Source organism: Streptomyces sp. NPDC059224 (assembly GCF_042754285.1).
In the GTDB taxonomy this organism is placed as follows: domain Bacteria; phylum Actinomycetota; class Actinomycetes; order Streptomycetales; family Streptomycetaceae; genus Streptomyces.
In genome coordinates, this window is sequence record NZ_JBHZAN010000034.1 from 1 (window position 1) to 57671 (window position 57671).

A 57671-nucleotide genomic window follows, 5' to 3' on the forward strand; every position below is an offset into this window, starting at 1 on the left:
GTCTGCTCCGCAGACGCGACGCGGCGTCGCTACGCGACGCGTCCCGGCGCTGCGCGCCGGAGGCCTCCGGGCTCCGCCCGAAGGGGCCAGGCACTCCGTGCCAGCCTGCCTGCCCCGCGCTCCGCGCAGGGCAGGGGCCCGACTGCTCCGCAGTCGGGCGAACAACGTAGCGGCGGCAGAGGGGGGTGCCAGACTCCCGCTGCCGCAACCGGTCCTGACGGGACGTCAACCCCGAATTATGCGTCAAAGCATATACCAGGCTAGATTCTGGGCTAACATCCCACCACCATCCCGCCGTCTGTGAATGCGTCAATTCTCAGACGGGGATACGTTACGGGCTCACGCTACCCCCCGGTACGAGACCGCCTAATATGCACGGCATCGTTATCCGAAAATGCGTCACATTCCGGCGCGGGATGGATTCTGGGATGACGGCTCGGAAGTCCTCCGATTACCGGATGGATACCGGCGTGACTCCAGTGCGAAATGCAGTCTCCTATTCTCCGAATGCGTCGACGGCACTCCGCAGGAAACTCATGGCCGCGTATACGGGATCGTGAGATCCGCGGGCGTCGCCGAGGTCAGCGAGGGCTTCACCGAACGATTCAAGAGCGTGGTCGGGGCCGGTGACGTAGCCGAGAACACCGCTGTCGCGCCGGGGGCTATCCCCGCGGGCGCGGGGAGCAGGCAGCGGTCGAAGTCGGTGAGGATCTTGACGAGGGACCATCCCCGCGGGCGCGGGGAGCAGGAATCTGGCGGGGGATGAGGACGCGTTCAATGGGGACCATCCCCGCGGGCGCGGGGAGCAGGGCCGTTTTTCACGAGTCGATTGTTCAACTCAGGGACCATCCCCGCGGGCGCGGGGAGCAGTTGCTTGCGCAGTTGGCGCCGTTCGTGTCGCAGGGACCATCCCCGCGGGCGCGGGGAGCAGGCCGACGGCCGGCTGCGGGACCTCCGGGGCCGGGGACCATCCCCGCGGGCGCGGGGAGCAGCGCCACCACTCCCTCTCGGCAGTCAGATCCTCGGGACCATCCCCGCGGGCGCGGGGAGCAGACCCGCCGGGACCCGGCGAACTGGTACCCGTCGGGACCATCCCCGCGGGCGCGGGGAGCAGACTGTGCGACCTGCGGGTGGTCATCAACTCGGTGGTGTTCCGATCTTCCGGGCAGGATCTGACCACCGCTGGGACCTACATCGAGATGGCCTCCCGGCTGACGGAGCCGATCTTGCTCGGCCTCGCGGTTCTCTCGGTCCGTGGCCGCGTCAAACGGTGAGCTGACGGGGCCCAGCCGCCCAACTCCCTAGTGTCGACGTCTTGGATACCTACCGGACGACTCTCGCTCTTGGACGCGGCGCAGCGTTGCGGAGGTTGTACTCGATGAGGCCCTCCTGGCCGACGGTGGAGGTGTAGCGCAAAGCCGCGCCGACGGACAGGCCGAACAGATCGCAGATCCGGCGAGGATCGCCTCCGGTGGCCTCGGCCTCGTGAAGGAGACGGTCCTCTCGGAGGCGGCGAGCGGGCACGCCGAGTACGTCGTTGATCCAGACGTGGCTGACCGGCTCGACACCGCAGGCCGTGGTCTGGGAGAGGAACGTACGAACTCGTTCCACTTCCCGCGTCGACCAGGCCACCTGCAGTTTCTCGCCCGCCTGATGCAATTCCCGAGGGTTGATGTACCGGGTCGTAGTGGACAGCCATTCGTGGCCCAACAGCTCCTGCACGGCCTTCAGGTCGACGCCCCGCAGGTAGAGCGAGGACGCGCAGAAGTGCCGAAGCACGTGCGGCGTCAGCCTGCCGGACCAGGTGGGCAGGAAGAGATCCACTGCGCTCTTCAGCCCCGACCGCAAGGCGTCGTCCCCGGCACGCCCGCAGAAGCCCGTCAGAGGGTCGCGGCGCTCGCTGGGGAACATTGGGGCGTCGGGGTGGGCGTAGTCGTCACCGAACTGACACCACCTGATCGGCCCCGCCAAGTAGCAGCTCACTGGAACTGCACAACGCTCGATCAACCTGCGCACACCCGCGTATGCGCAGGTCAGACAGACACCACCCCGCCCAGCTCCACACCCCGCGAGCCCCCAGGCACCGCGAACATCACCCACAGGAACTGAGAAACCCCAGCTCGCAGCCACAGCAACCACTCAGAAAAACTGGGTGACGACATCACTGGACAGCTCCGCGCACGACGGGACGACGCCCGCCGCATGCGTGCAGCCGGAAGCGGGCGCTGCACCGTCATGACCGGCGACCGGCCGCTCAGGACGGAAGGAGCTGCCGCATCTGGCCGGCCGGGCACGCCCTCCGCACCCGGGCACCCGGCCGGCGCCGGCGGGAGACGCAGCGTCCGGCCTCTTCGTCCGCCGCCCCGTGCAGCGGCTCGTGTCACCGCGCGTGGTGATGTCCGGCCGGCAACCGGCCATCGGGCCGGGGCCCCTGGGCGACGTACTCCTGTGCCCTGTGGCGCACGAGTTCCGGCAGCTCGCCCCGGGCGAGATCGGCGCACGAGGTCGTCTCCAGCACCTGCCGCAGACTGGCCCGCACCGCCCGCCACACATCCGGCAGGACCGCCGCGGCTCCCGGGTACTCCAGTCCGCCCAGACTCAGATCCCGCACCTTGGCCAACGGGCCGTCCACCGCCCGGATCACGGCCGCGAGGCTGATCTCCTCGGCGGCCGCGGCCAGCACGTACCCGCCGCCCGGGCCGCGGACACTGCGCACCAGACCAGCCATCCTCAGTGCCCGCAACACCTCGAAGAGAAACCGCACCGGGATGTCCTGACGGGCCGACATCTCCTCCGCCGTCAGCGGCCCGCCGTCGTCAGCGGCAAGCTCCGCCATGGCACGCACCGCGTAATCCGTTCTCGCCGAGATCCGCATCCGATGAATCTCTCACACCCGCTCCCCTCGCCGAAACGACTCCGGAAGTGAACCGGGCGGCTGTTGCCGGTAGTTCATGAAAATGGTGAACTACTGCGAGCCGGCCCGCACAGCCCGCGCCACCCGCGGTCTCACGAGGCCGGCCCTGGAAGCCGCGTTCCTTGGGCCCGCCCCCACCCGGCCCCGGCTCTCCGGCTGAGCTCTTCGCCCCCAACGGCGCCGGCGTCCGCCTGTCCGGACCGCCCGGCTGCCGACCCTTCGCACCGGCAGGAGGCACTATGACGTCATCCGCACCCGCGTCCGCTGCGCGAGGATCCGTGGCCGTCGTGGGGATGGGCGCGGCCGGCACTCTGGCCGCCATCCAGCTCTGCGAGGCCGCCGTCCGCCGGCGCATTCCGCTGGAACTCCTCCTGATCGACCCGGCGGCGGAAGCCGGACGCGGCCGCGCCTATGCCAGCCGGGACCCACGGCATCTCCTGAACGTGCGCGCCGGGGGCATGAGCTGCCACCCCGACGATCCCGGCCACTTCGTGCGCTGGCTGTGCCGCCACGGGCAACCCGGCATCACGGCCGAGGACTTCGTCTCCCGCTACCGCTACGGCGCCTACCTCGCCGAAACCCTCGGACAGGCCATCATCGCCGCGCACGGCACGGTGCGGATCCGCCGGCTGCGTACCCGCGTCACCGACTGCCGCTTCACCCAGCGGCACGCCGTCCTGCGGCTGGCCGACAGCACCACTGCCCGCGCGGACGGTGTCATCCTGGCCACCGGCCCCACCACTGCCTCCGCCGCCCGGCTGCCCGCCCGCCTGCCCGTCGACGGCCGCTACATCACCGACCCCTGGCTACCGGGCGCCCTCGACGCCCCGGCTGCGCCCGGACGCACCGACGACGTACTGCTCATCGGTACCGCGCTCACCGCGGTCGATGTGGCCCTGCACCTGGAAAGGGCGGGGCGCACCGTGACCGCGATCTCCCGCACCGGACGGCTGCCCCAGGCCCATCCCCTCACTTCCCTGCCCCCCGCGCCGTGCAGCGATCTTCCCCCGGACGCGGACCTGAGCCTGCCCCGGCTGCGGGCGCTGGTACACCGTCACATCAGCCGTACCCAGCGCGCCCAGGGTGACTGGCGCCCCGCCCTGGACGGACTGCGTCCGCACACCGCCCGGCTGTGGTCCTGCCTCTCCCCCGGCGACCGGGCCCAGTTCCTGCGCCAGGACGCCTCCTTGTGGAACAGCCACCGCCACCGCATGCCCCCCGCCACGGCCGAAGCCCTCTCCCGGATGCTCCGCACCCGGCGCCTGCGTACCCGGCAGGCCGAACTCGCCGACGCCCGCCCGCTCACCCCCACCCGCTGGGCCCTGACCCTCAGCGACGGGCACCGCATCACCGCCGGCTGGATCATCGACTGCACCGGGCGGAGCCTGCATCTCGCCGATACCACCGATCCCCTCTGGCACAGCCTGCACCGTCGCGGCACTGCCCAGCCCGGCCCGCTGGGCATCGGCGTCGCCACCCGCGACGGACATCTCTGCGACGAGAGCGGACGCGCACCGCACCCCGTCTGGACACTGGGCGCGCCCCGCCAGGGCGAGTTGTGGGAGACCACCGCGATCCCGGAGATCCGCAGCCAGGCAGCAGCCGTCGCCGACCGCGTACTCGCCCTGCCCGTCTTTCGGCGCACCACCACCGTGGCGACCGGCCGCACCCACCGGCGCCCCACCGACAGCGCGGGCTTCGCCCTGACGACACATTCCGCCGCCGCGGCCGCCTACCGCTCAGGGGCTGAACGCGTGCTCAGGATGCAGGCCGGTCCCGAGAATGCCTTCCGGCGCGCGGTCGCGCTCGATCCGGGCTTCGCCATGGGCCATGCCGCGCTCGCTCTGACCGGACACGAAAGCGGCGCGGACGTCGACGTTCCCGCCGCCCTCGCCCAGGCCCGCCGCTGCGCCGGCGAACGCGCCGACGAACGCGAACGCGCCTTCGTGGACATGGTGGTCCGCCGCGTCCAGAGCCGGGCCGACGACGCCGACAACGCCCTCCTGCGCTACCTCCACGCCTATCCCGGTGACCGGCTCGCTCTCGCCGTCGCCGTCCCCACCATCGCCTTCACCGGTCTGCACGACGCCCACAACGGCACCGCGCGCCGCGTGGTCGAACAGACCGCCCCCGCCCACGAGGGCCACTGGTTCCACACCTCGCTGCTCGCCTTCGTGCGCCAGGAGGAAGGCCGCTACGAGGAGGCCGGCCGGCTCGCGGAACAGGCACTGGCGGACCAGCCCCGCTCCGGTCACGCCATGCACGCGCTCGCCCACGTCCACTACGAGCAGGGCGACCACACGACCGGCCGCGACCGCCTCGACACCTGGCTCATCGGCCCCGGCCGCACCGCCACCCACCGCGCCCACTTCTCCTGGCACGCGGCTCTGCACGAACTCGCTCTCCACGACACCACGGCCTTGCGCCGCCGATGGGTGACCCAGCTGGCACCCGCCAAAGTCACCGGAGTGCGCGCGCTCGTCGATTCCGCCTCCCTGCTGTGGCGGGCACAACTGGCCGGCTCCTGGCACGGGCCCCTTCCCATCATCGACGTCATGAACACCGTCACCCCCGCCACACTCGAACAGCCCCCGACCGCCTTCACCGCCCTGCACGCGGCCATCGCCCACACTGCGGCCCGCGACCTGCCGGCCCTACGGCGGCTGCGTACGCACACCCAGACCGCCGACCCGGTGCAACGCGACGTCATCGCGCCCCTGTGCACGGCGCTCGAACACGTCGTAGAGGAAGCCTGGCCCCAGGCCGCCCGGCAGCTCGCCCGTCTCCTCCCCTGTCTCCCTGCCGTCGGCGGCAGCAAGGCCCAGCTCGAGATCGTCGAGGACACCCTGCTCCACGCACTGATATCAGCAGGGCGGCACGACCTCGCCCGGCAGCGTCTCCGACAGCGCCTCGACCGCCGTCCCTCCCCCCGCGACCATCAACTCCTCACCGCGCTCCCCGCATGTCAGGAGACGGACACCGCACCACGTCCCACCGCGCACTCCTGACGGACCGCCATCGCGCTCACCGCCATCACTTCGCGAGCGGACCGACGGCTGTGAAACGATCGCTCACACCAGCCCGCCAACACTGACCGTCGCAGTGGAGGACCCAGCGTGGACAAACGAACCCCCTCACGCAAACTCGTCATCGCACCCAGCGACACCCCCTGGCACGGCAGTGTCTACCGCACCAACCAGGGCAATGAACGACGCGACTACCGCAACCTCACCGAACTCATCAACGCCCTTACCCACCTCACCGGTTGGCCCCGGCCCGCAGACACCGATTCCTAATGGAGATGTCAAGCGGACAGTGTGACGGGCGGTATGGGGTCGTAGCACCGTCCGTCACGCAGGAGAGCCCACAGAACGTTGACCCTGCGGCGGGCGAGGGCCATGACGGCTTGGCTGTGGCCCGTTTGCCTTCGGCGCGCTTGCGGTCGTAGAAACGGCGGGATTCGTCGCAGCAGCGGATGCTGATCAACGCAGAGGTGTAGAAGACGCGTTGAAGACGCCGACTGTAGCGGGTAGGACGGTGGAGGTTGCCGCTCACCTTCCCGGAGTCCCGGGGCACCGGGGAGACGCCGGCAAAGGCGGCCAGCCTGTCCGCGCTGGCGAAAGCGCTGAGGTCTCCGCCGGTGGCGGCCAGGAACTCGGCGCCCAGCAGGACGCCGATGCCGGGCATGCTCGTGATCACTTCTGCGTTGTGGTGGCGGCGAAACCGGCCCTCGATGAGCTTGTCGGTCTCCATGATCTTCTCGTTGAGGGCCATCACCTCCCCGGCCACGGAGCGCACGACGTGGGCGGTCATGTCCTCACCGGGGACGCTGGTGTGCTGTCCCTCTGCGGCCTGGACGGCCTTGGCGGCGAGTTCGTCGGCGCCGCGGACCTTCCGGTTGCGCAGCCAAGTGGCGAGACGCCGCCGGCCGGTGCGACGGATGGCGGCGGGGGTCTGGTAACCGGTCAGCAGTACCAGGGGGCCGACGTTGCCCAGGTCGAGTTCGCGCTCCAGGCCGGGGAAGATCTCGGTGAGGTGGCCACGGAGCCGGTTGACGGTCCGGGTGCGGTCGTCGCTGAGGTCACGGCGGTGCCGGGTGAGGACTTTCAGCTCGGACACCAGCTCGTCGCCGGGCCGCAGGGGCGTGAGGTCGCGCCGGATGCGGGTCTGGTCGGCGATGACCGCGGCGTCCTTGGCATCGGTCTTGCCGTCACCCCGGTAGCCCTCGGAGGCGCGGTTGACCGCTCGTCCGGGGATGTAGAGGAGCTGCTGGCCGTGGTTGAGCAGGACCGCGATGACCAGGGCGGCCCCACCGTCTGCCAGGTCGATGCCCCAGACCGCTTCATCGCCCAGATCGAGAACGTCCCCGAGGAGCTTGAACAGGTCGCCCTCCTCGTTAGCGACCCGCCGGGACAGCAGCCGCTTGCCGGTGTCGTCGATCACCACGCAGTGGTGATGGGTCTTCCCGGCGTCGATGCCGGCCCAGATCGCTGTCACTCGCTTCTCCGCAGGTCGTATTCGTACAGGTACCACGGACGACCTCGCTGTCGAGTCCCTACTGAGCGATCAGTGCCGCAATTCCTAATGAGCAGCCGAGTCGTCGTGGGGCGCCGGGCGGCGAATCGGAAGAAGCCACAACCGCGGCAGACGACTGAAATCCACACCCGGCACCCCTGGGTGAGCCAACCCTACGAATGGCTCGCTCAGCCCGATCAACAACGTAGGGACGACTGACGGGCGACGGCCGACGGATCGCCGGCCGCTCCTACCGGCATGTCAACCACTTCGACAAGATCGTCCTGGTCGACTCGGGGACCGCCGGGGGGTACCGGCTCACCCTGCACGCATGGTGTCCTCCCTACAGCGAGAAGGAGCTGTGCGACGAGCTGATCCACGACCACCGCTTCAGCTTCTGGTCGACCATCCTGACCGGCCGTCCGGTCTCGCAGAACTTCGCCCGCCACGAAGGCACCGGACCCGTCGGCCAGGACGGCGGTGCGGTGGCCAGGCTGCGGCGGTACCGCTACAACCCGGAGAAGGCAGGGGAATCCACCCAGGCCAACTTCTACCGCTTCGTCGATGAGGCGGCGCTGGAGATGACCGGTGAGACGGTCGAGGAGGAGGGCAGCGCTTACCACCTGGAGTACCACCGCATCCACCGGGTGGTGCTGCCCATGGAGTCGATGACGTGCACGCTGGTGCCGCGCGGCCCGCGGGAGCGCGACTTCTCCAACGTCTACAACACCGCCTACCCCTCGACCGACACCCAGTCGGCGAACGTGATGTTCACCCCCGACGAGGTGGCGGACAGACTGCGTTCCATCCGTCGGGCTCTGCTCGGCCGCCCCGGTGCCCGCCCCTGACCGGGTACGGCTCCGAGCGGCCGGGCCCGGCGGCTCCGCCCGTCGGCTCTTCCTTTCTTCCTTCATCGCGCATGAAGCGCCCACTTGCTGCCGTCGACGGGCGTCGTTCCGGGCAGGGCGATGAGTTCGGGCTTGAACAGCGGTGGTGCGCTCATCGCAGGCTCCCAGGTCGCCAGCTTCTCGTCCTGCGGGACCTCCACCCGCCGGCCCTCGGCGAGATCGGCGACCACCTTCAGCAGCAACCGGACACCGAGCGGCGCCAGATGCTCGCGCCACAGGGTCTGCGCGGTCGCCCCCGGCGGCACGAAGAGGTGCTCCTGGGCGGCGAGCGGGCCGGCGTCGGTGTGTTCGGTGAGGTGGTAGACGCTCCCGCCCGTCACCTTGTCCCGGTCGCGGATCGTCCACCGGATCGCGTCCCGGCCGCGGTGCAGGGGCAGTAGGCTGGGGTGGTAGCCGATGGTGGCGATGGCAGCCCTGGCCCGCGTTCGGCGGCCGAGGAAGGCGTGGGAATGCGCGGCGACGATGATGTCCACTCCGTCGGGGACATGCATCGCGCGCAGTTCGGCCGAATCCGTCCACGGGATGTCCCTGGGATACGCCCAGGAACGCAGGCGGTCCCAGGACAACGCGTTGCTCTCGTCGGACTGCCCGTCGCGCAGCCGGGGGGCGGCCACGCCGAGTATCTTGTGGCCTTCGTCCAGCAGAGCCTCCGCGACCTGGACCGCGAACGCCCCTCGTCCTGAGATGTAAATGTTCATCACTCGCGCTTCCTGCGGTCGTCAGGTGTCTGGTGCGTCAGTAGGAGTGATGCGTCGGCGTTTCCGCCGCCGCGGCGCAGTGCTTCTCGACGTGGTCGAGGGCGCTGTCACGGTCCGGGGAGGAGTGAATGACCCGCCAGCCTTTCGGCACATCCAGGTACGGCCGCCACAGGGCGTACTGCCGGGCGGCGTTGACCACGACCAGCCAGTCGGCATCACCGCCGACGAAGGGGTTGCCACTCATACGTCGTCCTCTTTCAGTCCGGAGTGATCGGGCCAGAAACGCATCGGCAGCGTGGAGAAGCCGGTCAGGAAGTTGGAACGGATACGCAGCGGTTCGCCGGTCTGCTCGAATCGGGTGGTGAAGTCCCGAAGCGCGATCAACAGCTCGGAGATCTCCACCTTCGCCAGGTACGAGCCGACGCAGAAGTGCGGGCCGTAGCCGAATGCCATGTGCTTGTTGGGGGCGCGGCCGAGGTCGAACTCCTCGGGGCGCTCAAACGCGCGTTCGTCCCGGTTGCCGGAGGCGTGCCAGAGCGTGACGACATCGCCCCGCCGCAGCCGCACCCCGCGCAGTTCGGTGTCGTGGACGACACTGCGCCCGAAGTGCATCGTGGGTGACGCCCAGCGCAGCACCTCCTCCACCGCGGTCTCGACGGCGACCTCACCCTGCTTGAACCGCCGCCACTGTTCGGGGCGGGACGCGAGCGTGTGCACACAGTCGATCATCGTGAGCCGGCTGGTCTCGTCGCCGCCGATGATCAGGCTGTAGCAGTTCAGCACGATGTCCTCGTCGGACAGGGGCACCCCGTCGACGGAGCTGTCGGCCAGCATGCTGATCACGTCGTCGCCCGGAGTCTCACGCCGCTCCTCGACCAGGTCCATGAAGTACATCAGGATCTCGTTGCGGGCCATCTCGGAGCCGACGTCGTCGATGTTCTCGTCGTCGGTCGACAGCGCGTTCTTGGTCAGGGTGAGAAGGAAGTCCCGGTCCTCCTCGGGTACGCCGAGCAGGTTCGAGATCGTGGTCATCGGGATCCGGCCTGCGATCTGCTCGGCGAAGTCGCAGCCTCCGGACACGGCCGCCTCGCGCATCAGCCGCCGGGTGTTGTCCCGCACCGTCCGCGCGACCTCGCTGAGCACGCGCGGGGAGAGGACCCGCTGGAACATCTTGCGCAGCTCGTGGTGGCGGGTCCCGTCGGTGACGGCCAGCATCCGGCCGGCACCGGCGTCCCCGCCGTCCAGCAGGGTGACGAGCACGTTGCCGCGCTCGGAGGTGAAGTTCGTGTTGTCGCGGTAGACGGCCGTGATGTCGTCGTAGCGGGACAGCACCCAGAACCCGCGGCGGCCGTCGGCCGGGGGGTTCCAGTGCACCGGGGCGGTGTCCCGCAGGGTGCGCCAGAACCTGTCGAGGCCGTGGGCCGTGAACGTGCTCGGATCAGCGAGATCCACGGTGTCCAGTGCCGGCATGCGCACGGTCACCAGTCCGTACGCCAGAACCGGCGTGGCCGGAAGGGGTAGGTGGGCAGCGGCACGCGGTGGCTGGTCTCTCCCGCATGCAGGGAGGCGAGGTCCACCTGCCGGCCGTCGACCCAGGCCGCGGCCAGCTCGGACAGCGCGTCCACGTCCGCCCCGGGCCGTGCCGTCTCCGTGCCGGTGCGGGAGGAGGAATCGACGGCCGCCCGCTGGGCGGTCCCGGTGGCCAGGCCGCCCGCGGAGCCCTCGGACAGCGCCGCGATCAGCTCCGCACGGCTGCGGACGACGGCAGCCCACCGGCGGGACATCACCTTGCGGCCCAGGTTGAGGCTGAAGCAGATGTCGTCCAGGCGCAGGTGCGGGTTGGTCTCCAGCCAGTCCTTCAGCCTCGTCCGCTGACGGGCCAGTGCGTCATCGTCCAGGGCGGACAGCGTGGCCAGCCGTGGCCTGCCGTGCTCCTCGGGAGTCCGTTTCGCGGCCGTCGGCGGCTCTTCCAGCACCAGGTGGGCGTTGTAGCCGCCACCGCCGATCGAGGTGATGCCCGCCCGCCGGATCCCGGACTCCGGCTCCCAGTCCGCCGTCTCCAGCTGCGGCACGAACGGGGTGCTGGGGAAGTCCAGGTCCTCGTTGACCTCCACCAGGTTGATCGTCGCCGCCAGCTTCCTGTGGTAGAGGGCCATGATGGCCTTCATGGCGCCGAAGCCTCCTGACACCACGCCGCCATGGCCCACGTTGCCCTTGACCCCGCCGATCGAGGCGGTGCCTGCCTGCTTGCCGAACGCCATGCTCGCCGCGTGCACTTCGAGCTCGTCGGTCATCGGCATACCGAGACCGTTGGCTTCGTACATGGACACGGTGTCCGCAGTGACGCCACCGACCTCCATGGCGTTGGCGATGCATGCGCTCAGCCGCTCCGGCTGTGCCAGACCGTAGGCCATCGCGCTGACGCCGTTGTTGTTGACGGCCGACCCCTTGACCACGGCGTAGACATGGTCGCGATCGGTGACGGCCTGCGCCAGCGGCTTGAGCAGCAGGGTGACGACGCCGCTGGACAGCGCGGTGCCGGTGCCGTGGGCGTCGAACGGACGGCAGTGGCCGTCCTTGGACAGGATGCGGTTCTCCTCCCACAGATGACCGCGGGGGTGCGGCAGACGGACCATCGCGCCACCGGCGATCGCCATGTCGGTCTGGCCGAGCAGCAGTGACTGGCAGGCGAGGTGCACCGCGTAGTGGAATCCGGCGCAGACGGCGGCGATGGTGACGGCTTCGCCGGTCAGCCCCATGTAGTAGAGCGCGTTGGAGGTCATGGTGTCCGGCGACCACGCCAGGCTGGCTTCGATCGCCTCAGGACCGACCGACACCCGGTCCGGCGGGGAGCTGTAGAGCGCGGCGGTCTGCGGGTTGTTGGCGCCGTAGACGCCGACCTCGCCCGTGACCCGGTCCGGGTCGTAGCCGCCGTCCTCAAACGCTTCCCATGCGCTCTCCAGGAACAGCCGGTTCTCGGGGGTCATCGCGGCCGCCGTCCGGTCGCTGATGCCGAACACCGAGGGATCGAATTTGTCGTAGGTGTCGAGCACACCGCAGGCCCGTACGTAGAACGGGCTGTGGATCAGGGTCTCGTCGACGTGGATGTCGTCCTTGGCCAGGAACGACACCGATTCCCTGCCGTGCACGAGATTGTCCCAGAACTGTTCCTTGGTGCGGGCTCCGGGTGAGCGGAGGGACATGCCGATGACCGCCACGTCACCTGTGTCGTAGTCCTGCTCGGGGCTGTCGGTCATGGAAAGGCTCCTGCGTCGGATCGAGTGGGGGTGGCTCAGCCGCCGTCGGAAGCGCCGCGGCCCCGCAGCGCGGTGCGGCGGGCGTTGGCACGGCGGCGCGCCGACTGGACCACTTCGGGGGTGGCCCCGCTCTCCTCGTCGAGCCAGCGGGCGAGGGAGGAGATGTCACGGAAGCTGAAGAGGTCGGGCACGCGCACCCGGCGGTCGAACCGCCGGGTCATCAGCCTGGCCAGCCGGACGAGCAGCAGCGAGTCGCCACCGAGGTCGTAGAAGGCGGCCCGGACGTCGATGCCCGCCGGTTCGAGGCCGAGCAACTGGCCCCAGATTTCCGACAGGGCCACCTCGGTCGCCGTGCCGGCCGCCGTCAGGGGCCCCGTCGTCGCTGTGCCGGCGGCCGGCGGTTCGGGGAGTGCGGCGCGGTCGAGCTTGCCGCCCGGTCCCAGCGGAAGCGCGTCCAGGAACACAATCGTCGCCGGCACCATGTGGTCGGGCAGCCCGGCGGCGAGCTTGCCGGTGATGGCGCTCTGCAGGACGGCGTCCCGCCGGACGCCGCCCTGCGGGTGGCCGCCCCGGGGGGGGTGGCCGCCCTCCTGCACGACGTAGCCGATGAGCCTGTTGCCCACCACTGCGGCGGCGGCCTCCCTGACTTCGGGGCAGCCGGTCAGCCGGGCCTCGACCTCTTCCAGCTCGATGCGGTAACCCCGCAGCTTGACCTGGCGGTCGGTGCGGCCGCCGAACCGGAGTTCACCGTCGGCGGTGAACTTGGCCAGGTCACCGGTGCGGTACATGCGTTCGCCGTCACGAAACGGATCGGGCACGAACCGTTCGGCCGTGATGCGCGGGCGGTTGACGTAGCCGTGGGCGAGGCCGGCACCACCCAGGTAGAGCTCCCCGTACTCACCGGGTGGCAGTTGCTTCAGGTTCTCGTCGAGCACATAGACACGTGCGCCGGCCGACGGCGGGCCGATCGTCGGTTCCGCGGCGCTGTCCCGCGGCACCGGCCCGAACGAGCAGAAGACCGTGCCCTCGGTGGGGCCGTAGGCGTTGAAGACCCGGTCGGCGCCGGTCTGCCGGTACGCACGGTCCACCAGTTTCCGGCGCAGTGCCTCGCCGCCGAAGACGATCGTGCGCACGTTGGGCGGGAGGACTCCGGCATCGAGCAGGCCGTTCATCACCGACGGGACCACGTTGAGGTGGGTGATCCTGTCGGCGTAGCGGCTCTCCGGCAGGTGGACGGCGCTCTCCACCAGTACGACGGCACCACCACGGCACAGGGCGCCGAAGATCTCCATCACGGACATGTCGAAGCAGACCGAGCTCGCCGCCGACACACCGCTCAGGTCACAGCCGGCGAAGAGCCGGTCCATCTCGGCCAGCATGGCGACGCAACCGCTGTGCCGGATCGCCACACCCTTCGGCGTGCCCGTGGATCCCGACGTGTAGATGACGTACGCGGTGTCGCCGGGTACCACCGGCTCGGGCTTCGCGCCCGGCTCGGTCCTCACGGTGTCCCCCAGCACGACCGTCGTCGGGCCGGGCGAGCAGTGGGCACGCGACGCGGGCGTGGTCACCAGCAGCTGGACCCGGCTGTCCCGGACCATGAAGTCCAGCCGGCCGGCCGGGTACTTGGGGTCCAGCGGTACATAGCAGGAGCCCGCGCGCAGGGCTGCCAGGATGCCGACGAGCAGGTCGGGCGTGCGCTCGACGCAGACGCCGACCGGGACGCCGGGGCCCGCGCCCTGGGTGACGAGGTGTTCGGCCAGCACGCGGGACCGCTCGTTCAGCTCGTCGTAGGTCAGGACACCGGCGTCGGCGTAGACCGCGGGCGCGCTCGGGTTCTTGACCGCTTGCTCGATGAACGCGGAGTGCAGGGTTTCGGTCACTGGTCCGTCTCCTAGAGGAGGCCGCTCGGCGCGATGCCTTCAAGTGCCAGGTCGGGTTGGGCGATCGATTCGAAGAGCACGGTGTGGAAGAGCCCGAGCAGTGCCGTCACCGTCTCCTCCCGCAGGTAGCTGGGTTTGTACTGAACGTGGCCGACCACTTCGCCGTCGATGTCCGCCATCGATATCTCCAGGTCGAACTTGGCCAGGTGCCTGCGTACCGGAAGCGGTTCCAGGGGCAGGGAGCTGCTGGGCGCGATGGTGCCGCCCCTGCCGTGGAAGAGCCGGACGGAGCGGGGGAACGCGTCCGAGGACAGCCAGTTCACCACCACGTCGAACCACGGTGAGCGGCCCTCCGCCCTGGGCGGCTTCAGGGCGGAGGCCAACAGGTCGAGAGGGTAGTTCATGTGCTCGAGCAGGCCGAGCGAGAAGGCGTGGACCTCACCCAACAGGTCCCGGAAACTGCGGTCACCGGCCGGTCTGGCCCGCACCAGCACCGTGTTCAGGTAGTAGCCGATGGCTGATTCCCGGCCGGGTTCGGTGCGTTGGGCGATAGCGGTGGCCAGTACGGAGTCCTCGGTTCCGGCCGCGCGGTTGAGTGTGGCGAAAAAGCCCGCGAGTACGACGGTGCTGATCGACATGCCCTCCTGGACTGCGAACTCCCTGAGGACACGGGCGTCTTCGGCGTTCCAGCGGAAGGCGAGGTCGCGGCCCTCGTAGGTGACGCCGGGAGGCCGCACCTCCGGGGAGAGGTCGAGGTGGGCGGGTGGGTCGGCCAACTTCTCCGACCACCAGGCCAGCGCCGTGTCGGCCGCCGGACCGGCCAGCCACTGCCGCTCCCACTCGACGAACTCCGTGTACGGGGCGGCCGGCGCGCTGTCCGCGGGGTCCGCGCCCTCGTAGTACTCCTGAAGTTCGCGGATCATCACGTCGGCCGACGCCGCGTCCGACGCGATGTGGTGCACGAGGATCAGCAGGTAGTGGTCCGCCGGTCCGCGCGTCATCAGCACCACCCGCACGAGCGGCCCATTGTCCAGGTCGAGCGGCCGGTGCCCGTACTCGGCAAGGTCCTCGCGGGCTTGTTCGTCGTCACGGTCGGTGCTGTCCACCACGACGAACTCGTACAGCGGTTCATCCAGAACGACCTGGTAGGGCCGGCCGCCGGCCTCGACGAAGAGGGTGCGCAGCGCGGGGTGGCGCTCCATCACGGCCGCTACGGCGCGGTCGAGGGCCTTTTCGTCGACCGTGGTCCGGATCCGGGCGGCCACCATGAAGTTGTAGGGCACGGCGTCCGGGGCGACCATCTGCATGAACCACAGCGAGGCCTGGCCGTGCGAGACCGGTGCCAGCCGGAAACCGAGGCCGTCGGCGCGCAGCTGGTCCGAGGCCGGCGCGTCGGTGGGATCCAGCAGACCGCGTGCGGCCAGTTCGTCCACCAGTTCCTCGGCGTCCAGCTCGGACAGGTCATCGGGCAAGGCCGTGGCCGGTGCGGCCGGGACCACGGGCGTGGCCGCCGCCGTCCGCGGCGGCCGGGAGGCCGGGTCCGGCGGCGTACCGGTGGTGGCGGCCGGCCGGCCGACGCTCTCCACGACGTGGGCGACGACCTCGGGCAGGGTCCGGCCGTCCAGGAAGGTCACCAGCGACAGCCGCTTGCCGAACAGCGACTGCAGCCTGTTGACGAGGCGGATCGCCAGCATCGAGTCGAGGCCGAAATCGCGCAGGCTGGTGCCTTCGTCGAACCTGCTCGCCGGCACGCCCAGGGCGTCGGCGATCTCGCCCAGGACGATGTCCTCCAGCGGCCTGTTCTCCACGGTCCCGGCAGCGGGTTCGGCGGCCACGGTCGCGACGGCGGACTCGGCGGCCGTGTCGGCGGCCGGCGCTGGCGCCGCGGTGGGGTGAGGGCCGCTGTCCAGCCAGTAGCGGTCCTTCTGCCACTGCACGAGCGGGGTTTCCACGACCTCGACGTCATCGGCGAACAGTGAGTCGAAGGTCGTCGGGAAGCCCCTGACGTACAGGGAGGCGACGGCTTCCAGCAGGCAGCGGAGGTCGTTCTCACCGCGCCGCAGAGAGCTGACCGCGTGCATCGGGGCGCCACGGGTCAGCGCGATCTCCTCGACCGCACCGCGTAGCGTCTCGTGGGGGCCGATCTCGATGAAGGTGCTGACACCGTCCTCGACCAGGGCGTCGACCGCCTCGGCGAACCGCACCTGGTTGCGCAGGTTGTGCACCCAGTAGTCGACGTCGACGACCGGGTTCACCGTGTCGGCCAGTGCCGTGGAACGGAATTCGATGGTGCCCGTCAGAGGCACGATGCCGTCGATGCGTGCGCGCAGCGGCTGGAGCAACGGATCCATGCCGGGGCTGTGCACCGGGCGTTCGACGCGGATTCTCCGGGTCGAGACCTTGGCCCGCCGAAGGTCGGCCTCCAGGGCTCTGACGGCGTCAGGCGAGCCGGAGACCGCGGCGCTGGTCGGGCTGTTCACCACGGCGATGGCCGCGTGCTCGGCGTACGTGGCGATCTTCGGCAGCAGTTCCTGCTCCGGCAGGTCGACCGAGATCATGGCGCCGGCGGCCGCTTTCCGTTCGAGCAGGTGTGACCGGGCGACCACGACGCGGGCGGCGTCCTCCAGCGACAGCGCGCCGGCGACACAAGCGGCCGCGACCTCGCCCAGGCTGTGTCCGACGACGGCGGCCGGCTGGACACCGAGTCCGAGCCAGACGTGGGCCAGCGACACCTGCAGAGCGAACAGAACAGGCTGCTGGAAGTCCATCTCCTCGAACCTGGCCTCCTCGGCGGGGGCTGCGAGTTCGTCCAGTACGGAACAGCCGCCTGCCGCGCGTACGGCGGCGTCGCAGGCATGCATCCAGCCGCGAAAGCCGGGATGCGAGCGCATGAGTTCCCGGCCCATGCCGACCCATTGCGTTCCGCCGCCGGAGAACACCAGCGCCACCCGCCGGTCGCCGTTGCCCGTGGCCGTGCTCGTGACGACATCGGGGTGCGGCCGGCCGGCCGCGAACTGGGCGAGCCCGTCGAGGACTTCCTGACGGTTGCGGGCGAACAGCGCGATCCGCCGGCTGTGGTGGGTGCGTCTGGTCGCGAGCGTGTAGGCGAGGTCGGAAACCCGCAGGCAAGGGTCTCGTTCGATCTGATTGGACAGCTCGCGGCAGGTGTCGGCCAGCGCTTCCGCCGTGCGGGCGGTGACGGGTACGAGGTGCACCTGTTCGCCGGGCGCGGTGTCGCCCTGGCTCGGTGTGAGGTGGCGTCCCCGGTCGCCCGCGGTGAACGGGCTGGGCGTGACGGAGAGGCCGGCGGTGTACAGCGCGCCCAGTGAGCCGAGCAGGGTGGAGGCTTCGTCCGCGCCACGGCGCATGGACGGCAGGGTGGTTGCCGTCAGGATCTCCGACACGGACTTCAGCAGCACGGGGTGCGGACTGATCTCGATCACCACGTCGATGTCGTGGTGGTCCAGGGTCGTCAGGGCGTCGACCACCCGGATCTCCTGGCGCAGGTTGTCCGCCCAGTAGTCCGGCCCGAGTTCTGCTCCGTCGACGAGTTCGCCGGTGACCGTCGAGATCATGGGGACACGCGTGGTCCGGGGCCTCAGGCCGGCCAGTTCGGCCCGCAGCGGGGCGAGGACGTGGTCGACCAGCGGCGAGTGCGGTGCGTGGCCCATCCGTACCCGGTGGTTCGTGATGCCCTCGTCCGTGAGCTGCCGGGTGAGTTCCTCGATCTCCTGCGGTGTGCCGGTGACCAGGGTGGAGTGCAGGCCGTTGCGGCCGGAGAGCGTGAGCCGGCCGGCCAGATACGGCGTGACGGCATCCGCGCCGGTCATGACCACCATGCCGTCGCCGTGCCCGACGGCCAGCTGCTGCAGGAGCCTGCCGTGGTGGGCGGCCAGCCGGGAGGCGTCCTCGAAGTCGAGCGCGCCGGCGATGTGGGAGGCGGCGAACTCCCCGACGCTCTGTCCCACAACGACGTCCGGCTCCACGCCCAGCGAGCGCCATGCGTCGGCCAGAGCGACCTGCAAGGAGAACAGCAACGGCTGGAAGACGTCCATGTCGTCGATACGGCCGTCCGGCGCCAGCAGTTGCTCGACGAGCGAGAAGCCCAGCAGTTCACGCATGCGCTGGTCGGACCTCATCATGGACCGCCGGAAGACGGGCATACCGGCCAGCAGCTGCCTGCCCATGCCCGGCCACTGGGAGCCGTTGCCCGAGAACAGGAATGCCACCCGCGGCTTGCGTGCGGTGATCTCCCCGGCGCTCAGGCCAGCGGATGCCGTCGCGGTGGTGAAGTGGTCGAGCTGTGCCCTGAGTTCGCTCATGTCGCGGGCGGTGGCGGCGAGCCGGAACCTGCCGTCGCCGGGTGTCCGGCTGCATACCGCCCGCAGGTCCTCCTCCTCGCGCAGCGCCCGGGCCCGCTCGGCCAGCGCCTTCTGCGAGTCCGCGGCCAGCAGCACGAGGGAGCTCTGGGGGCGCGGCAGCTCCTCGACGGCCACATGGCAGATCGCGCCGCCGAATCCGAACGAGCTGACGCCGCCGCGGCGCGCGCCGGACCTGCGCGGCCACGCCGTCAGCCGGTCCTGGACGGTGAGGTTGTACTCATCGAACATGATCTGCGGGTTCGGGGCGGTGTAGTGCAGGCTCGGCGGAAGCACCCCGTTGCGGATCGACAGGGCGAGTTTGACGAGGCCGACGATGCCGGCCGCCGCTTCCAGGTGCCCGACGTTGGACTTCACGGACCCCAGGCGCAGCGGCTCGGCGCGGTTTCGGCCCAGGACGGCGCCGATCGCGTTGGTCTCGATCGGATCGCCCAACGGCGTCGCGGAGCCGTGGCACTCGATGTAGTCCACGAGGGAGGGTTCGATGCCGGCCCGCTGGTACGCGGTGCGGAGCATCTTCTCCTGGGCCTGCGGGTTCGGCGCGGTCATGCCGTTGCTCAGGCCGTCGTTGAGGGAGGAGCTGCCCTTGATCAGGCAGTACACGGGAAGATCACGTTCGAGCGCCACGCTCAGGGGAGCGAGTACGACGACTCCGGCGCCCTCACCACGGACGTAACCGTCGGCACGGGCGTCGAACGACTTGCAGCGGCCGTCCGGGGCGAGCGCGCCCATCGCGTCCATGGCGGTGTAGTAGTCGGAGACGAAGCTCAGGTTCACGCCGCCGGCCAGCACCAGCTCGCTCTCGCCCATCCAGATCGACTGGCATCCCACGTGCACCGAGACCAGCGATCCGGCACAGGCCGCGTCGATGGCCATGCTCGGTCCCTGCAGGCCGAGGATGTAGGAGACGCGGTTGGCGATGATGCCGTCGTGCATGCCGGTCGCGGTGTGCGGGGTGATCTGGCTGTCGGGGCCTCGGTAGTGTGCCAGTGCCGCGTAGTCGCCCCAGCAGGAGGCCATGAACACGCCGGTGTCGCTGTCGACGAGGCTGTGGGGCGCGACACCTGCGTCCTCCAGTGCCTCCCAGGCGAGTTCCAGGATCAGTCGCTGTTGAGGGTCCATCTGGACGGCTTCACGGGGCGAGATGCCGAAGAACAGCGGATCGAACTGGTCGATGCCGTCGATGAACCCGCCCCACCGCACCTTGCCGTTCAGGAGTTCGCGTCGTCCGGCCGGCACCGGGCCGACAGCGTCGCGGCCCTCGGTCAGCAGTTGCCAGAACGAGGAGGGGTCCGGTCCACCGGGGAATCGGCAGCCGATGCCCACGATCGCGACGGGCTCGTGCGATGCCGTACGGCGAGCACGGCCCGGCGCGGCGGTCTGTGCGGCCTGCGGACCATCGGCGAGTGCGCGGGCCAGCTCATCGATGGTCGGGTACCGCCACATCAGGGTGACCGGAACTTTCCAACCGAGGAATTCGGACAATGAGGTGGCGAGGATCGTCATTTTCAACGACTCCAGGCCGAACTCGTGCATCGGTGTCCAGCGGTCCACCGCATTCTCAGGCACGTCCATCAAACCGGCGACACGGGAAAGCAAGAAATCTGTTATGGCGTGCGCATCTCGCGCTGCGTGCTCTTGGGGCATTCTTCGGCTCCTGGGCAGGGCGGATGAAACAGGCTGACCGTGTCGATCGGCCGGCTGGTCAAGGGCGCGGGAACTCCGTCAGCCGTGTCACTGAGGGGGCGAGGGCCGCGGAGCACGCGGGGCCGGTCTGCTGGAACACGGCCGGGCCGTGCTTCTTGCATGCGGAGTCGGCATTCAGAGAACTGGTCGTGGGACGGGCCGAGGCCCGCGCCTCGCCGGGCAGGCGGCCTCACCCCGGACGAGGGATGCCCTTGGAAGAACTCGTGCTTGCACCGCGACTGAACCCCCGTCAAGTCATCATGGTGAAACAGACCGGGTCTGCTTCGTGATCGCCGCCGGCAGCCCGGCCGCCGCCATGCTTCGTCAGCCTTCTGGCCAGGTCTGTGCGTGACCTCATCGCTTTCGGCGAAGCACACGCGGAACTCTTCGTCCACCACAGCCAATGCCGACGGGCATCAATGGCAATGACCGTAAGACGCTTCGCACCTCAGGGCAACACAGTGCATCCTTGTTCAACACAAGCCGCTTCCGGCCCGTCACCGGCTTCTTGTACAGGTAACCTGTTCCGCCACCCCGGTCACACGAGCCGGTACGGCCCGCCGCCCCGCAGGAAGTCCCTCGCGACTCCGCGGGCCGCGGAGGCATGCGGGCGGAGCCCGTCTGGACAGCCGGTGAGCGCCACTGCGAGGCTGCTCCGCATGAAAATCATGAACCGTCGGCCGACGTCGGCCGGCGTCCGTTTCCTGGCGGCGGGCAGCGGACGGATGGAACTCACTTCACCACGGCGGCAGGGCCCGGTTGACGCCGGCACCGCGTTGTCCAGGCATTTCATGCGCCGTCCCGCCGCCGTGCCACCCGGCGCCCCGGCAGCGGCCGTGGACGAAGCACCGGCCCGATTAGGGCTCGGCCGCCCCCCCCTTCGGACGCCGGCCGCCGGCCGAGCGCTCCGGGGCGGGCCGGGCGCCCTGCTTTCCGGCGCCGGTGGCGGCACACACGTACGCCCCACGCACCACCGGTTCGCCGGTGGCGCCTTGTCGGGGTGTGGCGCATGACCAGTACTCAGGTCGTGCCGGAGAAGAAGGTGGGACTGGCCCTCGGAGTGCTTGCTGGAGCGCTCGCACTGGATGTGAGTGGTCTTGGGGTGCTCAATGCCGCCCTGCCGTCCGTCGGAGCCCGTTTCGACCTGGACGACACCACGCTTCAGTGGGTCATGATCGCCTATGCGGTGACGTTCGCGGGGTTCCTGCTGGTAGGCGGCCGGCTGGCCGATGTGTTCGGCCGTCGGCGGGTGTTCGAGATAGGGGTGGCCCTGTTCACCGGGGCCGCGCTGGTCGGTGCCGTCGCGCCGGACATCGGGGTGCTGCTCGGTGCGCGAGCGGTGCAGGGCATCGGTGCGGCCATGTCGGGCCCGGCCGCACTGGCACTGCTGACCGAGGTGTTTCCGGCGGGTGCGGCCCGCAACCGGGCACTCAGCGTGTACGCGGCGGTCGGCGCGGCGAGCTTCAGCGGCGGGGTGCTGCTGGGCGGCGTGCTGACCCAGTTCCTCGGCTGGCGCTCGGTGTTGTGGTTCTCGGTGGTGGTGGGGGCGGCCGTGCTGGCACCCACGCGCGCCGGGCTGCCCGGTGGGGCCGGACGCGGTGGCAGGCTGGACCTGCCCGGGGCGATCTCGGGCACGATCGGACTCACTTTGCTGGTCGTGGGCGCGAGCAGCAGCGGCGCGTTGGCCTGGGGGGCATTGGGTGCCGCGATGGTGTTCCTGCTGCTCTTCGTCGTGCGCGAGCAGCGCACCGCCGATCCGGTGCTGCCTCTCGGCCTCTTCCGGGTCACGTCCGTGCGGGCGGCGAGCCTGGCGGCGTTCCTCCAGTACATGGGTTCGGTCGGGATGCTGTTCTTCGCGCCGCTGTATCTGCAGGGGATGCTGGACTACTCGCCGCTCGAGTCGGGTCTCGCGCTGGTGCCGATGTCGGCGGGCGTTTTCCTCACCGCCAACTTCGTCACCGGCCGTCTGCTCGCCAGGTATCCGCTGCATGCCCTGATGGCTGTCGGGCTGGTCCTGATCGGCGGGGGCACAGCGCTGTGGATGACCACACCGCACCAGGGCAGTTATGTGCTGCATGTGCTTCCCGGCCTGGTGATCAGCGGCATCGGGCAAGGGCTGAACTTCCCGTCGATGACGTCCGCCACGCTCAGCGGCGTGGAGCCGGAACGGCACGCGGTCGCCGGAGCGGTGAATGTCGTGGCACAACAGATCGGTGCCAGCGTCGGGGTCGCGCTCATGGTCCTGGTGGCAGCGACCAGCGACGATCGCCTCACCGGCTACCACCTCGCCTATCTCGCGGCCGGCGTCGGCTGCGCGCTCGGTGCGCTGGCCATCGGTCTGACGGGCCGTCGGACGCGTACGGTCTGAGACGTCCGCAGGTCGACCGGGTGGGCAAGGGGCGACGGCGTCGACCGCCTGGTGGGGGGAATGCCGGCCGGTGTAGGGCCGGGTGGGCCGCTCTTCCGGCTCCCTTCACTCCCCGGCCGCTTTCCCTTCCCCCCGCCCAGGTTCCGGGCTCCAGCGGAAACCGTGGACCTGGTCGATGACCATGGACTCTATGTCCATCCGCGGATCCAGCTCCCGCAGAAAGGAGTGGATCCTGTCCTCGTCGTCCACCAGGACGATCAGAAGGGGCAGCCTGTCGGACACGCTGAGGATGCGCTCGGTGTGAATGGAGCCGCCCGCTCCGTATCCCTCCACCCCCCGCAGGACGCTCGCGCTTCTCAGACCGTGCCGGTGTGCTTTGCGGACGATCTCGCTGAACAGCGGTCTGTGCCGCCACAGCGTGCCGTTGAAGACGGTGACGGTGAGCCGGCAGGCAGGAACGAGGTGGCCCGGCACGTTCACGTGGTCCGCAGTTCCGGGGGCAGGTGGTCCCAGAGGTTGACGTGCGCGATCCTCCACCTTCCGGCCTTCCATTCGATGGCGTTGATCCCGCAGTTGTAGAGCTTGAAGCAGACCACGTCGGTCTCCAGCACCGTCCGTAACAGCGTCTTGATCAGACCGCCGTGGGTGACGGCGAGGACGGGAGCGGCACTCTCCTCCGCCAGGTCCGCCAGCTCGGTCAGCGCCTCACCCGCCTGTTTCCGGAACGCCAGGTACCGCTCGGACAGCGGAGCCTGGGGCCAGGGGGCGAACGGAGCGGCGGCGCTGGGCAGTTCGGAGACCACGTGGAAGGCAGCCTCGGCCAGTGAGGGCTGTGTCCGCACGGGCAGCCCCAGAGCACTGGCCAGATGGCCGGCCGTCTGTTGTGCCCGCAGCAGCGGACTGGCGCGCAGCACCCCCGCCTCGAACCGTGAGGTCCGGTCCAGTGCCGGGTGCCGCGCACACCACCCGGCCAGCCGCCGCGCCTGGCTGTGGCCGAGCGGGCTCAGAGTCGTGTCCCAGTCCTCGCTCGGCTGAAGCTGCCACAACGACTGGCCGTGCCGCACCAGAAAGATCTTCACGGTCGGCCGTCCCGTCAGGGGAGTTCGAAGCCCGTGTCCATGCCGTCGAGGGCGCGGCTGCACAGGCAGGCGCGTTCCGTGGGCAGCGCCTTGACGGCGCCGAAGAGCACCGGGCGCAACCGGTCGATGTTCTCCGCGAACACCCTCAGTACGTCCTCGTGGGTCACGCCCTCGCCCACCTCGACGCCCGCGTCCAGGTCGGTGACGAGCGCCAGGGAGGTGTAGCACATGCCGAGTTCACGGGCGAGGGGTGCTTCCGGATAGCCGGTCATGCCGATCACCGACCAGTCCTGGGCGGAGTACCAGCGCGACTCGGCGCGGGTGGAGAAGCGCGGCCCCTGGATCACCACGAGGGTGCCGTCCTCCACCGGCTCCCAGCCCTCGGCGCGTGCGGCGGCCGCCGCCGCCGCACGCCCGGCCGGGCAGTAGGGGTCGGCCATGGACATGTGGACCACGGCCGGGGTCTGGCCGTCGGGCCGGACCTTGCCGTCGTAGAAGGTCTGCTCCCGGCCGTAGGTGCGGTCCACGAACTGGTCGGGGATGACGAGTGTGCCCGGTCCCAGCCGTGCCTGCAGCCCGCCGACCGCGCAGGGTGCCAGCACCTGGCGGACCCCCGTCGAGCGCAGCGCCCAGAGGTTGGCCCGGTAGTTGATGTCGTGCGGCGGTACCGAGTGCGCTCGCCCGTGCCGCGGCAGGAAGGCGATTTTGCGTCCGGAGTACTCACCGACGAGCAGGGCGTCACTGGGTTCGCCGTACGGTGTGTCGATCCTGATCTCGGTGATGTCGTCGAGGAAGGAGTACAGCCCGGATCCTCCGATGACACCGATCTCTATGTCATGCGGGTGAGTCATTCTTAGCTCCTTCTGGTGCGTGATCAGTGGGCACACGTGCGGTGAGGGGTCGGTCGGCCGGTGGGTGACCGATAGGTGGTACGCCCGTGCTGAGCACATGTCCCCGGGCGACGGCACTGCCGAGCCAGAGGCCGGCGAGCTGGGACGTGAGCACCGACAGCAGGACGAGCGAGGTGAAGAAGCTCTCGTTGATGACGTGGGCGCCCAGGGCCACGGAGGCGAGGACGATGCCCGGTCCGCCACGGGCGTTCAGGGCCACGGCCAGGTGCAGGGCAGCGGAGTTTGTCTCGTGTGCCAGGCGTGCTCCCAGCCAGACACTGAACAGTTTCGCGGCGCAGGCCAGGGCGAAGAACCAGCAGAAGAAGAGAAGGTCGAAGTGGTGCGCGAGGTCGAGCTTGACGCCGACCATCGCGAAGTAGACCGGGATGAAGAAGGCCAGAGAGAACGATCGCAGCACCTCTTGCGAGTCGTGCTCTTTGCGGCCCACAGCGTCCGCGTCGCACATTCCGGCGACCAGTGCGCCGAAGATCGGGTCGATGCCGAGTCCGGCACAGGCCGCGCACATGAGGAACAGGAAGACGAGGCGGAAGGCGAGCGGGCTGCGCTCCGCGACCGCGTTGAAGCGGGCCGCGGACAGCCGCGCGAAGGCACGGGGGCCCCACCGCAGCATCGCCGCGATGAACGTCAGGGGTACCAGAGTGAAGTACATCCCGGCGAGAGGGAGCGAATCCGTGCCGAGGAGCGACCAGAGCCCGTACGCGTCACTGGCTTCGGCCTGCGCGACCCCGAGGACGATCGCGAGGATCACGTACAGCGCGATGTCCTCGATGACCGCGACGGCCAGGACGATCCGGGCGAAGACCGTGCCGAGGATGCCCACATCGAGCATGATCCGGGAGATGACAGGCACGCTGGTCACCGCGATGGCCATGCCGAAGACCATGGTCAGTGTCATGGGCGAGCCGGCCGGCCCGCTCAGGCCGCGCAGGTCGGCGACGCGGGCGATGCCCAGTCCGAACAGGAACGGCAGTATCAGGCCGACGCCGGCGATGAGGCCGATGGTGCGCACTTGCGCTCCGCTGCCGCGCCGGCGCAGTTCTGTGCCGGTGAGGTGGACCAGGAACAGCAGCCCGAGGTGGTAGACGGCCCCGAGCACGGCGGCCGTGGGGCCCGTGGTGGGCAGCAGCCACCGTTGCGCGGAGGGTGCGAGAGCGCCCAGCACGGTCGGTCCCAGTACGAGACCACCGGCGATCTCCCCGATGACCTGTGGCTGGTGGATCAGCCGGAAGAGATGGCCGCCGAGGTGCGCCGCCACGAGCAGGGCCACGACGGCCAGCAGAACATGGGTCAGGTCCGCTGTGCTCAGCGCCACGGCACCTCCGGGTCGCGTTGGACGCTGCGACGCTGTGCGGCCTCCACCAGGTGGACGGCGGCGAGGGCCTCGTCGAACGTCCCGAGCCCGGCCCCGTCGGTCAGGCCGGTCAGGCCGGTCAGGCCGGTCAGGCCGGTCAGGCCGGTCAGGCCGGTCAGGCCGGTCAGGCCGGTCAGGCCGGTCAGGCCGGTCAGGGCAGGATCAGCGCCGGCGCTTGCCGGGGCGCGGTAGGGGTTCATGGAGTGCGGGCCGACCGTCGCGCGCAACGACCGGGCTCCCGTGGTCAGGACCAGCGTCGCCGAGCCGTTCTTGGCCTCGGCGACGACGCGCAGGGTGCCGCGGCTGCCGACGGCGGTGAAATACAGTTGCCGCCCCTCGGGGCTGATGCGCGACACATGGACGCGGGCGCGGGCGGCCGAGCCCAGTGGCCGCAGTTCGGCCTGGGCGATGTCGTCCACGTCGACCTCCACCTGGCCCTGGGGCCCGCGGCGGCTGTCGTACAGGCGTTGTGCCCAGGCGGACTCCACGTCCCAGGTGCCCAGCCCGGTGCTCCACGAGAGCAGGTCTAAGGCATGAGTGCCCAGCTCGGCCATGGCGCCGCCGCCGGCGGTCTCACGCCGCTCACGCCAGGGCCAGCGGGTGCCGGGCCCGAGGTGGGAGTCGTCGTGGAGGGCGATGTCCACGGTGAGCAGGTCCCCGATCTCGCCGTGCAGCAGTGCCGAACGGGCCTGTCCGAGGGCGTTGTTCGTCCGCCACTGGAAGGGTACACGGGCCTGTGCTCCGCGCTCCGCGGCCAGTGTGGTGAGTGCGAGTGCTGCGGGGACGCCGGGTGCGAGCGGTGTCTCGCACACCACGGCCAGGTCCTGGCGGAGGGCCTCGGCAACCAGGTCCTGGTGTGTGTGCGTCGGGGAGGCCACCACCACCACGTCCAGTCCGCCCTCACGGATACGGTCCGACGCCTCGTCACCCGGCACGGTCAGCGGGGTGACGCCGGGGCAGTCGGCCAGCCAGCGCAGGTGCTCCGCGCCGCGTCCGGTACCGACGACAGCGGCGGTCAGCGTCCCGGGGAGCGGGTCTGTGCGGTGCCCGCCCGTCTCGTCGTACGAGACGAAACCGTTGGACTTCAAGGGGTGCATACCTCCGGAACTTCTCGGCGGGCAGGCGAAGGGAACGGCGGCAGCTGAGGACGGACTCTCGCGAAGATCTGCCAGACCACTGTGCAGCCGGCCGGCGGAGGTGTCGATGTTCAAGCCTGCCCACGGTCGCGCAGCTTCAGGAGCTGGAGCATGAGCAGGGTCTTCGCATCGGCCGGCCCCTCACTCGTCGCCATGGCGAACGCCTTCTCCGGCGACAGCTGAAGCACCTCTATCTCCTCGCCCTCGTCGGCGAGACCGCCCCCGGGGCCCGTGCGGTCCGCGGGGTCGTACTCACCGGTGAAGAGATGGGTGCGTTCGCGGCTCAGCTGCGGGGAAAGGTAGACGGTGTACGCGAACCGCAGTGCACGTACCCGGAATCCCGTCTCCTCCTCGGCCTCACGGCGCACCGCCTGCTGGGCGTCCGCGCCGTCCAGCAGTCCTCCGGGCAGCTCCGGCAGCGCGCCGTCCGGGCGGCCGTCGAGCAACGCCGGCAGACGGAACTGGCGGGTGAGTACGACCGTGTCGCACCTGGGCGAATGCAGGAGTACGGCGGCACGGTCGCCCCGGTGCAGGCTGAACCGGGTGATCTGCTCGACGGCTCCGTCCCGGCGGGTGTGTTCCACATGGTACTTGCGCAGGGCGAACCAGTCATCCGTCACGGCCTCCACGGCCCGCAGCCGCACGGCCGGTCCGCTGGGGGTGCCATCGGGCTCAGACACCTGCGGCGCCCGGGTCCCCGCCGACGACCGCCTGCAGATCCCGTAGCTTTGCCGCCAGTTCGTGGCGGGAGAACATGGAGTTGCCTGACTGGGTGTCCATGGAAGGGTACGCCGTGTTGTAGACGTTGGAGAAGGCACGTTCCCGGGGCCCGCGGAGCACCAAGGTGCAGGTCATCGACTCTCTCGGGAGGATCACCCGGTGAATGCGACGGTATTCCAGGTGGTAGGCGCTTCCCTGTAGTTCCACGGATTCTCCGACCATGCCCAGGGGCGCCTCCCCCGTGAACTCGTAGAAGTTCGTGTGGGTGGTCACTCCCTTCTTCTCCGGGCTGTACCGGTACCGCCGGTAGGTGGTGACCGGCTCAGCCGCGGCGGCCATGCCGTCCGCAGCAGGCGAGAAGTTTTCCGAGACCAGCCGGCCGGTGAGTATCGTCGACCAAAAACTGAACCGGTGATCGTGAATCAATTCGTCCCGCAGCTCTTTCTCCGTGTACGGCGGGCACCACAGATGCAGGGTCAGCCGGTACCCCAGACGCTCCCCGGAATCAACCAGAACTATTTTGTCGAAATGGTTGACATGCCGGTAGGAGCGGGTGGCGATCTCGTCCAGCAGCGCGCTGTCCGACAGGTAGTGGGCCAACAGATCAGTCTTGCAGAACGAGGCTCCCAGGCGCCGCACCAGGTCCAGGTTGTAGTCGACGTTCTGCGCTTTCTCCGCTAACGGCAATCCATTGAGCAGGATCTCTAGATCATGCGGGCGCAGGCCCGCCAAATGGGTTTCCGATGCTACCTGAACGGCCACCTACTCCCCCTTTCGCCGCTGTGATCCGGGCTCGGTCGAAAGATCCTCGACGGGCAGCTCCGGCTGGGCTTCCCGTTTTTCTAGTCACCTTGGCCCGTCCTGGCAAGTGCCCTCAAGAGCGGCTCAAAAGCGCAAGAAATGCGCCCCCCTCCGACATGGCTTGAAAGAGGACCCGTGCATTACCCTCGGCCCACAAGTGATCGCGAAGGGGGGCGGGCCGTGGGGGTACGTCCTGTGGCTCAGCCCGGTACCCGGGACCGCCGCCTGCCAGGTGTGCCAGGACACCGGAACGGCGATGGCCGGTCCTGAGCCCCGGGAGTCATGTCCCCGCCTGCTGCTGAAGTCCGACTGCTCGCACCGCACCGCGGGGAGCCCTCACAGCCACACGGATCTGGGAGTGAAGCGTTGGCGAAGTCCGTTCCTGCCGAAATACCGCCCATCGGCCACCGCGCCGGCTGGCGAGCGCCGGCCTCACAGGCAGCAGCGGATACCCCGCCCGACCGCGGCAAGGAGTCGGCCGCGCTGGAACTGCGCGGCCTCGTGAAGCACTACTCCTTACGCAAGGGACGCCGCGCGGAAGCCCTGCAAGGTCTCGAACTGACCGTGGGATACGGCGAGTTCGTGGCCCTGATCGGGCCCTCGGGCTGCGGCAAGTCGACCGTGCTGCGCATGCTCGCCGGGCTGGAGGAACCCACCGAGGGTGAGGTGCTGGTGCACGGCGGTCCGGCGGCCACCCTGGTCCGCGAGCACCGGCTCGGCATCGCCTTTCAGGACCACGCGCTGCTTCCCTGGGCCAGTGCGTACGAGAACGTGGCCCTGCCGTTCCGGGTGGCCGGCCGTCCCGTGGACCGGACCAGGATCACCGAACTGCTCCGTATGACCGGGCTCGAGGGATTCTCCGACGCGCGCCCCCGCCAGTTGTCGGGCGGTATGCGTCAGCGGGTCGCCATCGCCAGGGCGCTGGCCCTCAACCCCGATGTCCTCCTGCTGGACGAACCCTTCGGTTCCCTGGACGCGGTGACGAGACGGCGGCTCAATCTGGAGCTGGCCCGCATCTGGACGGAGCAGCGCATCACCACGCTGCTGGTCACCCATGACGTCGTCGAGGCCGTACTGCTCGCTGACCGGGTGGCCGTTCTCAGTGAACGGCCGGGCCGGGTGCGGCACATGGAGACCGTCAAGCTGCCCCGGCCCCGCGGTGGCGACCTCACCCGCGCCCCGGAGTTCCATGAGGTCGTCGACCGGCTGACCGCGCTCCTGGACGCCGGGTCCGGCTCCGGCAGCCCGCGTGCCGAGCACGGTGCGGGGCGGATGTGATGGGTTCCGGCCGCCCCAGCACGGTACGGACCGCTCTTCTGACCACCACCGGTGCCGTGCTGGCGATCACCGCGATGGAGGCCGTGGGACGGACGGAGGTGTTCGGCCCCGGCTGGCCACCGCTCAGCCACGTACTCGAAGAGGTCCGCTCCCCCGGCCGGGGCGCGCTGCTCGGCAGGGCTTTCGCGGCCACCGCACGTGCGGCCGGGACGGGGCTGCTGACCGGGTCGCTGATCGCGCTGGCCGTGGCCGTGCTCGGCGCCGCGCTGCCCGTCCTGCAACCCGGTCTGGACCGGCTCGCCGCAGTGGTGAACGCCATCCCGCTGATCGCCCTGGGCCCCCTGCTGTTCAGCACGGTCGGCCGTGACGGCAGCCCGGCGGTGATCGCGGCCCTGGCCTGCGGCTTCGTCGTGTTCGTGGCGGCGGCCTCGGGCCTGTCCGCGGCGAGTCCGGCACACCGGGACGTGCTGGCCGCCCTCGGTGCCTCCCGGCGTACCACGCTGCTGCGGCTCCAACTGCCCGCCGCCGTACCGATGGTGCTCGACGCCCTGACGCTCGCGGCGCCCGCCGCCGTGCTCGGAGCCGTCGTCGGCGAGTGGTTCGGTGCCTCACGCGGTCTGGGGCTGCTGCTGGTCAGCTCCATGCAGAACTACCAGACCGAACTGCTGTGGGCCGCGGGCCTGGCTGCCGCGCTCCAGTCGATCGCCGCCTATCTGCTCCTCGGCGCCGTCCGCGCCGCGGTGGCCTGGAGGTTTCGATGAGCACTCGCCCCACCGCGCCGCGCCGGGCTCTGCGGTTCGCCGGCCTGTTCCTGTCGCGCTACTGGACGGTGCTCGCGCTGCTGGCGGCCTGGGAGACCTGGACCCGGGTCCAGCACCTCAACCAGATCGTGGTGCCCACTCCCTACGCCGTGTTCGCCTACGTACTGGGTGACTTCGGGGACTACGCACCCGGACTCGGCCACACGCTGTTCCACGCCGCCACGGGTCTGGTCCTGGGGATGGCGCTCGGGCTGTGCTGCGCCGTGGCGGTCTGGTTCTCCTCGCTGTTGTCGGGGCTGCTGACCCCCCTTCTGCTGATCATGCGCTCGGTCCCGGTGATCGTGATGATCCCCGTCATCGCCCGTGTCGTGGGGTTCGGCGCTCCGGCCGTCGCCACGGTCACCACCCTGGTGTCGTTCTTCCCGGCCTTCGTCCTGGTGGCCTCGGGACTGCGGACGGCGCCGGCGGCCATGAACAACGTGTTCACCGTGTTCGGCGCCTCCCGGTCCGTGCGGCTGCGCAGGCTGCTGCTGCCGCACACCGTCCCGATGCTGCTGGTCGCCCTGCGGTTGACCGCGCCCTCCACGGTGCTCGCCGCGTTGCTGGCCGAGTTCCTGCTCGGCCAGGACGGCCTGGGCAGCCTCTTCGCCGATGCCGTCACCTTCATGGCCCCCGAACGTGCCTGGGGCGCCGCCCTGGTCGCCACGGTCGTCTCCGTCGCCGGCTTCATGGCGGCACGGGGCGTCGAGCGCCGGTACACGCCCCGCTTCCGCTGATCCGCTTCCGCCCACACGTCAGCCGAGAAACGAAGGAGTCCAACGACCATGCCCAAGAACCCGGCACCGTGGCAGCCCGGCGGCACCCCCCAGACCCGCAGAAGCGTGCTGAGAGCCGTCGGTGCCACGGGGGCCGCCCTTAGCCTCGGCGGTACGCTCGCCGGCTGCGGTGCCACGGACGACCCGGCCGCCGGCAGGCCCTCTTCCACCTCCACCGCACGCCCCGCCACGCTGCGGGTCGCACTCGGCTGGATCAAGAACGTGGAGTTCGCGGGCTTCTGGATCGCCGACTCCGCCGGCTACTACGCCGAGGAGAACCTCAGCGTCCAGTTCCAGCCGGGCGGCCCCAACACCCCTGACTCCACACAGCTCCTCGCCACCGGCTCGGCCGACATCGGGGTGCACGCCAACATGCAGACCCTTCTCCAGGCCATCACCAAGGGCAACGACTTCGTCATGGCTGGCTCCGGCTTCCAGACCAACCCCGGCGGGCTGGTCTCGCTCGCCTCAGCCCCCGTGACCCGCCCCCGTGACCTGCTGGGCGCCAAGGTGCTCGGCCAGCAGGGGTCCAAGCCCCAACTGGACGCGATCCTCGAACTCGCCGGGCTGCGCAAGGACTTCGACTTCATTCCGGTCGGCTTCGACGTCGGTCCCCTGGTCGAGAAGCAGGGCAAGGTCCTCACCTGCTACCTCACCAGTCAGCCCATCGCGCTGGAGTCCAAGTACGGCATGAAGAAGGGCAAGGACTACCAGGCGGTGACGTACGAGTCGATGGGGCTGCCCGCCTACGCCAGCATCGTCTACTGCCACCGGAAGTTCCTGGACGGACAGCGGGATGTCATGCAGCGGTTCCTGCGTGCCAGCATCCGCGGCTGGCAGGAGAACGCCAGGGACCCCGAACGGGCCGCACGGCTGGCGGTCGAGAAGTACGGTGCCGACCTCGGTCTCGATCTGAAGCAGCAGATCCGCGAGAACGAGGTGCAGATTCCCTTCACCGAGAACGCGCTGACCCGGCGCAAGGGCCTGTTCAGGATGGACACCCAGCGGCTGGGCGGCCCGATGTACGCGGCGCTGCGCGCCTCCGGAGTGAAAAGCCTGCCGGATGCCGGCAAGGTGGTCGATCAGAGCGTGCTCGACGAGATCTATGGCTCACGCAACCGGATCTGAGCGCTCTTTGACGGCTGGTCGCGGTGATGTGCCCCTCGGACCGGAAGGACGGCGTGCTCGACGATCTACCGGCGGCCGGCGGGTCACACCGTGATCACCGCTTCCAGCGGCGCCCCGCCGAGCAGTCGCTTGAGCCGGTCGCGCCCCGCCAGGAAGCTCAGCTCCAGCAGCACGGACACTCCGGCGACTTCGGCCCCGGCTTCGCGGATCAGGTGCACCGACGCCTCCGCGGTACCGCCGGTGGCCAGCACGTCGTCTATGACGACGACCCGGTCACCGGGCTCGAAGGCGTCACTGTGCACCTCGATCCGCTCACTGCCGTATTCGAGTTCGTAGTCGCGGCCCAACGTCGCGCCGGGCAGCTTGGCCGCCTTGCGGATCGGCACGAATCCGATACCGGCCTGCACCGCGGCGGGCGCGGCCAGAATGAACCCGCGGGCCTCAAGACCCACCACCTTGGTGGCACCACAGCGCTCGCTCATGGCGGCCAGCACGCCCACCAGCTCGGTGAACGCCCGCTGGTCGGCGAGCAGCGGGGTGATGTCCTTGAACGTCACCCCGGGACGTGGGAAGTCGTCGACGTCGCGTATCAGCCCGGCCAGCCGGCGCCCCAGCAGCAGCTCGGCCGCTCGTACGTCCTGCGCATTCATCAGGTCCTCCGCATCAGGTGATCCGTACGGCATGTCAGATCCACTCCGCCCGGTCCACGTACTCCAGGCGTTCGGCCAGCCGCAGGACCTGGGGGCCGAGCGCTCGTTCGATCAGCGGTGCCCGCCGCCGCCAGCGGCCGGCCCGGGGCGCGGCCGTGGCCACCACCGGATCGATTCCTTCGTACACGGCCCGCCGGAAATCGCCTTCCAGAGGGATGCCGAGCCAGTCGGAGAGTTCCGCGAAGCCGGCGATCCGCCCGCCGGCAGAACCGATCAGGTCCTCGAAGCGCAGGGTCAGGCTCTCCATGCCGCCCCCTGCCAGTTCATCGAGGATGGCCTGGTGGGACGTGCGCCACTGGAAGGCGCACACGTCCGTCAAGGGCGCTTCGGTGAACTCCTCCCAGCCGGGCGGCAGATCGAACTTCCACCACAGACGGTTGTCGGCGCACTGTTCGACGTAGTCGGTGATGCCCAGCGGCTTGTGCATGCGGTGGGCGTGGAAGCCGTTGTGCAGCCATCCGTCGTAGAGACCGTTGATCGCCGCCGCGGGGTTGCGGATCAGGTGCAGCACCCGGAAGCGGGCGTGAGGGAAGAGCGCGCGCAGGAAACCTATGCGGTGCACGTTGCTCGGTGTCTTGATCACCAGCGGTTTGTTCCGCACGTCCGAGAGCCTGGCCCGGCGCCAGGGCCGGGCCAGGACGAACGGCGGCTCCTCGATGAGGTACTCCCCCGGCGCGTGGCTCACCGCGGGTTCGGGGGCCAGCTGTTGCCGGAGGTGCCGGGGGAGGTCGTAGTGCCAGGGGCTGATCGGTGTTCCCTGGCGGCGCAGTTCGTCGAGCAGGGCGGCGAAGTGGAGGGCCGGATCGGGTACCTCGCCTGTGCGCCATCCGTGCCGTGCCCGCACCCGGTGCAGCACCTTCACCGTGGTGTTCACCAACTGGAGTGGATGCAGGGGGAGTTCGGGCCACTGGATGATCAGCCGCCAGGCGACGTCGAGTGCGTACTGCTCGTCGTCGACGACATCTGCCGCACTGCCGGCGTCCAGTGCCAGTTCCATGGCCAGCATGTGGCGTTTGCTCGGCGGCAGGGTCTGCAGGTGCAGGGCGCCGAGCCGGTCGGAGCCCGTGCCGCTGGCCGGATGGTCCAGCTCGGCCAGGCGCAGGAAGGGATTGATCTCCGCGGTGAAATGGAGCAGGTCCCTGGACTTTCTCAAGGTCTCCGCGACCATGCTGGAGCCGCCGCGCGAACTGGAGGCGATCACCACCACGTCGCGGACCTCGTCGGGGAAGCCGGTGACGGCGGGACCGCGCAGTGCGCGCAGCGTCACCAGGCGGTCGAGCAGGGGCCGCAGCACGTCGGGACCGGTGGGGGCGTACAGGTTCATCCAGCCCTCACAGCGGCTTCTTGAGCGAGTAGACGCACCACCGCCACTGGTCACGAATGGAGCCGTCGGCGAGGACCTCGAAGGGATGGACCGCCCGGACCTCCGGTGGCGCGTCGTAGAACAGCCGCTGGATCTCCCGCCGGTGCGCAGGGGTCGTCTCGTGGGTGTCGATCCAGGTGTCGATGGATTCCCAGAGCAGGTGCTCCTCCACTTTGGCCACGGTGAATCCCGCGTCCAGCAGCAGGGAACGGAAGTCCTGCTCACGGAACATCTGGAACAGGAGGGGCTGCTTCTTCTTGAAGACGCGGTACATCCAGAAGGCGTCCTCGTCGGCGAAGGGCACGATCTGGCCGACGATGAACTGACCGCCGGGCCGCAGCACCCGGAAGATCTCCGAGAGCGGCCTTTCCGGCTGCGGCAGCAGGTGGAGCACTTCCCGGGTGACCACGAGGTCGAAGGACGCCTCGGGGTAGGGCAGGTCGTAGACCGTGCCCTGGTCGACGCGGTCGAGGCGGGTGGAGGCCAGGGCGACCATCTCGGGTGTGATGTCGAGGCCGACCGTCTCCCCCACCCTGTCCTTGAACGAGTTCCCGACGACGCCGCTGCCGCAGCAGACATCGAGCATCCGCGCGTCCGGCGCCACATCGCACAGGGCGGCGTGCCGGGCCAGCAGCCCGTCATCGGTGAGCCAGGTGCAGGAATCGTGCCAGTTGCGCGAGCGGATGCCGAACTGCTGCTGGTACACCTTGTAGTCGATCTCCAGGTCACGCCGGTGGAAGCGAGCGGTGCGGCTGGCCTGGCGGGCGGCGAGCCGGGCCCGGGTGGCGTCCAGCGCCCGGGCGACGATACGGCGCCCCAGCTCCTCGTCCTTCTCCATGCACCGGGTGAAGTCCCGGTCCACCACGCCCTGCACCAACGAACCCGCCTCGGGGTTCTGCAACCGCTTCTTGGTCTGTCCGTCGAACTTGGGGTCGCCCATGCGCAGCGAGACGACCGCGGTGAGCCCTTCGAGGATGTCGACCGTGGTGATGCGTTCGCCGGTGCGGGCGTCCAGCATCCGCTGGCCGGTGGCGAAGCGGTTGATGGCCTGCGCCAGCGCGGCGCGGATGCCCTCGACATGGGCGCCGCCCTGGTCCGTGCGGACTCCGTTGACGAAGCTCCTGATCTCCTCCGTGTACCCCTCGGTCCACTGGAAGGCGAGGTCGAAGGCGATCCCGCCCTCACGGTCGCCGACGACGATCGGTTCCCGGTGGATCACCGTGGCCCCGCCGTTGAGGTGTTCCAGAAACCCTCGGACGCCGCCGGTGAAGGTGAACTCGGTCCGCTCACCGCTCCGTTCGTCGCGCAGCCGGACGGTGAGGCCGGGATGCAGGAAGGCGATCTCCTGGAGCCGCTCCGTGAGGACGCGTGCGGAGAACTCGCAGGTGTCGAAGATCTCCGGGTCGGGCCGGAAGGCCACGGTCGTGCCGTGTCCCTGGGCGGATCCGATCCGGGTCAGCTCGGTCCTGGGCTCACCGCGCTCGAACTCCTGCCGGTGGTGGGCTCCGGCACGCCGGATGTCGACCTGAAGCCACGCGGCGAGCGCGTTCACGCAGGACAGGCCGACGCCGTGCAGGCCGGCGGAGTGGGTGTAGGTGGTTCCGCTGAACTTGCCGCCCGCGTGCAGTGTCGTGAGTACAACCTCGCTGGCAGGTCGGCCGCTGTCGGGGTGCGGGTCGACGGGGATGCCCCGGCCGTCGTCCTCCACCGTGCACGAGGTGTCCGTGCCGAGGGTCACGGAGATCTCACGGCAGTGACCGGCCTCGAACTCGTCTACGGCGTTGTCGAGCAGCTCCAGGACCAGGTGGTGCAGTCCGCCGGCGTCGGTGGAGCCGATGTACATCGAAGGGTTGCGGCGCACCGCCTGCAGCCCCGAGAAGACCACGATCGAGGAGGCGTCGTAGTCGGGCGTGGGTGCAGGCGCGGAGCCGGCGACCGCAAGCAGGTCCTCAGTCATCGGTTCCTCCGGAAACGGGCGCGGTGGTGGCGGTTGCGGTGGCGGCCGCAGCCCCGGTCAGCTCGCTCAACAGCGCGTCGAGCTTGGTGACATGGCTCTTCTTGAGCGCGGCGAGCGTGGTGAGCCAGCTGGCGATGTCGACCTGTCCTTCGGCGTGGGCGGCCGCCGTGAGGCGCGGGTAGGTCTCGCCCGCGTCCTGGAGGGCGTCGGCGACCGACGAGGCCAGGTTCAGGGCGGTCTCTCCGATGTCCGGGCCGGTGCCCTCGACCGTCGCGTCCCGCAGTACGTCGAGGTGACCGTGGGCCGCGCAGGCGACACTGGCGGCCAGGTCGGTGAAGTGCTGGGCGACCTCGGTGTGCCCCTCGATCTCCGCGACCTGGGCGAAGTAGGTGTACCGCTGGGCGGACAGGGCCTCGGCGGCGAGGACCGCGCGCAGCTCGGCGGTGAAGCCTTCACTCAGGTGAGCCATTGCACTCCTTCGATGCCGGGAAACCGGGAGATCGGTCGCGGAGCCTCATGGTTTGATCCCCGCCGCGACGACGAACAGCATGTGGTCCGTGAACCGTCCGTCCGACTCGCGCACCGCGTGCAGGGAGCGGAACTTCTCGGACGCGGTCCGGTAGACCTCTCGGATCGCCTCGCGGCGGTCCTCCCCGATGGCTCCGTTGTCCGACCAGACGTCCACGTCCTCGACGGAGACGTGGCGCCGCGTCTCGACCTGGTCGCAGCCGGCTGTTCGCAGCAGCTGCTCCACGTCGGCGGGGAGGAAGAAGTGACGGCGCACGGGGTTGCGCAGCCGCAGGATCTCGAAGTACTCCTTCTGGTCCGCCGGCCCGTAGGCGCAGAGGTTGACGACGACGACCCGTCCGCCCGGGCGGACGACCCGGACCATCTCCTCGACCGCGTCGGGGAGCTGCATGAACTGCACTCCCTGGCGGCATACCACGATGTCGAACTCACCGTCTTCGAAGGGGAGTTGTTCGGCGGGGGTGATGACCAGCCGGTCCAGGTGCTCCTGTGCCTGCTCGGCCATCTGCTCGGTGATGTCGACGCCGACCACCTCGGCCACGCGCCCCTTGAAAAGCCGGGACACCAGACCGGTGCCGCAGGCCACGTCCAGCACCCGGTCCCCGCTGCGTGGGCCTGTCAGTTCCAGGATCACGTCGCCGAGTTCCCCGTCCGTGCACCAGGAGCTGGAGGCGTCGTAGGTGGCGGCGCGCGCGGCGAAGTGGTCGGTCACGTCTTCTTGCCTGATCTTCAAAGAGAACTCCCGCGTTCGTGGAAAGGGAACTCACCGGATCCGGGGGGTGCGGGATGCCGGTCGCGCCGGCGGTGGGCTGAGAGCGCGTGGCGCCTCAGACCCCGCCCCGCCGGGCGGCGAGCGGCGCCCGGGCGGTCGGCGCATCCGTTCTGGACCGCCGGGCGAGGGCCTTCAGCCGCAGCCAGCGGACATAGGCGTCGCGGCCGACCCGCGCCCGGTGGTTGCGGTCCCGGGCCACCGAGCGCGCCTCGATGCGCAGTCGGAGCACGGCCGAGCGGAGGGCCACGCCCAGTGCGGTGGGGTCCGGTGTCCCGGCCGCCCGCGGATCGACGGCATAGCCGAGCCACTCCTTGAGCGGACCGGTCGCCTTGTCCACGAGCAGCCGTTCACGTGCGGTCAGCCCGCGCACATGGGAGCCGATCCGCCCGGTGCTGACCGGCTCGCCCGCCCGGCGCCAGGACTCCGCCAGGGCGGCGGTCTGGCGCGCGGCCGAGGAGGTGTGGTGCTTCAGCATCAGGGGCTCCGGCCGTTCGCCCAGGAAGGTGCAGAGCCGGCCGACCTCGTTCTCCGGGTCGTGCACGAAGTCCTCGTAGCGCAGCAGGTGCACCACGTCCGGGCCCCGGTCCTCGAGTGCGGCGCGGGCCCGCTCCTGCTGCTGCCGCCACAGTCGGGCCATCCGGTAGGGGTGGCTCGGGCCGAACACCGCGCGCTTGGCCGAAGCCGCGACATCCAGCGGATCCCTGACCAGCCACACGAAGCGCGCGTCCGGGCACTCGGCGAGGACGTCGGCCACATGGTCGACCATGAAGGTGCTCTTGCACCCCCACCGTGCTTTTCCCTGTGCCTCCCGGTGCTGTTCGTAGATCGAGGCCACGACGCCGAAGAGGGTGGGCGAGGACCGGGCCACCACCCTTTCGGCGTCGATCGGGTGGGGCCAGGGGTGGATGTGCCGGCGCAGCAGTCCCAGGGCATCGGCGGTGAGTCTTCTGCGGTTGCCCTCGTCGGTCAGGTCCCCGTACGCCCCGGCGACCGGGGCCAGGAAACGCATGAAGTGCGGCGGGTGCGGGATGGTGATCCTGGAGTGGGTGTCCAGCACCAGCCGCAGCAGGTTCGAGCCGGACCGCTCGGTCCCGATGATGAAGACGGGGCCGTCGGTGCGGCTTTCGGTCATGCCTCACCGACGGCGGTCAGATCACCCAACTGCTTGGCCCCGCAGACCATGGTGCTGCTTCCCAGCGCGGCGACCTCGGGGCTGGCGCACTGGTCGAGTGTGTACCGTTCCGAGCCGGGTGCGAGCGGGCCGGCGGCTGAACTCCACTGCTCCCGCCATCCGTTGCCCGCGTAGGAGGTGGAGCGTTCCTGGCCGTCGTCGGGCTGGGGGTGGAAGTACTGGAAGTGTTCGGGGTAGTGGCGGAAGTTCATCACGGGGCCGGGCTGGTAGGCGTCGTAGATCCGCTTGTAGGCGTCCCTGCATGCCTGTTCGGGCAGTCCGCTGACGTTGAGGAACTCGTCCTCGTGGAGGGCTTGTTCGATGGAGAGCCAGTTGAGGTGGTCGATCTCCGAGCGGATCGTGCCCGAGGCCAGGGCCTGCTTGTAGACGGTGGTTCCGGGCATGGCCGACAGGTACTTCACGCGGGTGACGTGGTTGTACGTCTCGGCGAACTCGACCATGTGGTTGAGGGATTCCTCGTTCTCGTTGGGCAGGCCCACGATGAGGAGGGAGCCGAAGCGCACACCGGCGTCGAAGGTGGTGTGCATGGCCCGTACGGTCAGGTTCTCGCTGCTGCCCTTGCGGGCTTCGCGCAGCACGTCGGCGCCCAGGGACTCCACGCCGTAGAGGATGATGTCGCAGCCGGAGTCGCGCATGGCGTTGATCCGGGGCTGGTCCATGTCGGCGCAGCGTGTCAGGCAGGTCCAGTTGATGTCGTGGTCCTTGATGACGTCGCAGATCTCCAGTGTCTGCTTGCGGTGGGAGCTGAACGTCAGGTCCACGAAGAAGGAGAACTCGATGCCGTACTGGCTTTTCAGCCAGGCCATGTCCCGGTCCATCTTCTCCGGGGACTTGGCCCTGACCTGTGGGGTCGTGCGGTAGCAGAAGGAGCAGTCCATCTTGCAGCCGCGGCTGTAGGAGGAGATGATCTGCGGCTGGAGTCCCATCGGGCTCTTGGACTGCGGCCACAGGTCCAGGCGCATCCGCGGCAGCGCGTCGAGATCCATCATCTGTCCCCGCGCCCGGGTCCGTTTGGCCTCGCCCTCCGGAGTCCGGTAGCAGATGCCACGGATGTTGGGCAGGTCCTGGGTCCATTTGCCCGCCGCGTAACTCTCCATCAGTTCGAGGATGGTGATCTCGCCCTCGCTGATGACGACGATGTCCGCGGCCGTGTGCTCCATGAAGATCTGCGGCACCGACGTGCACAGCGAGCCGCCCACGATGATCGGCACGTCCGGCTCGGCCTCATGGACCTTCGCCATCAGCTCGCGGCAGAAGGGGAAGTTGTCCTCGAAGGTGCACACACCCAGCACGTCCGTCTGCCCGACGATCTGGTCGTAGGCGGACTTCAGCGGGTCGAGGTCGTAGCGGACGTCGACGATGCGGACGGGGTAGCCGGCGTTGTGCAGCACCGTCGAGATGTAGGTGGCGCCCTCGTACGGCGAGGTCAGGAAGAACTCCCAGCCGCGCGGCATGGTGAACGGGGACGGCCCCACGACGAGCGTGAACCGCGGCAGCGAGGGATCGGTGCCGACCGGGGTGATGTCCTGCTCGCGCATCTGAATCATGTATCGCTGGTCCACTGATTCGTCGGCGTTCGCGTACAACTCCAGAGCCAGGGATTTGGGCGCCATGAAAAGACCCTCCGGTTGAGATTGCCTGTCGTGCTTCGCTCCCTGCCGCCGTCCGTCTCATGAACAACGGTATTTCCAGATTTCCACCCTGACATGGCGCCCGTGGCCCGTAAAGGCTTCGTTGAACGTCCGCCTCCCGGACGTGATTCAACTCGGTAATTACGCGGACTCCTGCTTGCGGGTCCGCAGTTGTTCAGCGAACTCGCGCCATGATCGCGCGCATCCGTCGGCGAGTTCGGCGATTATGTCGGCGTCGTGCGGGGGAACGGCGTCGAGCAGTTGATCCCGCCGTTGCGCGATCAGTGCCTGGGCCCCGAAAAGGCGCAGCAGGGCTCGCCCCCTTTCGGTGAGCCGCAGGGAGGGATCCTTTCGCAGGATGCGCAGCATCAGATCGGCGTCCTGGCCCGCGGCCCGCAGATACAGCGGTCTGGGGGGCGGGACGTTCCGGGTGTCGGCTTCGGCTTCGGCCGCCTTCCCCGGGGCGGCCGGTGTTTCACTGCGGCCGGCGCTGTCGTGTGCCGCTCCCGGCCCTTTGCGTCCGCGGTCCGGCACCGGGTCCTTGCCGAGTTTCAGCCGTTCACGCACATCGTGGGCGGTGCCCACCGAGATCCCGCTCAACTGGGCGACTTCGCGCAGCGGGAGGCGAGGGTTCTCGGCGATCAGCCGGCCCGCCTCCCTGCGGCCCTCCGAGGCGTCCATGGGGCGGACCTTGCCGTCAAGGCCGACCCGGACACTCAAGTGAGGATCTGCGTCGGTTGAACGACGCCGGCGAATCGCCGCGACGGTTTTCGGCGAGAGTCCGGCCGACGCGGCGACGGCACGGTCGGACCACCGCGGATGCGAGGTGATGATACGTTTCGCGGCGGCAGTGCGGTCCGCGAGAGACAGCGGCAGTCCGTGACGGACGTTGGAACGGACTGCGAGGACGAAGGCATCCGCGTCGTCGCCCTCGAAGAACCGGACCTCGATTTCCTTCCGGCCACACTGGACAGCGGCCCGAAGCCGGTGCCTACCGTCGATCACCTGCATGCTCGCCCGATGGACGACAATGGGCGGAAGTTGCTTCTCAGCCGCGACCAGCAATCGGGTGTGGTCTTCGCTCTCGCCCGCCAACCGCGGTGAATCCGTCATCAGAAGAGAGTTAATCGGAACCAGGTATACAGAATCCCCGATTTCCGGACAGTCATCCTCTTCACGGCGCGCCACGTGCTTCCCCCTAATGAACGTTCCGGGACGTCGATCACCCCGCCGGGGTGATCAAAAGGGCTGGCGAAACATGTTCACATGTACTTCAGGACGGTAAACCTGTTTACCTCTGTACCGTACAGCTGTCCAGGCTCTGTACAGGGGTGGCTGAAAAGGGCCGCCTCGTGGACGTCGTGGCTGCGGAACGTGTGCCAATAGTGATCACTCATCTCATGGAGGAGCGCCGATGACCAATGTCTTGTTTATTTCACTTGACACGGTGCGGGCAGACGTCGCCTATTCTGGAAAGATGCCCGGCATAGAATCCTTGCGCCGGCGGGGGACCACGTTCCGTCAGGCCGTCTCTTCGGCCCCCCTCACCCCGATCAGCCACGCGAGTGTGTTCACCGGCCTGCAACCCGCCGGCCACGGCATTCGCCATCTGCTGCGCGAACAGCTCTCCAAGGACGTGACCACGTTCGCCGAGCGGCTGCGGGCCGCAGGCTACTCCACCGGAGCGGTGGTCTCCTGCCCCGGACTGAACAAGTGGTACGGCATGGACCGGGGTTTCGACTTCTACGACGACGAGATACCCCGTCTGCCCGATGGCAGTGACCCCCTCACCGTCGGCGACGTCAAGATGCGCGGTCTGGCCCTCAAGAGGGCGCCCCTGGTGGTGGACCGCGCCTGTGAGTGGCTGTCCGGCCAGCAGGGCCCGTTCTTCCTCTTCGCCCACTTCTTCGACGCCCACTGGCCCTACGAGCCGCCGGAGGACGTCGGTGTCGCCGTCGACAATCCCTACGAGGGGGAGGTCGCCTACAGCGACCACTATCTCCAGCAACTGTTCCGTCGTATCGAGGAGATGGGCCACTCGCTGGAGGACCTCCTGGTGGTCTGCTTCTCCGACCACGGGGAGGACCTGGCCGGCTGGTACCCCAACGATCACTCAGGAGCCCTCGGCCACCCCTACGAGGAGGGCCACGGCTGTCTGCTCTTCGACACCACCCAGCACGTCCCCCTGCTCTTCAGCGGGCCCGGGGTGCCCGGTGGCACCGAGATCGGTGCCCAGGTCCGGCTCGTCGACATCGCTCCGACCATGCTGGACCTGCTGGGCCTTGAGGGGCTGGACTGCGACGGCCGGACGCTCGTGGAGTTCTTCACCGCGGGCGGGGGGCCCTCGCGTCCGGCGTACTCGGAGACGTACTACCCGGAGGAACGCAGAGCGGACGGTCAGTATCCGGACCTGCTTCCCCTGGCCGCGGTGCGTTTCTCGGACGACGCCGACCGGCACAAGGTGATCTGGCACATCGGCAGCGACCGGGTGGAGACGTACGACCTGCTGCGGGACCCGCACGAACGGTGCGCGGAGCCGCTGACCGAGCGGCCCCACGCCCCGGGCGAACGCTGACACCGCCCGGCGGTGCGGACCGCCCGGGCGCGGAGCGTCGGGCCGGCTAGTCGCCTGCGAGCTGCCTGAGTACCTCGCGGACGTGACCGGCCACCGCGTCCAGCGGCACGGCGAGGGTGTCGCCCGTGGAACGGACCGTCACCTCGACGCGGCCCTCCGCCAGCCCGCGCGCGCCGACGGTCACCCGGCACGGGATGCCGATCAGCTCCACATCCCGGAACTTCACCCCCGGACGTTCCTCCCGATCGTCCAACAGCACGTCCACACCGTCCGCCCGCAGCCGCTCGTAGATGTCCCGCCCGGCCTCCGCGACCGTGTGGTCACCCTGGCCCAGAACCACCACGGCCACCTCGAAGGGGGCCACGGAGACCGGCCAGACCAGGCCCTTGTCGTCGTGGTTCGCCTCCGCGACCGCCGCCATCGCCCGCTCGATGCCGATGCCGTAGCTGCCCATGATCGGAGTGATGCGCTCTCCCCCACGGTCCAGCACCCAGACCCCCATCGTCTCGGTGTACTTGCGGCCGAGCTTGAAGATGTGGCCCACTTCGACGGTCCTCAACACCTTCAGAGCCTCTCCGCACCGGATACAGGGCTCTCCCTCGGCCACGGCGCGCAGCGACGTCCACCGCCGGACGTCGATGTCCCGGTCGACCGCGACTCCGCGCAGCCGGACCCCCTCGCTGTTCGCTCCCGTCGTCAGTCCGCTGCGCCCCCGCAGGGCCTCGTCCGCGACGACCGGCACGGACGTGACACCGACCGCCCCGGCACTGTCCGGCCCTGCTCCCAGCACCCTGGCCGTCTCCTCGGCGTCCGCCCGGCGCAGCGTGTGTGCGCCCAGCGCGTCGCTGAGTTTCTGCTCCATCAGATCGTGGTCGCCCCGCAGGAGGACCAGCGTGAACTCCCCGTCGACGAGGTACGTCAGCGTCCTGATCTGCCGCTGCGCCGGTACCCCGTACTTCTCAGCGATCTCCTCCACGGTCCGCGCACCGGGGGTTTCGAAACGCTCCGGCGCGTCGGGGCCGGGCGGGTCCGTCACGGGTGACAGTGCGGCGACGGCCTTCTCCGCGTTGGCGGCATAGCCGCAGGCGGGGCAGCACACCACCAGGTCCTCGCCGGCCGCCGACTCGGACATGAACTCGGTGGAGTCGTTGCCGCCCATGCTGCCGCTGGACGCCTGCACGGGAATGACCGGCAGGCCGATCCTGGCGAAGAAGCGCTGGTACGCCTCGTGGTGGAGGGCGAAGGAGCGGTCCAGGCCCGCCTCGTCGACGTCGAAGCTGTACGAGTCCTTCATCGTGAACTCGCGCAGGCGCAGCAGCCCGCTCTTGGGGCGGGCCTCGTCCCGGAACTTCGTCTGGAACTGGAACCAGATCTGTGGCAGCGAGCGGTACGACCGCAGCTCCTGGGCGAGGACGGTGAAGATCTCCTCGTGCGTCATACCGAGTCCCAGCTCGGCGCCCTTACGGTCCTTGAGCCGGAACATCTCCTCGCCCATGACCTCCCAGCGTCCGGTCTTACGCCAGATCTCCGCCGGATGCATGGCCGGCAGGACGAACTCCTGGCCGCCGATGGCCTCCATCTCCTCACGGAGGATGCGTGCGATCTTGGTGTGCACCCGCATACCCAGCGGCAGCAGGGAGTAGTGGCCGGCCATCAGCTGGCGGGCGAACGCCCCACGCAGCAGCAGACGGTGGCTGGAGGCTTCCGCGTCCGCCGGGTCGTCGCGGAGTGTCGGGGCGTGCATCTGGGACCAGCGCATGGATGCGTGACCTTCCGATCGGTCTGGACAGCAGGTTCGGTCGCGACGGGTGTGCAACCTCAGTCGGCGAGGCTGCGCAGCAGCCGGGCGTGCATCAGTGAGACCAGCCGGGCCGCCTCGGAGAGGTCCTCGCGGGCGGGCTCGGGGACCTTCACGTACCAGTAGAGGTTGCGTGCGGTGCAGCCGCGGCGGAGCTTGGTCGCGTAGCCTTCCGGGCCGTAGTTGATCTCTCTCGCACCGCGGCGGACAGCTTCCTCGACCATCTCGTAGTAGCCGACGTTGAAGTGCGCGAAGCTCTCCGGGTCCACCCGCTCGACGTCGCGGGCCGCCATCTTCACGTGGATGATGCCGTCCTTCTCGAAGAACATGGCGAAAGCGAGCAGTTCCGCGTCCTTGCGGGCCACCAGGAGATGCGCGTACTCGCCGATGTTCTCGATCACCGAGACGAAGACCGCGCGCTCACCGTCGCGGTCGTAGGGCCGTCCGTACTTCTCCTGCAGCAGGGCCTGGAGATGGGCGATCTCCTCCAGGTTGTCCTCGACGGGTTCGACGGCCACGGTGAAGCCGCTCTCCTGGAAGTGCCGCCTCTCCTTGAGCACCCCGCGCCGGCGGCTCAGCGTGGCCAGGTATCCGTCGAAGGAGTCCCAGGCGACGGGGAGCACACAGTTCGCGCCCACGTGGAAGGAGGTGTAACCCTCCCGCGTGAGCACGGCGCGCAGGTCGCGATCGTGCTCCTCCACATACAGCACCGCCGAACAGCCGGTGTCCCATTCCCGGCGCAGGACGTCGAGTTCGCGTACCAGGGGCCGCAGCGAGGACTCGCCGCCGGTCCCGGAGACGCCGTGGGTGAAGCCGAACGGAGCCGTGTTGACGGCGGAGGTGGACAGCACGGTCTCCAGCCGGCCGGCCAGCTTCGCCGCCCCCGCACGCTCCTCTGCCGTCAGATGGGCCAGCAGTGACTCGTCGCGCAGGTGCTGGGTGGCCAGCCCGGAGGGGTTGAAGAAGGAGTGGGTGTCAGGACCGATGGCATAGACGGCGGCCGTGGCCCCCACCTCGCCCGCCGTGTCCCGGCCAAGCAAATACACCTGACGGTCCGTCAGGGCGCCCTCGACGCTGGAGGTCCAGCCCCGGGTGAGGAAGACATTGGAGCGCTCCTCGGCCGGCCACTGAGGGACCGCCGAGATCCTCGCGAACCGCTCAGGGGCCGGTCCGACGGTCATGCGGGTTCCCTGAGTCAGGGAACTCCCGGACGAACCGGGGGTCATAGCGGACATGTGCGGCATTCACCTTTCCCAACTGTCAGGCACCACCCGTGTGCCTCTCCTTCTTCGGCCGCCCGGCCGCCGACAGTTCCCCGGCCCGGTCCGCGGCCCCGGGCGGCACAGGTGGTCGGCCCGGACGCCGTCCGCCGAGCGGGAGACCGCGGGAAGGCCAGTGCCGGCGGCGAGAACTCCGCGCTCTCCATACCGCGCCCTCCTGACCACATGTCGGCTGCTTCCGCACCTCTTTGACGCCCGGTCAGGAGGCTGGGCCGGCGGCCCCGCCCGGCTCGGCAAGGGCCTCGGCTTTTTTCGGTGCCGGGTGTTCGAAGCGCAGGCTGCGCACCGCCGGAACAGCCAGGACGAGGGGCGCCGTGCCCAGCACCCAGGCCACCGAGACCCACAGTGTCGTGGAGACGCCGATCGCGCCCGAGACGGGTCCCGCCACCGCGAAGCCGAGCGGCATCAGCGCCGAGGACACGAGGATGTCGTTGGAGTTCACCCGGGACAGCCGGTCCGCGGGCACCTGCTGCTGGAGCATGGTCGTCCAGTTGGTGAGCGCGATGGTCACGGTGACACCGGAGAGGAGTTCGGCGGCGGCGACCGGCACGACCGGCAGCCGGAGCGCCAGGGCCGCCGCCGGAGCGGCCCAGCCCAGGGGCAGCAGGATCCCGGAGGCGAACAGCGGGCGCCGCGGCTGCCAGCGCAGGGCCACCAGGCCGCCGATCAGGGCCCCGACGGGGAAGCAGGCCAGGATCGCTCCCCAGGCGGAGGCCCCGCCGAGCGACTTGTCGGCGATGACCGGGCCCAGCACGAGGATCGGAGCCACGACGAAGAAGAGGTTGGAGGCGTCCCAGCAGATCTGCGCCCAGAGCCAGGTACGGCTGGTGATCTCGCGCCAGCCGCCGACGAGGTCGGCGAGGAAGGACCGGGCCGGCAGGGGTGGCAGTCTTCTGACGCGCAGGAGCAGCAGGGAGGCGGCGCTCACCGCGAAGGTCGCCGCGTCCACGAGGAAAGCGGTTCCGGTCCCGGCCTGTGCGACGAGCAGGCCGGCCACCGCGGGGCCGACGATACTCACCGCGTTCCCCGACACCTGCACCAGTGAGTTGGCAGGGTGCAGCAGTGAGGGGCCGACCAGCTCCGGGATGATGGCACCCGCGGCGGGCCGGAAGAAGCCCTGCCCGAATCCGTGAATTCCCGTCAGGATGAAAAGGTGCCAGATCTCGGCGTGCCCGGAGATCAACAGCACGGCGAGGAGGGTCTGGCTGATGGTGCGTACGCAGTCGGAAGCGAGCATGACGGCCCGCCTCGGTAACCGGTCCGCCCATACCCCGGCCACCATCAGGGCCAGCACCTCGCTGACGGTTCCCACCGCCAGGACGCCGCCCACCTCGGTCGCGGAGCCGGTCATGCGCAGAACGGCGAAGACGGTGGCGACGGGAACGAGACTGCTACCCAGCCGGGATGCGGTCTGCCCCAGCCAATAGGTGCGGAAATCCCTTTCGCGCAGCACTCGAAGTGACTCTTTGAAAGCCACGCTCCCCCTACCGACCATCCACTCGCCCTGCTTCCGGTGCGCCCGGCTCACGCCTCTCCACCCACCTTGCGCCCACCCGTCGGACCGCAGGTCACCGGGGTAGTGAGACCTCATTCCGGGACAGCGTCACTGTACCTCAACGGCCCCTGGCCCACCGGTTGTTTATTGCCACCACCGGGATGCGCTCCCTAGGGTGGCGACGCCGGGAACTTCCATGTGCGGGCACTGCGGAAGGAATCTGCCGAATGGTCCTGAAACACGACCCGATCAAAGAGTCCGTCTATACGCGGGACAAAAACCTCGTCGTGTTCAACCAGCTCGGAGTCAAGATCGAAATGGACTCCGTTTCGAACGCAGAGTACTACAGCTGGCTGGACGACATGATTGTGCGGATCGGCTCACTGGTGAAGGGGGCCGAAATTGTGGAGAAGGAGGCGGCACGGCAGTCGCCGCCGCTCAACACCGCGATCTACTACGACAGCGCGGACTATCGCATTCTGCCCACCGGTGCGCTTCTCAGGACTTCATGCAACAAGATCACGCACGCGTTCTGCGCCTTCAAGGCCCCGGAGGACGACAATCACGTCCGCCGCGACCACCGCTTCGTCTTCGACGGCGAGGAGAAACGGACCATCCAGCAGGCGCCGCACTCCCCGGAAGCGGTGGCGATCGTCAGGCGGATGCTGGCGCGCACCGACGTCGAGCACCCGGGAACGCATCTGGAGCGGACCATGGGCATCTCACCCCTGGACCTCTTCCCGGCGGTCTGCCTGGACGATTACCGCTACACCTTCTTCGCCTGGCTGGACGGACGGGACGCGCTGCGGTGCAGCATCGACCGCTATCACGTCAGTGATCTGCGGCTGCCGGAGGAAGAGCGGGAACGTCGGCCCCTGAGCGAAGTGGAGCTGGCCATCTACCCGCGCATCGAACCGGACGTGGCCCGCGACCCGCGGGTGCCGGAGCTGATCGGCACCCTGGCCGACGCGCTCTGCGAGCGTTTCGGGGTGGGCCAGACGCACGAGATCAAGTACCAGCGCTCGGCAAGGACTCTGGGGATTGCGGCCGGAGGGTCCACCAGCGGCTCGTGAAGCAGCGCGGGCCGGCCGGCTGCCGGGCGCCGGTCCCGCCGCGCCCGGGACCGGCCACGGCGAGGGGGCTCAGGCCGGGGCGTCGCGGCGCAGGACGCCGGTGAGGCAGCCGAGCGCGCCGGCCGCCTTGACGTACTCGCCGACCTCGACGACGTGGACGTCCAGCCCGGCCGCTTCCAGGGTCGTGCGCGTCTTCGGGCAGCCGGCCGGCATCAGCACGCGTCCCGGAGCGGTCGCCACGAGGTTCATGGCACGCGACCGCACCACCTCCTCGTCCGGCTCCAGCTCCACCACGGCGTAGTCGAGCCGCGCCAGTTCCGCGCGCAGCTCGGCGGTCGCGGCTGCCTTGTGGAGTACGGCGAGACGCTCGTCGACGAAGACGACGGAGCCCAGCAGGTGCTGGACGCCGGGTCCCAGCGGCACCCGGACGGTCCGGACGCCCTGGCTGTCCAGCACCTCCGTGACGGCCCGGGCGCCCCCCTCGTTCGTGCGGAATCCGCAGCCCAGCAGTACCGTGTCCGGCGCCGCCCACAGCGCGTCGGCCCCTTCGAACGTCGCCCCGCCGGCCAGAGTCCGCAGCACGGGGATGCCCAGCTCGGCAAGGGCCGCCGCCGCGTGCCGTTCCTCGCCCGCGCGCTGGGCGGAGGCGGTACGGCCGACGATCGCTCCCTCCTCGGTGACCAGGAAAAGGTCCCTGAGGAAGATCACGTTGGGGGGTGCGGAGGGCGGCGGTGAGACCACGTGCACCCGCACGCCGAGTCTCCGGTAGGCGTCCGCCACCGCCTCGGCCTGGGCGCGCAGCAATCCCAAGTCGAGGCGTTCGGTCATCAACTGGGCCGCCGCGTCGTCCACTTGGGCCAGGCTGTCGGGCGGCCGGACGAGCAGCACCTCACGCAGCGGTGCCACTTCCGAACGGTATCCGCAGCGGGCCCACACCCGTCCTGCGGCGACCTCCCCGCGATGTGTGGCCGCACGGGGTGCCCAGCCGCTGCCGCCGAGGGTGCTGGGCAGCTCTGCGGCCGCCCCGTCCGTATGGGGGGAGCTCATCCGTCCGCCGCCTCAGACCGAGTAGCCGAGAGCCCGCAGCTGGCCGCGGATGTCTTCGGTCATCGGCACCTGCTCGGGTTCACGCAGTGCCGTGCGGTAGTCGTCGAGCAGCGCCAGGAGCGGGCCCGGGTCGGCGCCCGGTTCTGGCCGGGGTACGCCCGCGTCGTCGAACCGCTCGACCCAGGTGAGGTCGGCCGGGTCCGTCTTCAGGAACCACTGCGAGTACTGACGGGTCAGCCGGACCACACGCCGGTCCCCGAGATAGGCGCTGTGGCCGACGAGGAAGTGCTCAAGGGGTCCGGGATGCCTGCCGCTCAACTGCCGCTGCTGGTAGGCGACGAAGTCCTGCAGTTCCGAGGTGTACGCCTCGGCCAGTGCGGGCGCGTCGTCGCCGAGCTTGTCCGTGCCTCGCGCCACGGACGCCAGCGACCGCCCGTCGAAGACGCCGGTCATCGCGGCCGGTATGCCGGCGAGGTCGAGGATCGTGGGGGCGATGTCGACCGTGCGGATACGGCTGGTGTGCGTCGCGGGTTCGACACCGTCACCGACGATGATGAGCGGTACCCGCAGCACGGCCTCCGCCATGGAGTTGAAGTGACCGTTGGTCCGGTCGTCGAACTCCTCCCCGTGGTCGGCGAAGACGGCCAGCAGCATGCGCTTGCCCGATTCGGCGACACGCTGCGTCAGCCGCTCGACGAAGGGGCCGAACCGGGTCTTCAGGAAGTGCTCGACACCGTCGAGGTAGAGCTGGAACAGCCGGTCGTACTCTCCCTGGGAGTGCAGATAGGCGATGGCCCGTTTGTAGCGCACCAGCAGCTCGGTGTCCTCCCGGTCGCGATAGCTCTCGACGAGCAGGTCACCGAAGGGCAGGTCACGGGGGAGGCCCTCCTCCAGTTCGGTCACCTTGCGCCGGTAGGCGTCGCCGCCGAAGGCCAGATTGTGGAATCCGTACGGCGAGTGGACCGCTCCGAAATGGGCGCACGCCACGGTGGATTCGGAGCCCGCGACGGCGTCAATGAAGTCGTCGTCCTGCTCGACCACATACGTGTCGATGTCCCGGGTGAAGCCCAGCTCGTTGCCGAGGATGATCGGAAAGTCCGTCTTCAGCACCGTGGTACGCCCGTCCCGGCGGCCGTAGGTGAAAACCGAAGGGGCACGGAGCGAGCCGTTGTAGAACTCGTGCACCCCATTGTGCAGCGGGTACTGGCCAGTGAATATGGCCCCGTGGGCCGCCGCCGTATAAGGTGCCGCGCTGATCACATTGGGGAAATAGGCGCCGCGGCCGGCGAGTTCATCGAGAGCCGTCGTCCGCACCGGCCGGATGTTCTGGTATTTGTGCGGCCACAGCGGATGCGGGTGGACACCCAGCGCGTCGCTGCGCAGGGTGTCGATGGAAATCAGCACGACATGGTCGTAGCGACGGGCTGTGTCCATCATGGGCCTCCACTTTCGGCGGGTCTTTCCTGACAATGCTGCCTAGGAACAGAAGCCGAGCCGCCACCCCGGCCCGTTCAAGTGTGGAAATCTTCGGTCGAACGTCCGGCCATTCACTGCCGGCACCGGTTGAACATCCGGCGCTGTGTTCAATCGCGCTGTTCGGGGTAGACCGTCGGGTCGTCCAGCGGAAGTTTCAACCATGAGATCATCTGCCGCAACTGGTGATATGCCAGCAGGCGTTGCTCGTCGGAATCGGCCTCTTCCGCTCTGCCGATCGGCTCCCACAACCGGTGCACCATGACGGGGCCGAGTTCCAGCAGGCCGCCGCTTCCACCGGTGGCCCATTTGGCGAGCACATAGCGGGCGATGGCCCCGATGGGGATGTCCAGGTTCCGTGACATTCCGCGCAGGGTCACCAGGGGGTCGAGAAGGCCGTAGCCGACGACGTCCGACTTGAAGTTCGCATGCGGATCGTCGGCCGGCCAGTCCTCCTTCCAGCGGCGCAGGCACACCACGTCGTGGCCGTCCTCCGACGTCCAGACGTCCGGGGTCCCCACGTCGTCGTCCGGGATCTCGTCCCGGGCCGGAGTCGCGTCCGAGACGCTCATGTCGGAAGCCATGGCCGGGATTTTCGCCGCCGCACCGGCGCGGCGCAACCGGCCGCCTTCCGTTTGAACGACCTTGAACTGCCCTCCTGTGCTGGACAGTTGGTTCGAGGCTGGAGTAGACCATAGGCCGGAGCGCCCACGCCTGTCGGATTGGAAAATCTCATTGGCAGCCACCGCCCCCACGATTTCCGCCATGTCCGGAGAAAGCCGCTCGACCACCCAGCGGGTGCTGCTGGCAAGCACCGTGGGGAGCGCCATCGAGTGGTACGACTTCTATCTCTATTCCACCGCTTCGGCGCTGGTCCTCGGCCCGCTCTTCTTTCCCGGCCACTCCGGAACGGCCGGTACGCTGGCCGCTTTTGCCACGTACGCCGCCGGATTCGTCGCCCGTCCGATGGGCGGCATGGTCTTCGGGCACTTCGGTGACCGGATCGGCCGGAAATCGATGCTGGTCCTCACTCTCCTCGTCATGGGGCTGGCGACGTTCCTCGTGGGTGTGCTGCCGACGTACAAGCAGGCGGGCATCGCCGCCCCGGTGTTGCTGGTGAGCCTGCGGGTGGTGCAGGGCGTCGGGATCGGCGGCGAATGGGGGGGCGGTGTGCTGATGAGCGGCGAGCACGCGCCGGCCCGGCGACGGGGGCTGTTCACCAGCTTCCCGGCGGCCGGCTTCCCACTCGGCCTCTTCGCCAGTACCGCGATGTTCACGCTGGTCTCGAAACTGCCCCAGGACCAGCTCATGTCATGGGGCTGGCGGCTGCCCTTCCTGGCCTCGATCGTGCTGGTGGTGGTCGGGGTCCTGGTACGGCTCGGCGTGGCCGAGTCCCCTGAGTTCCTGCGGGAGCGCTCGGCCGGCGGTCCTCCCCGCGCGCCGCTGGCCGAGGTGCTCCGGGAGCGGCCCGGGCGGGTGGTGCGCGGGGTGCTGGCCGCCCTCGGACTGGCGATGATCGTCAGCACCTTCTCGGTCTACCTGCTGTCCTACGCCTCCCACTCTCCGGGCCGGCGCTCCCAGGTGCTGGACGGGCTGCTCTTCGGAGCACTGGTCGAGGTAGTGCTGCTGCCGGTCTTCGGGGCTCTGTCCGACCGGATCGGACGGCGTGCGGTCATGCTGTCCGGGTACGCGGTGTGCGCCCTGGTGGCCCTGCCGGCGCCGCACTGGCTGGCCTCGGGCGACCCGGTGCTGGTGGCGCTGACCTTCGTCCTCGCCATGGGGGTGGGGCATGCCGCGGTGTACGGCGGCTTCTCGGCCTTCCTCATCGAGCTGTTCCCCGCGCGTCACCGCTACTCGGCGCTGGCGGTGACGTACCAGCTTGGTGCCACCATCGCGAGTTTCGGCCCGCTGGCGGCGGCCGCGCTGGCGGGCGACCGGCACACCGCGGTTCCCGCGGTGGTGATCCTGCTGGGGGCGCTCCTCCCGGCCACACTGGCCGTCGCCGCCACGCGGACACCGGCGGACCTTCGACGGGGCGGTGACCTCCGGTGACCGCGGCCCCTGGGACGAGCGCGGCCGGGCAGCCGGCGACCGCCGTGAGCCGGCCCGCGGCGCCTTCTTCCGGCCTCACCCATCTGGACATGCTGGAGGCTCAGGCGATCCACGTCATCCGGGAGGTCGCCGCCGAAACCGAGCGGGCGGCACTGCTCTTCTCCGGCGGCAAGGATTCGGCGGTGATGGCCTGGCTGGCCCACCGTGCCTTCTGGCCCGCTCCGATCCCCTTCGACGTGCTCCATGTGGACACCGGGCACAACTTCCCCGAAGTTCTCGCCTACCGCGACGAGTTCCTGGCCGGGATCGGCAGCCGGCCCCTCGTCGCCTCATTGCCGCGGATGATCGCCGACGGACAGATCCGCGAACCCGCGAACACCGTCGGCCGCAACCGGCTGCAGAGCGCGGCGCTTCTCCGGACGGTCGCCGAGCACCGTTTCGAGGCGCTGCTCGGCGGGGCACGCCGGGACGAGGAGAAGGCACGGGCCAAGGAACGCGTCTTCTCCTTCCGCGACGCCTTCGGGCAGTGGGACCCTCGCGACCAGCGTCCGGAACTGTGGGACTTGTTCAACGCCCGGGTGAACCCGAAAGAGCACGTACGGGCGTTCCCGTTGTCGAACTGGACCGAGATGGACGTGTGGCAGTACATCGACGTCCACGGCATCGCCCTGCCCTCGCTGTACTACGCCCACCGACGGCGGGTCTTCGAGCGGGACGGGATGCTCTTCACCGCCAGCGACTTCCTGCCGCCTCGTGAGGACGAACCGGTACGCGAGGAGCACGTGCGCTTCCGCACGGTCGGTGACATGACATGCACCGGCGCGGTACGGTCCCGGGCGCTGACACCGAAGGAGGTCATGGCCGAGAACGCCGCGTCCGGCATCAGCGAGCGCGGGGGCAGCCGGGCGGACGACCGCTTCGCGGAGTCGGCCATGGAGGACCGTAAGCGGGAAGGTTACTTCTGATGGACCTCCTGACCTTCGCCACGGCGGGCTCGGTCGACGATGGCAAGAGCACGCTGATCGGCCGGTTCCTGCACGACACCCGGTCCATCAGTACGGACCAGCTCGACTCGGTGACCCGCACGAGCGGCCGGCTCGGTCTGTCGGATCCCAACCTGGCGCTGTTCACCGACGGGCTGCGCGCCGAACGCGAGCAGGGCATCACCATCGATGTGGCGTACCGTCACTTCGCCACCCGCCGACGCCGGTTCATCCTGGCGGACACCCCCGGGCACGCCCAGTACACCCGCAACATGATCAGCGGGGTGTCCACGGCGGACGCGGCGGTGGTGCTCGTGGACGCCCGCCAGGGGTTGACCAGGCAGACCCGGCGCCATCTGTGCCTGCTGTTCCTACTGCGTGTCGAACACATCCTGCTCGCCGTGAACAAGATGGACCTGGCCGGGTTCGCGGAAGAACGCTTCGAGACGGTCCGCGCGCAGACGAACACGTTCCTGCGACAGCTGGGAACGGTCTTCGGGGCGCGGGAGCCGAACGCCCCGGAGTGCACCGCCGTACCGGTCTGCGCTCTCCTCGGCGACAACGTGGTCCGCTCCTCCGACGCCATGCCCTGGTACCCGGGGCCGCCCCTGCTCCGCCTGCTGGAAGACCTGCCGGCCGCCACCGCCGACCGGCTGCTGCGCACCCGGTTCCCCGTCCAGTACGTCCTGCGGCCCGGCTCGGACTCGGCCGGATTCCACGACTACCGGGGGTGTGCCGGACGGCTGATCAGCGGCGTCCTGAGGCCGGGCGACCAGGTGATCGTCATGCCCGACGGGCTCGTCACCACCGTCAGCGGCATCGACGGCCCGCACGGCCCCCTGCCCCAGGCGCTGCCCGGCATCTCCGTGAGCCTGCGCCTGGCAGACCAACTGGACGTCGGACGCGGTCACTTGCTCTGTGACCCGGTCCACCCTCCCGCCGTTCTGCACGAGTTCGACGCGACGCTATTCTGGATGGAGACCACGCCCGGGACCCCGGGCCGCAGGCTCTTGCTGAAACAGCACGGGCGCACGGTCACCGTCGTGGTGGAGCAACTGCACCACCACCTGGACGTCACCACCCTGCGCCACAGCTCCGTACCGGAACTCGGACTGAACGACATCGGCCGGGTCCGGCTGCGGAGCGCGCAGCCCGTGCTGTGCGACGACTACCGGGACAACCGGGCGACGGGTTCCTTCATCCTGATCGACCCGGACTCCAACCGCACGGTCGCCGCCGGCACCGTCGAGACCGGAGAAGCCGCATAGGCGGAACACCACGGCCGGACCGGAGCGGTCCACGCCAGGGAGCCGCCCTCACCAGCAGGTGCCGGCAGGCGCATCCGGGCGGTCCCTGTCCCCGGCTGCCCCACCGGCCTTTGGCCGCCCCCCTGCCGCCCGGTTTCCGGTCCCACCCTCTCCGAAAGGTCCTTCCATCCGTCATGAAGAGCATCCAGAGCAGAATCCCGCACTTCTACGACGTCCTCGACGAGGAACTGGAGAACAGCCGACTCATCGAGGACCTTTTCACCGAGGCGGCCCGCGGTCATGGCTTCACCCAGATGCGGACCACCCACATGGAACTGCGCGAGCGCTATGTCGCAGCCACCCAAGTGCACGCCAGCCGGATTTTCGAGGTGCACCGCGTCAAAGAGGGGAGCCGGTACGCCCTCCAGGCAGACCTCGCCATGAGCATGTCCCGGTTCGTGGCAGACCTCCCGTCGCCGCCGCCCCTCAAACTCGCCCAGATCGGCACCCTGTACCGCGACCGGCAACCCAGTCTCCCGGGATACAGACGGGAGTTCCGGCAACTGCTACTCGGCACTTGGGGCACACGGTCCGCGTACGCCGACGCGGAGATCATCGCCGTGTGCCACCGTCTCCTCGGCCGCATACCAGGTGTCGAACCCACCTGCGTGCAGCTCGCCGACCACAACATCTTCGACACGGTGCGGCCCGGTCTCGCCCAGCGGATCCGTTTCGAGGAGTGCGGCCTGGAAGAGGTGCTGGCACAGGTCGAGGAACTGACGACCGCCGATCGCAGGATGCTGGCGGAGCTGTACGCCCCGGACCGGATGCCGGCCGAGCACTTCGTGCGGACGATCGCACAGGCCGAACATCCCGGCATCCAGAAGGAGGCCCGGGCCCTGGAACAGGTGGTGACCCACATACGGCCGATGCTCCCCGGAGTTGAACTGTCCTGTTCGCTCAGCCAGATGCACGGCACCGGCCACTATTCCGGGATGAACTATCAGATCTTCGCGACAGCGCCCGGTGTGTCCGAGCCTTTCCTCATCGGTGACGGCGGACGCATCGACCAGCTCTGCGGTCTGATGAACCACAACCCGGTCCCGGCTGTCTGCATGGGCCTCGGTCTGACCGTCCTCGCTCAGTTGATGACTCCCGTGCGGCGGGCCCCGCGCGTGGCGATCCTCGTCGACGTCGACCGCCGCGCCCCGGACGCCGGACGCGCCGAGGAGGTCCGCCGCCACCTCGCGGAGTGCGGCATGCATCCGGCCGTACTGCCGCTGGCCCGCCGCAAATGGACGTCGGTGCTGCGCAGCGAGTTCTACGCCGACCACGCGTTCGTCCTCCTCGATGACGGAGGGATCTCGGTGCGGCACCGGTCGGCGGAGGACCGCGCAGTCGTGGAACGGGCGCTGAAGGAAAGCACGCGGTGAGCGAACCGTTCGCCCTCCCGTGGCCCGCGATCACTTACAGGAAGGCAGAAGCGTGGCAGCCTCTCGTACGACTGACGATGCGGACGTGTCCACCGCCGAGTTGGTGCTCACCACGGTGGCGGAAGTAACCGGCTGCGGCCCCGTCCGTCCGGACGACAGTTTCTTCGACATCGGCGGTTCCTCACTCGACGCGCTGCGCATCTGTCTGCGGATCAACCGCTGGGCGGGCACGGACGTCGACCACCAAGCGCTGCTGGACAGCGACGACCTCGCCGCGTTCGTCGTGGCCGTGGACGCCGCCAGGGCCGCCCGGTGAACGGCTCGGCCGGTACTTCCCGCATCGTTTCGGAGGAGGCTGGCAGCCTGGGGGCGCCCCGGGCCGGAGACACCCTGATCCACACCGAGATCGCCCGCCACGCCCGGCGCACCCCCGCCGCGGCGGCCGTGGTCCAGGGCACGGTACGGCTCACTTAC

At 69.5% G+C, this 57671-nt stretch carries 45 protein-coding genes, 1 pseudogene and 1 CRISPR repeat array (1 of these 47 running past the window's edge); of the genes and pseudogenes, 16 read left to right on the top strand and 30 right to left on the bottom strand.

Features of this window, described 5'->3' with window-relative positions:
• Positions 1-658 precede the first annotated feature (658 nt).
• Positions 659-1114: a CRISPR direct-repeat array (repeat unit 29 nt; unit sequence GGGACCATCCCCGCGGGCGCGGGGAGCAG).
• 209 nt (positions 1115-1323) lie between these two features.
• Positions 1324-1824: a tyrosine-type recombinase/integrase gene (locus tag ACFXI4_RS32925; protein ID WP_384997770.1), complete on the bottom strand. Its 501-nt coding sequence runs from the start codon at positions 1822-1824 to the stop codon at positions 1324-1326.
• Positions 1825-2380: 556 nt separating this feature from the next.
• The gene (locus ACFXI4_RS32930; RefSeq protein WP_384997772.1) at positions 2381-2875 is read right to left on the bottom strand and encodes an RrF2 family transcriptional regulator; all 495 of its coding nucleotides are present in this window, start codon (positions 2873-2875) and stop codon (positions 2381-2383) included.
• Positions 2876-3192: 317 nt separating this feature from the next.
• Here ACFXI4_RS32930 and ACFXI4_RS32935 point away from each other — a divergent pair, with 317 nt between their 5' ends.
• Together ACFXI4_RS32935 and ACFXI4_RS32940 are read left to right on the top strand one after the other, a co-directional pair.
• Positions 3193-5922, top strand: coding sequence for an FAD/NAD(P)-binding protein (locus tag ACFXI4_RS32935; RefSeq protein ID WP_384997774.1), 2730 nt, complete (start codon positions 3193-3195; stop codon positions 5920-5922).
• Positions 5923-6030: 108 nt separating this feature from the next.
• Positions 6031-6210, top strand: coding sequence for a hypothetical protein (locus ACFXI4_RS32940; RefSeq protein WP_384997776.1), 180 nt, complete (start codon positions 6031-6033; stop codon positions 6208-6210).
• 8 nt (positions 6211-6218) lie between these two features.
• Here the strand turns inward: ACFXI4_RS32940 and ACFXI4_RS32945 are convergent.
• Positions 6219-7411, bottom strand: a pseudogene (locus ACFXI4_RS32945) (IS110 family transposase).
• Between the two features lie 503 nt (positions 7412-7914).
• On the opposite strand from ACFXI4_RS32945, the gene ACFXI4_RS32950 reads away from it, so the two are divergent.
• Entirely contained in the window at positions 7915-8277 is a 363-nt protein-coding gene (locus tag ACFXI4_RS32950; protein WP_384997778.1) for a hypothetical protein, read from the top strand.
• Positions 8278-8339: 62 nt separating this feature from the next.
• Here ACFXI4_RS32950 and ACFXI4_RS32955 read toward each other — a convergent pair whose 3' ends face one another.
• From ACFXI4_RS32955 to ACFXI4_RS32980, 6 genes are read right to left on the bottom strand one after another with little or no spacing between them, the layout of a single operon-like run.
• Positions 8340-9035 (bottom strand): formyltransferase family protein, encoded by a 696-nt coding sequence (locus ACFXI4_RS32955; protein WP_384997780.1) that lies wholly within the window; start codon positions 9033-9035, stop codon positions 8340-8342.
• A gap of 37 nt (positions 9036-9072) precedes the next feature.
• Positions 9073-9279 carry an MbtH family NRPS accessory protein gene (locus ACFXI4_RS32960; protein ID WP_384997781.1) on the bottom strand — a complete coding sequence of 69 codons (207 nt, stop codon included), beginning with the start codon at positions 9277-9279 and terminating at the stop codon, positions 9073-9075.
• Positions 9276-10517: a cytochrome P450 gene (locus tag ACFXI4_RS32965; protein WP_384997783.1), complete on the bottom strand. Its 1242-nt coding sequence runs from the start codon at positions 10515-10517 to the stop codon at positions 9276-9278. Before ACFXI4_RS32965 ends, ACFXI4_RS32960 begins: the two co-directional genes overlap by 4 nt.
• Positions 10514-12292, bottom strand: a complete 1779-nt coding sequence (locus ACFXI4_RS32970) for a beta-ketoacyl synthase N-terminal-like domain-containing protein (RefSeq protein ID WP_384997785.1) — start codon at positions 12290-12292, stop codon at positions 10514-10516. The genes ACFXI4_RS32965 and ACFXI4_RS32970 overlap by 4 nt, the downstream gene beginning before the upstream one ends.
• Before the next feature lie 35 nt (positions 12293-12327).
• Positions 12328-14175, bottom strand: coding sequence for an amino acid adenylation domain-containing protein (locus ACFXI4_RS32975; RefSeq protein WP_384997787.1), 1848 nt, complete (start codon positions 14173-14175; stop codon positions 12328-12330).
• Positions 14176-14186: 11 nt separating this feature from the next.
• On the bottom strand, positions 14187-20201 hold the full coding sequence (locus ACFXI4_RS32980; protein WP_384997789.1) for an acyltransferase domain-containing protein: 6015 nt from the start codon (positions 20199-20201) through the stop codon (positions 14187-14189).
• Between the two features lie 1066 nt (positions 20202-21267).
• Between ACFXI4_RS32980 and ACFXI4_RS32985 the strand changes: the two genes are divergently transcribed.
• Positions 21268-22608: an MFS transporter gene (locus tag ACFXI4_RS32985; RefSeq protein ID WP_384997791.1), complete on the top strand. Its 1341-nt coding sequence runs from the start codon at positions 21268-21270 to the stop codon at positions 22606-22608.
• Positions 22609-22713: 105 nt separating this feature from the next.
• On the opposite strand, the gene ACFXI4_RS32990 is transcribed toward ACFXI4_RS32985, so the two are convergent.
• The 7 genes from ACFXI4_RS32990 to ACFXI4_RS33020 form a co-directional block, all read right to left on the bottom strand.
• A complete protein-coding gene (locus tag ACFXI4_RS32990) occupies positions 22714-23082 on the bottom strand; it encodes a DUF190 domain-containing protein (RefSeq protein ID WP_384997793.1) in 369 nt (122 codons plus the stop codon).
• Between the two features lie 2 nt (positions 23083-23084).
• Positions 23085-23687, bottom strand: a complete 603-nt coding sequence (locus ACFXI4_RS32995; protein ID WP_384997795.1) for a histidine phosphatase family protein — start codon at positions 23685-23687, stop codon at positions 23085-23087.
• Between the two features lie 14 nt (positions 23688-23701).
• Positions 23702-24538, bottom strand: coding sequence for an S-methyl-5'-thioadenosine phosphorylase (locus ACFXI4_RS33000; protein WP_384997797.1), 837 nt, complete (start codon positions 24536-24538; stop codon positions 23702-23704).
• On the bottom strand, positions 24522-25910 hold the full coding sequence (locus ACFXI4_RS33005) for a cation:proton antiporter (protein WP_384997799.1): 1389 nt from the start codon (positions 25908-25910) through the stop codon (positions 24522-24524). The genes ACFXI4_RS33000 and ACFXI4_RS33005 overlap by 17 nt, the downstream gene beginning before the upstream one ends.
• Positions 25901-27046 (bottom strand): Gfo/Idh/MocA family protein, encoded by a 1146-nt coding sequence (locus ACFXI4_RS33010; RefSeq protein ID WP_384997801.1) that lies wholly within the window; start codon positions 27044-27046, stop codon positions 25901-25903. Before ACFXI4_RS33010 ends, ACFXI4_RS33005 begins: the two co-directional genes overlap by 10 nt.
• Positions 27047-27156: 110 nt before the next feature.
• On the bottom strand, positions 27157-27765 hold the full coding sequence (locus tag ACFXI4_RS33015; protein ID WP_384997803.1) for an NUDIX domain-containing protein: 609 nt from the start codon (positions 27763-27765) through the stop codon (positions 27157-27159).
• Positions 27758-28567: a hypothetical protein gene (locus ACFXI4_RS33020; RefSeq protein WP_384997804.1), complete on the bottom strand. Its 810-nt coding sequence runs from the start codon at positions 28565-28567 to the stop codon at positions 27758-27760. Before ACFXI4_RS33020 ends, ACFXI4_RS33015 begins: the two co-directional genes overlap by 8 nt.
• A gap of 405 nt (positions 28568-28972) precedes the next feature.
• Here ACFXI4_RS33020 and ACFXI4_RS33025 point away from each other — a divergent pair, with 405 nt between their 5' ends.
• From ACFXI4_RS33025 to ACFXI4_RS33040, 4 genes are read left to right on the top strand one after another with little or no spacing between them, the layout of a single operon-like run.
• Positions 28973-29884, top strand: a complete 912-nt coding sequence (locus ACFXI4_RS33025) for an ABC transporter ATP-binding protein (RefSeq protein ID WP_384997806.1) — start codon at positions 28973-28975, stop codon at positions 29882-29884.
• On the top strand, positions 29884-30645 hold the full coding sequence (locus ACFXI4_RS33030) for an ABC transporter permease (protein ID WP_384997808.1): 762 nt from the start codon (positions 29884-29886) through the stop codon (positions 30643-30645). Before ACFXI4_RS33025 ends, ACFXI4_RS33030 begins: the two co-directional genes overlap by 1 nt.
• On the top strand, positions 30642-31421 hold the full coding sequence (locus ACFXI4_RS33035) for an ABC transporter permease (RefSeq protein WP_384997810.1): 780 nt from the start codon (positions 30642-30644) through the stop codon (positions 31419-31421). Before ACFXI4_RS33030 ends, ACFXI4_RS33035 begins: the two co-directional genes overlap by 4 nt.
• Before the next feature lie 48 nt (positions 31422-31469).
• On the top strand, positions 31470-32588 hold the full coding sequence (locus ACFXI4_RS33040; RefSeq protein WP_384997812.1) for an ABC transporter substrate-binding protein: 1119 nt from the start codon (positions 31470-31472) through the stop codon (positions 32586-32588).
• Positions 32589-32671: 83 nt separating this feature from the next.
• On the opposite strand, the gene ACFXI4_RS33045 is transcribed toward ACFXI4_RS33040, so the two are convergent.
• From ACFXI4_RS33045 to ACFXI4_RS33080, 8 genes are all read right to left on the bottom strand, one after another.
• The gene (locus ACFXI4_RS33045) at positions 32672-33238 is read right to left on the bottom strand and encodes an adenine phosphoribosyltransferase (protein WP_384997814.1); all 567 of its coding nucleotides are present in this window, start codon (positions 33236-33238) and stop codon (positions 32672-32674) included.
• A gap of 34 nt (positions 33239-33272) precedes the next feature.
• Positions 33273-34622, bottom strand: a complete 1350-nt coding sequence (locus tag ACFXI4_RS33050; RefSeq protein ID WP_384997816.1) for a sulfotransferase — start codon at positions 34620-34622, stop codon at positions 33273-33275.
• 7 nt (positions 34623-34629) lie between these two features.
• A complete protein-coding gene (locus tag ACFXI4_RS33055; protein WP_384997818.1) occupies positions 34630-36618 on the bottom strand; it encodes a methyltransferase domain-containing protein in 1989 nt (662 codons plus the stop codon).
• A complete protein-coding gene (locus tag ACFXI4_RS33060; protein WP_384997820.1) occupies positions 36611-37087 on the bottom strand; it encodes a rubrerythrin family protein in 477 nt (158 codons plus the stop codon). Before ACFXI4_RS33060 ends, ACFXI4_RS33055 begins: the two co-directional genes overlap by 8 nt.
• 45 nt (positions 37088-37132) lie before the next feature.
• A complete protein-coding gene (locus tag ACFXI4_RS33065; RefSeq protein ID WP_384997822.1) occupies positions 37133-37858 on the bottom strand; it encodes a class I SAM-dependent methyltransferase in 726 nt (241 codons plus the stop codon).
• Positions 37859-37973: 115 nt separating this feature from the next.
• Positions 37974-39050, bottom strand: a complete 1077-nt coding sequence (locus ACFXI4_RS33070) for a sulfotransferase family protein (protein ID WP_384997823.1) — start codon at positions 39048-39050, stop codon at positions 37974-37976.
• Complete coding sequence (locus ACFXI4_RS33075; RefSeq protein ID WP_384997825.1) at positions 39047-40723, bottom strand: B12-binding domain-containing radical SAM protein; 1677 nt, start codon at positions 40721-40723, stop codon at positions 39047-39049. Before ACFXI4_RS33075 ends, ACFXI4_RS33070 begins: the two co-directional genes overlap by 4 nt.
• 159 nt (positions 40724-40882) lie before the next feature.
• Positions 40883-41854, bottom strand: coding sequence for a ParB/RepB/Spo0J family partition protein (locus tag ACFXI4_RS33080; RefSeq protein WP_384997827.1), 972 nt, complete (start codon positions 41852-41854; stop codon positions 40883-40885).
• Between the two features lie 301 nt (positions 41855-42155).
• On the opposite strand from ACFXI4_RS33080, the gene ACFXI4_RS33085 reads away from it, so the two are divergent.
• The gene (locus ACFXI4_RS33085) at positions 42156-43316 is read left to right on the top strand and encodes a sulfatase (RefSeq protein WP_384997829.1); all 1161 of its coding nucleotides are present in this window, start codon (positions 42156-42158) and stop codon (positions 43314-43316) included.
• A gap of 46 nt (positions 43317-43362) precedes the next feature.
• Here ACFXI4_RS33085 and ACFXI4_RS33090 read toward each other — a convergent pair whose 3' ends face one another.
• From ACFXI4_RS33090 to ACFXI4_RS33100, 3 genes are all read right to left on the bottom strand, one after another.
• Positions 43363-45075 carry a proline--tRNA ligase gene (locus ACFXI4_RS33090; protein ID WP_384997831.1) on the bottom strand — a complete coding sequence of 571 codons (1713 nt, stop codon included), beginning with the start codon at positions 45073-45075 and terminating at the stop codon, positions 43363-43365.
• A 59-nt stretch (positions 45076-45134) separates the two neighbouring features.
• Positions 45135-46295 (bottom strand): GNAT family N-acetyltransferase, encoded by a 1161-nt coding sequence (locus ACFXI4_RS33095; protein ID WP_384997833.1) that lies wholly within the window; start codon positions 46293-46295, stop codon positions 45135-45137.
• Between the two features lie 298 nt (positions 46296-46593).
• Complete coding sequence (locus ACFXI4_RS33100) at positions 46594-47985, bottom strand: MFS transporter (protein ID WP_384997835.1); 1392 nt, start codon at positions 47983-47985, stop codon at positions 46594-46596.
• 131 nt (positions 47986-48116) lie between these two features.
• Between ACFXI4_RS33100 and ACFXI4_RS33105 the strand changes: the two genes are divergently transcribed.
• Positions 48117-48962: a hypothetical protein gene (locus ACFXI4_RS33105; RefSeq protein ID WP_384997837.1), complete on the top strand. Its 846-nt coding sequence runs from the start codon at positions 48117-48119 to the stop codon at positions 48960-48962.
• A 69-nt stretch (positions 48963-49031) separates the two neighbouring features.
• Here the strand turns inward: ACFXI4_RS33105 and ACFXI4_RS33110 are convergent, their stop codons facing one another.
• From ACFXI4_RS33110 to ACFXI4_RS33120, 3 genes are all read right to left on the bottom strand, one after another.
• Positions 49032-50009: a dimethylarginine dimethylaminohydrolase family protein gene (locus ACFXI4_RS33110; RefSeq protein ID WP_384997839.1), complete on the bottom strand. Its 978-nt coding sequence runs from the start codon at positions 50007-50009 to the stop codon at positions 49032-49034.
• A gap of 12 nt (positions 50010-50021) precedes the next feature.
• Positions 50022-51446 carry a sulfatase-like hydrolase/transferase gene (locus tag ACFXI4_RS33115; protein ID WP_384997841.1) on the bottom strand — a complete coding sequence of 475 codons (1425 nt, stop codon included), beginning with the start codon at positions 51444-51446 and terminating at the stop codon, positions 50022-50024.
• A 146-nt stretch (positions 51447-51592) separates the two neighbouring features.
• Positions 51593-52066, bottom strand: a complete 474-nt coding sequence (locus ACFXI4_RS33120) for a DUF6027 family protein (RefSeq protein ID WP_384997843.1) — start codon at positions 52064-52066, stop codon at positions 51593-51595.
• 181 nt (positions 52067-52247) lie between these two features.
• On the opposite strand from ACFXI4_RS33120, the gene ACFXI4_RS33125 reads away from it, so the two are divergent.
• The 6 genes from ACFXI4_RS33125 to ACFXI4_RS33150 all read left to right on the top strand — a co-directional run.
• On the top strand, positions 52248-53534 hold the full coding sequence (locus ACFXI4_RS33125; protein ID WP_384997845.1) for an MFS transporter: 1287 nt from the start codon (positions 52248-52250) through the stop codon (positions 53532-53534).
• Between the two features lie 89 nt (positions 53535-53623).
• A complete protein-coding gene (cysD, locus tag ACFXI4_RS33130) occupies positions 53624-54499 on the top strand; it encodes a sulfate adenylyltransferase subunit CysD (protein ID WP_384997847.1) in 876 nt (291 codons plus the stop codon).
• A complete protein-coding gene (locus ACFXI4_RS33135) occupies positions 54499-55785 on the top strand; it encodes a sulfate adenylyltransferase subunit 1 (RefSeq protein WP_384997849.1) in 1287 nt (428 codons plus the stop codon). Before cysD ends, ACFXI4_RS33135 begins: the two co-directional genes overlap by 1 nt.
• Before the next feature lie 173 nt (positions 55786-55958).
• Positions 55959-57197: an ATP phosphoribosyltransferase regulatory subunit gene (locus tag ACFXI4_RS33140; protein ID WP_384997851.1), complete on the top strand. Its 1239-nt coding sequence runs from the start codon at positions 55959-55961 to the stop codon at positions 57195-57197.
• 85 nt (positions 57198-57282) lie between these two features.
• Positions 57283-57513: an acyl carrier protein gene (locus ACFXI4_RS33145; protein ID WP_384997853.1), complete on the top strand. Its 231-nt coding sequence runs from the start codon at positions 57283-57285 to the stop codon at positions 57511-57513.
• A protein-coding gene (locus tag ACFXI4_RS33150) for an amino acid adenylation domain-containing protein (RefSeq protein ID WP_384997855.1) crosses the window boundary here: on the top strand, positions 57510-57671 show its 5' end (the start). It continues 1449 nt past the right edge of the window; only the first 162 of its 1611 coding nucleotides appear in the window; the start codon lies at positions 57510-57512; its stop codon lies beyond the right edge, outside the window. Before ACFXI4_RS33145 ends, ACFXI4_RS33150 begins: the two co-directional genes overlap by 4 nt.

Excerpts from the sequence above, each read along its gene's own strand:
- ACFXI4_RS32930 (WP_384997772.1), bottom strand. The coding sequence starts at position 2,875 with ATGCGGATCTCGGCGAGAACGGATTACGCGGTGCGTGCCATGGCGGAG.
- ACFXI4_RS33120 (WP_384997843.1), bottom strand. The coding sequence starts at position 52,066 with ATGGCTTCCGACATGAGCGTCTCGGACGCGACTCCGGCCCGGGACGAG.
- ACFXI4_RS33040 (WP_384997812.1), top strand. The coding sequence starts at position 31,470 with ATGCCCAAGAACCCGGCACCGTGGCAGCCCGGCGGCACCCCCCAGACC.
- ACFXI4_RS33125 (WP_384997845.1), top strand. The coding sequence starts at position 52,248 with ATGTCCGGAGAAAGCCGCTCGACCACCCAGCGGGTGCTGCTGGCAAGC.
- ACFXI4_RS32955 (WP_384997780.1), bottom strand. The coding sequence starts at position 9,035 with ATGAACATTTACATCTCAGGACGAGGGGCGTTCGCGGTCCAGGTCGCG.
- ACFXI4_RS33135 (WP_384997849.1), top strand. The coding sequence starts at position 54,499 with ATGGACCTCCTGACCTTCGCCACGGCGGGCTCGGTCGACGATGGCAAG.
- ACFXI4_RS33050 (WP_384997816.1), bottom strand. The coding sequence starts at position 34,622 with ATGAACCTGTACGCCCCCACCGGTCCCGACGTGCTGCGGCCCCTGCTC.
- ACFXI4_RS33115 (WP_384997841.1), bottom strand. The coding sequence starts at position 51,446 with ATGATGGACACAGCCCGTCGCTACGACCATGTCGTGCTGATTTCCATC.
- ACFXI4_RS32970 (WP_384997785.1), bottom strand. The coding sequence starts at position 12,292 with ATGACCGACAGCCCCGAGCAGGACTACGACACAGGTGACGTGGCGGTC.
- ACFXI4_RS33045 (WP_384997814.1), bottom strand. The coding sequence starts at position 33,238 with ATGAATGCGCAGGACGTACGAGCGGCCGAGCTGCTGCTGGGGCGCCGG.
- ACFXI4_RS32960 (WP_384997781.1), bottom strand. The coding sequence starts at position 9,279 with ATGAGTGGCAACCCCTTCGTCGGCGGTGATGCCGACTGGCTGGTCGTG.
- ACFXI4_RS33030 (WP_384997808.1), top strand. The coding sequence starts at position 29,884 with ATGGGTTCCGGCCGCCCCAGCACGGTACGGACCGCTCTTCTGACCACC.
- ACFXI4_RS33070 (WP_384997823.1), bottom strand. The coding sequence starts at position 39,050 with ATGACCGAAAGCCGCACCGACGGCCCCGTCTTCATCATCGGGACCGAG.
- ACFXI4_RS33100 (WP_384997835.1), bottom strand. The coding sequence starts at position 47,985 with ATGAGGTCTCACTACCCCGGTGACCTGCGGTCCGACGGGTGGGCGCAA.
- ACFXI4_RS33035 (WP_384997810.1), top strand. The coding sequence starts at position 30,642 with ATGAGCACTCGCCCCACCGCGCCGCGCCGGGCTCTGCGGTTCGCCGGC.
- ACFXI4_RS33060 (WP_384997820.1), bottom strand. The coding sequence starts at position 37,087 with ATGGCTCACCTGAGTGAAGGCTTCACCGCCGAGCTGCGCGCGGTCCTC.
- ACFXI4_RS33095 (WP_384997833.1), bottom strand. The coding sequence starts at position 46,295 with ATGACCGTCGGACCGGCCCCTGAGCGGTTCGCGAGGATCTCGGCGGTC.
- ACFXI4_RS33090 (WP_384997831.1), bottom strand. The coding sequence starts at position 45,075 with ATGCGCTGGTCCCAGATGCACGCCCCGACACTCCGCGACGACCCGGCG.
- ACFXI4_RS33075 (WP_384997825.1), bottom strand. The coding sequence starts at position 40,723 with ATGGCGCCCAAATCCCTGGCTCTGGAGTTGTACGCGAACGCCGACGAA.
- ACFXI4_RS33055 (WP_384997818.1), bottom strand. The coding sequence starts at position 36,618 with ATGACTGAGGACCTGCTTGCGGTCGCCGGCTCCGCGCCTGCACCCACG.
- ACFXI4_RS33110 (WP_384997839.1), bottom strand. The coding sequence starts at position 50,009 with ATGAGCTCCCCCCATACGGACGGGGCGGCCGCAGAGCTGCCCAGCACC.
- ACFXI4_RS33010 (WP_384997801.1), bottom strand. The coding sequence starts at position 27,046 with ATGCACCCCTTGAAGTCCAACGGTTTCGTCTCGTACGACGAGACGGGC.
- ACFXI4_RS33080 (WP_384997827.1), bottom strand. The coding sequence starts at position 41,854 with ATGACGGATTCACCGCGGTTGGCGGGCGAGAGCGAAGACCACACCCGA.
- ACFXI4_RS33105 (WP_384997837.1), top strand. The coding sequence starts at position 48,117 with ATGGTCCTGAAACACGACCCGATCAAAGAGTCCGTCTATACGCGGGAC.
- ACFXI4_RS33085 (WP_384997829.1), top strand. The coding sequence starts at position 42,156 with ATGACCAATGTCTTGTTTATTTCACTTGACACGGTGCGGGCAGACGTC.
- ACFXI4_RS32980 (WP_384997789.1), bottom strand. The coding sequence starts at position 20,201 with ATGCCCCAAGAGCACGCAGCGCGAGATGCGCACGCCATAACAGATTTC.
- cysD (WP_384997847.1), top strand. The coding sequence starts at position 53,624 with ATGCTGGAGGCTCAGGCGATCCACGTCATCCGGGAGGTCGCCGCCGAA.
- ACFXI4_RS33000 (WP_384997797.1), bottom strand. The coding sequence starts at position 24,538 with ATGACTCACCCGCATGACATAGAGATCGGTGTCATCGGAGGATCCGGG.
- ACFXI4_RS33140 (WP_384997851.1), top strand. The coding sequence starts at position 55,959 with ATGAAGAGCATCCAGAGCAGAATCCCGCACTTCTACGACGTCCTCGAC.